Here is a 57,671-nt window from a genome sequence, read left to right as displayed (position 1 = left end):
GCGGTCTGACCAAAAGCGCAGCGTCCTTAGAAAGTCGTCGCGGATTTCACGGTTGTCCCAGTTGAAGTCGGGCTGCTCGGAGGCGAAGAGGTGCAGATACCACTGGCCATCGGGCACCTGGGTCCAGGCGGGGCCGCCAAAGATTGAGGTCCAGTCCGACGGCGGCAGCTCGCCGTTGGTGCCCTGGCCGTCCCGGAAGATGTAACGTGCGCGGGCGGGGGAGCCCGGTTCTGCGGCAAGGGCCTCCTGGAACCAGGCGTGCTGGTCCGAGGAGTGGTTCGGGACGATGTCGACAATGAGCTTCATGCCCGCACCGTGGAGGCTGGCCGTCATCTCGTCAAAGTCTTCAAGCGTCCCGAGGCGCGGGTCCACGTTGCGGTAGTCGGCGACGTCGTAGCCGCCGTCGGCCAGCTCGGAAGGGTAGAAAGGGCTCAGCCAGACGGCGTCCACGCCCAGTTCTTTCAGGTACGGCACCTTGGCGGTGATGCCCCGGATGTCGCCCAGGCCGTCGGCGTTGGCGTCGTAAAAGCTGCGCGGGTAGATCTGGTAGACGGCGGCCTGGCGCCACCAGGTGGGGTCCCCGGAAGTGCCTGGCGTAGCGGCGGTGGCCGGGAGGACGGAGAGCGGTGACGACGGCATGGGGGGTTCCTTGGCGTGGGTATGAGACGTTTATTTAGAACGTAAATTTATATGTTGTTAGAATTATGTCCGTCCACACCGGCACGCGTCAAGGGGTACTTTTGGAACTTACGGCAAATACGCCCCAGCAACTGCGCCACACCAACATGGCGGCAGTGCTGTCCGTGATGCGCCGGGCCGGCTCCTTCACCGGCACGGAGCTCATTGCCGAGACAGGGCTGGCCCGGGCCACCGTCATCGCCGTGTGTGACGATCTCATCGCCGCCGGCTGGGTCCGCGAACTGCCGGCCCGCCGGCCCCAGTCCGGTGTGCAAAAGGGGCGCCCGGCGCGTGTTTTTGAATTTGATGCCCGGGCGGGCCTGGTGGTGGGCCTTGACGTTGGCGTGGCCAAGACGACGGCGGTGGTTGCGGACCTGAGGGGCGCCATCCTGGGCAGGGCCACGGAGGTTTTTGGCGACTTTACGGCCCCGGCCGCCGAGCGCCTCGACACCATGGGCAAGGCCGTCCAGTCAGCCCTGGAGTCGGCAGGCGCGGGGCAGGATGCCGTGTTGGTGGCGGGTGTGGGCATTGCCGCGCCCGTGGACAACGACGGCGGCATTCCGCGCAGCCAGGCCTTTTGGGAGAACTTTGACATCGGCGTCAGTGAATACCTGCAGGAGCGTTACGGCTGGACTGTGCTGCTGGGCAATGATGCCAACCTGGCGGCGATGGCCGAGCACTGGATGGGTACGGGTGAAGGGGTTGGGGACCTGGCCGTCATGCTGGCGGGGGAGCGCATCGGCTTTGGCTTGATGTCGTCCGGGGAACTCCTCCACGGCGCCACGGGTCGCGCCGGCGAGGTGGGCGCGCTGGAACTGGTCAGCGGCGTCGGGTCGCCGGATGGGATTGCGGCCCTGGTGCGGACGCTCGCCACCGAGGCGGTGGCCACCGGGCCACGCGCCACCCGTCCCGGCGCTGCTGCCCCCTCCCTGCTGGCCGAATTTGCCCGCAAAGACAAGGGCTGCCTCAGCGCGGAGCAGGTCTTTGAGGCGGCGGCGCGCGGCGACAAAACCGCGGTGAGCGTGCTGGACGCCGTCGCCCGGCGCATGGGCAGGGTCATCGCCCTGCTCGCCACCTTTCTGGACCCGGAACTGGTGGTCATCGGCGGCGCGGTGGCGGCGTCGTCGGCCGTCCTGCTCCCGCCCCTGCGGGAGGAACTCGCCAGCTTCATGTCCGCCCCGCCGCGCGTGGAGGTTTCACCATTGGGCGACGCCATTGTGACGCTGGGCGCCGTGCGGCTGGCCCTGAACCACGTGGAGGACAGGGCGCTGGAACTGGTGCCGCGGGCGGCGGGACTGCGCCGGGGCAGGAAATAACCGGGCCAGGAAATAATTAACCCACCAACTGGAGCAATCGGTTACGATTGTGGTCGTACTTCACTGCGTGCATGTCGGCGAAATTCCCCATGGGAAGCGCTCCCCATTGCATGCATCTCGGGATTTCGGGGAAACTGTGTAGTGACTTGGCGGGGAACCAAGCCGCGGTGGCTGCCCAACCGGTGCCGCGCACAGAGTAAAAAAGGAATCTAACAGTTTGCCGCCAGGCTTCAGGGGCGGCAAACCAGGGGTGTTAAATGGCTTTGCCACGACTTGTCAACCGGTCTCAGCGCGGAAGAAAGCTTTGGGGGATCACGGGAACCGCCGCAGTTGCCGCTGCCCTGGTGACGGGCGCCGTCATCTACCCCGGCTTCAACACCGCCGACGTGGACCTCAACGACGGCAGCGTCTGGGTCACCAACCGCACCATGAACATGGTGGGCCACCTCAACGCCCAATCCCAGGTGCTCGACGGCGGCTTCACGGCCACCACCCCCGGCTTCGACGTGCTGCAAAACGCCGGCACCGTCTACATGGACAACGATTCCGGCACGCTCCTGAACAAGGTGGACGTGCCGGACATGGCCCTTTCACAGGACACGTCGCTCTCCGGAGCCAAGAAGGTCTCCCTCGGCAGCGAGCTGGTGGCCATCACGGATCCGGCCGCGGGCAAGGTCTGGGCGGTTCCCGGCAACGCGGTGGCATCGTTCGACGACAAGACCAGCAAACCGCTCCTGTCCAAAGTGGCCAACGCGCAGGCCGCCGTCGGGCTGGTCACGGACTCCGGCAGCAGCAGCGTGTTCGTGCTCGACCCGCGGACCGGCGAATTGACCACGGCCAAGGTCGCCGCTGACGGCAGCACGCAGGCCACCTCCAAGACCACGCTGGACGGCCTGCCTGACACAGGCAAGCTGGAGCTGAGCGTGGTGGGGGACAAGCCGGTGGTCCTGGACCCGGGCACCGGCACCCTGTTCCTGCCCGGCAACAAGAAAATTACCGTCCCGAACGGCCAAAACGCGCGCCTGCAGCAACGCAGTGCCGGCGGCAGCTCAGTGGTTGTGGAGACCTCACGCGGGCTCCTGGTCCAGCCGCTCGACGGCGGCCAGGGCACCACCGTGGATGCCGGCGGCACCGGGCGCGCCATCGCCCCGGTACTGCAGGGCGGCTGCGTGCACGCTGCATGGAACGGTTCCAACAAGTACCTCCACTACTGCCCCGGCCAGGACGCCAAGCCGGTGGACCTGCCCAAGGCCGCCGGCCAGGCTGACCTGGTGTTCCGCCAAAACCGCGACGTGGTGGTGCTCAATGACATGAACGGCGGAGACGTGTGGCTGGTGAACCAAAACCTGCTGCTGGTCAACAACTGGAAGGACTTGACGGCCGACCAAAAGAACGCCGACAACGCCAAGAAGGAATCCACCGACCCGAACGTGGTCAACACCCTGCCGGACCGGACCAAGCCGAACCGCCCGCCCATAGCCAATCCTGACAGTTTTGGCGTACGTGCCGGGCGCACCACCCTGCTGCCGGTCCTGTACAACGATTCCGACCCCGACGGCGACGTGCTCACCGTGGGCGACCACCCGGCCGCCATCAAGGCCGGCACACTCCAAACCGTCTATGGCGGCACGGGCCTGCAGCTGGCCGTCCCCGCCGGCACGCCGGCGGGCAGCGAAACGTTCCGCTACTCGGCCAGTGACGGCCGCGGCGGCACCGCCAGCGCCCCCGTCACCATCCGCGTGGTGCCGCCTTCGGAAAATTCCGCGCCGGTTTCACTGCGGGCCACCACCATGGTGGTGGCGCAGGGGCAGTCCATCACCCAGAACGTGCTGGCGGACATGATCGATCCCGACGGCGACGACCTCTTCCTGGTGGGCGCCGCGGCCGGGGACGCCACGGGGCAGGTCAAGTTCACGCCCGACGGCGAACTGACCTACCTTGACAACGGGCAGGGCAGCGGCATCAAGACCGTCACCATCAAGGTTTCCGACGGCCGGGCCGTCACCGACAAGACCATCAAGGTTTCCGTCAAGTCCGGCGGCGTGCCGCCCGTGGCCAACGCCGACTTTGTGCGCGCCGTGGCCGGCCAGGCCACCACCGTGGCACCGTTGAAGAACGACCAGGACCCCTCCGGCGGGGAACTGCGCCTGGCCAGCGTGGACAAGCCCGCCACGGGCTCTGTTTCCGCCGTCGCGGACAACGGCACCTTTACCTTCACCTCCTCCACCCCGGGCACTGTCTACTTGCCGTACCAGGTGACGAACGGCCCGCAAAGCGCCACGGGCCTGATCCGCATTGACGTGGTGCCGGCCCAGGCTGACCAGGTGCCGATCGCCGTACAGGACATCGCCCGGCTGCCTGTGGGCGGCTCCACCCTGGTGGACGTGCTGGGCAACGACACGGACCCCTCCGGCGGCGTGCTGGTGGTCAAGTCCGTGACGGTTCCGGAAGGTACCGGCCTCACGGCCACCGTCCTTGACCACCACGTGGTCAAGCTGACGGATGTCAATGACCCGGGCCAGCCCGTCACCATTTCCTACACGGTGGCCAACGGCCAGGGCACCGCCACGGGTGCCATCTCCGTGATGCGCATCCCCAGCAGCTCCACCCTGCAGCCGCCCGTTGCCCGCCCCGACGTGGTCACCGTCCGCGCGGGCGATGTGGTGCGCATACCCGTGCTGGCCAACGACACCGACCCGAACGGGGATGTCCTCAAGCACCCGGAAATCACCCAAAGCCCCGATGCGGCCGCCGGCAGGCTGTGGGTGGACCAGGACACGCTGCGCTTCCTGGCCGGCCCCACGGCCGGCTCCGTCTCCGCCGTATACAAGGTCACCAACAACTCCGGACAGTCGGATTCCGCGTCCGTGACCATCAACATCATCGCCCCGGACCCCCAGCACAACCTCCCGCCGTCGCCCAAGAGCGTGGAGGGCCGCGTCATTGCCGGCTCGCAGACACGCATCCAGGTCCCGCTCGACGGCATCGACCCCGACGGCGACTCCGTGCGCCTGGTGGGCATCGACACCCCGCCCTCCCTGGGCACGGCGGTGGCAGGCAACGGCTTCATCACCTACACGGCCGCCGGCAACTCGGCCGGCACCGACACTTTCACCTACAAGGTCCAGGACCGCCTCGGCGCCGAAGCCACCGGCACCGTGAGGGTGGGCATCGCCAAGGCCGGCACCACCAACCACCCGCCACAGGCCGCCGACGACTTCATTTCCATGCGGCCCGGGCGCCAGGTGGCCGTCGACGTGCTCCTCAACGATTCAGACCCCGACGGCGACCCCCTCGCCGTGGTCAAGAACGGCTTCAGCGGCCCCGCGGACATGGCGCCGCATGTGGGCGAACAAGGCAGGGTCATTGTGACGGCCCCGCCCACCCCCGGCATGGCCACGATGGGATACACCGTCACCGACCCCTCAGGTGCCACGGCGCACGCCAACATCCGCATGGACGTCACCGCCAACGCGCCCCTGCGCGCCCCCATCGCCCGGGACGACATCGTCACCACAGCGGAGGCGCTGGGGAAGAACACCGTAAACGTCCCAGTCCTGAAAAATGACGAGGACCCGGACGGCGTCACCGACGACCTCAAGGTGACCCTGACCCGGAACACGCCCACGGCCTCCGTCAATGCCGACGGCACGCTGCAGGTCCAGCTCACCCAGGCACCCCAGATGGTGCCGTACACCGTGACGGATCCGGACCACCTCAGCTCCACCGCCATTGTCTGGGTGCCGGGCCTGGGCCAGCAGTACCCCGTGCTGGCCAAGACCGATCCCATCAAGGTCCAGGCAGGCAACACGGCCACCTTGAACCTGAAGGACTACGTCAAGGTGCGCAGCGGCCGCACGCCCCGCATCACCCAGGCGGACAAGGTCAGGCTCATCGGTGCCTCGGGCAGCAACGTCCTCTCCGGTGATGGCGGCTCCATCATCTACAGGGCCAACGCCGACTTTTACGGACCCGGCTCCATCACCTTTGAGGTCACGGACGGCTCCGGACCTGACGATCCGAACGGCTTGAAGTCCACGCTGACGGTCATGACGGACGTCACGCCGTCGCCGGCCAAGAACCTGCCGCCCAAGCTGAGCGGCACCGCCATCAATGTGGCACAGCTGGAATCCTCCGAGGTCAACCTTTCGCAGCTGGCCAGCGATCCCGAAAAGGACCCGCTCACGTTTGCGCTTTCCGGCGACCAGCCGGCAGGCATCAAGGCACAGCTCGACGGCGCCACGCTGAAAGTGGGCGCCGAAAAGTCGGCCGCGCTGGGCTCCGTGCAGACGCTGGGCATCCAGGTCAGCGACGGCCACAACCCGCCGGTCAAGGCCGCCGTCACCATCACCGTCACGTCTTCCACGAAGCCGCTGGCCGTGGCCAACGACGACTCCGTGCCCGACGCCCATGCCGGGCGGCTGGAAAGCGTGCCGGTGCTCGCGAACGACGTCAACCCGTTCCCGGCGACGCCGCTGAAGGTGGTGGACGCGCGGCTGCTGACTGGCGCCGGCGGCACCCTGGTGGCCGTCGCGGGGGACAAGGTGAACGTCACGGCCCCGGGGGACTTCACCGGCAATGTGGTGGTCAGCTACACCATCCAGGACGCCACGGGCGACCACGCCCGGCAGGTCACCGGCCGGATCACGCTCAACGTGAAGGGCAAGCCCGGCACTCCCGACGCACCCCGCGTGCAGGAGGTCACCAGCAAGCAGGTCATGCTCAAGTGGAGCACCCCCGTTGACAACGGCTCGCCCATCACCGGCTACACCGTGAAAAAGAGCGACGGCGGCACCCAGGCGTGCGCCACGAATACCTGCCTCATCACCGGGCTGACGAACAACAAGCCATACACTTTCACGGTGAGCGCCACGAACGCCGTGGGTGAGTCTGCGTACTCGCCGGCGTCGGCCTCGGCCACCCCGGACCAGCAGCCGGACACCCCGGCGGCACCGACAGCGGTGCGGGGGGACACCAAGCTGGACGTCAGCTGGGTCACGCCGGTGGGCGAGTACTCGCCGGTGAAGAGCTACAACCTGGAAATCTCCCCGGTGCCGGCCGGCCAGAATCCACAAAAGAGCGGCGTCACCGGCAACAAGCTGACGTGGACCGGGCTGACGAACGGCGTTGCCTACACCTTCAGGGTGCAGGCGGTCAACAGCGCGCCGAAGCCGTCGGGCTGGAGCCAGTACACGGCCGTTCCCGTCAAGCCCGCGGGCAAGCCCTATGCACCCGCCGCCCCGACCACCACGCTGGTGAACACCGTGGGCAGCCAAAACCAGGTCCGGGTGGACTGGAACGAACCCAACCTCAACGGCGGGGTGCTCAAGGACTACACGCTCACCACGTACCTGGACGGCGCGGCGAAGAAGTCCACCACCACCACCAACACCACCGCCACGGTGTCCCTGCCCAACGGCACCGGCAACTACACGTTCACGGTCACGGCCACCACGGAGGTGTCGTCGTCGGACCCCAGCGCGCCATCGGCGCCCCGGCGGTCCGTCAGCAAGCCCGGCACCGTGCAAAGTGTCTCCATTGCCCCCGCCAACACAGGGGCCGCGGGAGGCCAGGTGACTGTCAACTTCACCCCGCTGTCCGGCACTGCCACGGGCGGCTCCACCGGCGGCGAGCTGACGTACCACGCCCTCGTTTCGTCCACCGGGGCGGACGTGGTCGTCACCCCCGGCAGCCAGGTTTCCGCACCCAATGGAACCTCCACCACCGTCACGGTCTATGCGAAATCGTCCGCCTTTGCCACGGCGGGCGATGCGTCCAGCCCGTCCAACGCCGTCAAGCCCTACGGCACGCCGGGCCAGGCTGGCGTGGGCGGGAGCAACGGCGGGCAGGGAAGCACCTCATTCACCTACAGCTGGAGCTACCCCGGCGGGGCGGTGGACGCACAGTCCATCCAGGTCAAGGTGGGCGGCGGCAGCTGGGTGACCAAGGGCGGCAACGGAAGTGCCAACTATGACACGGGCGGCTACAGCAGGTCCGTCACCGTGTCCGTCCGTTCGGTCAACTCTGTGGGCAGCTACGGACCTATTGCATCGAAGTCCCTCTCCAGCGGTCCACCCAACCCGCCGGCTCCGCAGGACTTTGTCCGGGTGTCCGGCAGCGTAGTCAATACCTGCACCGAAGCCGACGGCTGGGGTGCCTACCAGCTCAATCCCAAGAGGTGTGCGGGAACGGTCACCACGGGCGGCCCCAACCAGGGCGGCGCGTGGGCCAGCACCTCGGACGGGAACATCCCGGTAACCGGGTGCGGCAGTCCCGGCGGCGGCAGCGGCTGGTACAAGATCGGCAGCGGCGCACGCGCCGGGATTGCAGGCCGCTGGCTGAAGGCTTCTGACACGGTGTTTGTCTCAGGCAACGTCCATTGTTAGCCCGAACAGGCACTTAACGTGGATGTTTCAGAGCAACATCCACGTTAAGTGCCGGTTCGGGGTGAGAAAAAGTTTGTCAAGACGATGGACTTTCTGCGAAAATACGTGGGGGTCTTGATCACAACCGGGGGAATCACATGTCTTTAGCGTCCTTGCGCGCCTCCACGCTGCGCAACAAACGCTTCCTGGGGATCACCGGCATGGCGGCGGTGGCCGCGACAGTGGTGGCAGGCGCCGTCATCTACCCCGGGTTCACCACGGCGGACGTGGCCCTCAATGACGGCAGCGTGTGGGTCACCAACCGCTCCGTGAACATGGTGGGGCACCTCAATGTGCAGTCCAAGGTGCTCGACGGCGGCTTCACGGCCACCACCGACAACTTCGACGTCCTCCAGCGCGCCGCGACCGTCTTCATGGGCAACGAAACAGGCACGCTCCTGAACCAGGTGGACGTGGCGGACATGGCCCTGGGCCAGGACAACGCAATGGCCGGCTCCAAGCAGGTCTCCCTCGGCAATACCGTCATGGCACTGGCAGACCCGGCCGCCGGCAAGGTGTGGGTGGTGGGGGCCGCCAATGCCACCTCGTTCGGGGACAAGACCACCAAGCCCAGCCTGGCGGGCGTGCCCAACGCAACGGCCGTCGTCGGGCTTGGCGGCAGCACGGAAGCCGGCACAGTCTTTGTGCTCAACCCCAAGGCAGCCGAACTGACCACCCTGACGGTGGGCCCGGACGGGCAGACGCTGTCCTCCAAGGTGGCGAAGGTGGACGGACTGCCGGATTCAGGCAAGCTCCAGCTGACGGCCGTGGGGGAGCAGGCTGCGGTGCTGGACCCGGACACCGGCACGTTGTTCCTGCCCGGCAACAAGAAGGTGGCAGTGGACCATGGGCGCGACGGGCGTATCCAGCAGCCAAGTGCCTCCGGCAACTCCGTGGCGGTGGAAACCTCCGCAGGCCTGGTGGTGCAGCCGCTGGGGGGAGGGGCGCCGCAGCAGGCCGCCATCACCGGCACCGGCGTGCCCATTGCCCCCGTCCAGCAGGACGGCTGCATCCACGCCGCCTGGTCCGGCGTGAACCAGTACCTGCACTTCTGCGCCGGCGCCGGGGCGAAAACTGCGCCCATTCCCAAGGCGGGCGGACAGTCCCGCATGGTGTTCCGCCAAAACCGGGACGTGGTGGTGCTCAATGACACGAATGGCGGCGACGTGTGGCTGGTCAACCAGAACATGATGCTGGTCAACAACTGGGATGACATCCAGGCCAACCAGAACAAGTCGAACGACCCCAACAAGGACTCCACCGACCCCAATGTGGTCAACACGCTGCCGGACCGCACCAAGCCGAACCGGCCGCCCGTTGCCGTCGCGGACACTTTTGGCGTGCGTGCCGGCGCCACCACCATCCTGCCGGTGCTCTACAACGATTCCGACCCCGACGGCGACGTCCTGACGGTGCGCGGCGTCACGGACAAGCTGGCCATGGGTGAGCTCCAGGTGATCTACGGCGGCACCGGGCTGCAGCTGGCCGTTCCGCCCGGGACCAAGCCCGGCACCGAGTCCTTCAGCTACACCGCCGACGACGGCCGCGGCGGCAGCGCCCAGGCCACCGTCACGGTCCGGGTGGTCCCCGACACCGAAAACGCGGCGCCCGTCTCGCTCCGGGCCACCAGCATGGTGGTGGTCCAGGGGCAGGCCATCAGCCAAAACGTGCTCGCCGACATGTCCGACCCCGACGGCGACAACGTCTTCCTGGTGGGCGCCAAGGCCGGCGACGACACGGCCCAGGTGAAGTTCAGCCCGGACGGTGAACTGACATACATTGACAACGGCCAGACCACCGGGCCGAAAACAGTCACGGTGACCGTTTCCGACAACCGGGCCGTGACGGAAAAGAAGATCACTGTCACGGTCAAGCCCCGCGGCGGCGTGCCTCCCGTGGCCAACGCCGACTACGTCCGCGTGGTGGCCGGCAGGACGGCACTGGTGGCGCCATTGAAGAATGACCAGGACCCCGGCGGCGGCCAGCTGCGCCTGGCCAGCGTCGACAAGCCCACACTGGGGAAGGCGTCCCCCATTGCCGACAACGGCACGTTCAGCTACACCTCAGCCACTCCGGGCACGGCGTACCTGAGCTACCAGGTCACCAACGGCCCGCAAAGCTCCACCGGCCTGATCCGCATTGACGTGGTGGCTGCTGACAACACCCTGGCACCCATCGCCGTCAAGGACACGGCCATGCTGCCCACGGGCGGGTCCACCCTGGTGGACGTGCTGGGCAATGACAGCGACCCCGCCGGCGGCCTCCTGGTGGTCCGCGGTGTGGACGTGCCGGAGAATTCCGGGCTGTCCGCCACGGTCCTGGACCACCGGCTGGTCAAGATCACCGACATGCGCAGCAGCGGCCAGCCCACCACCCTCAAATACACCATCTCCAACGGCCACGGCACCGCCGTCGGGAGCATCGCCGTGGTGCAGATCCCGGCACCTTCCACCCTGCAGCCGCCCGTGGCGAAGGACGACGAAGTCACCGTGCGGGTGGGTGACGTGGTGCGCATCCCCGTCCTGGCCAACGACACCGACCCCAATGGGGACGTCCTCAAGCACCCCGAAATCACGCAGGGGCCGGACGCCTCCGCCGGCAAGCTGTGGGTGGACCAGGACTCCCTTCGCTTCCTGGCCGGGCCCACGGCCGGCACCGTTTCCGCCATCTACAAGGTGAGCAACAGCTCCGGGCAGTCGGATTCCGCCCCCGTGACCATCCACGTGGTGGCCGCCGACCCGGCCCGCAACCTCCCCCCGGCACCCAAAAACGTGCAAGGACGGGTGCTGGCCGGCTCCACCACCCGCATCCAGATCCCGTTGGACGGCATCGACCCCGACGGCGACTCCGTCCAGCTGGCCGGGCTGGACACGGCCCCCACACTGGGCACCGCCGTGTCCGGCAACGGCTTCATCAGCTACACGGCCGCGGGCAACTCCGCCGGCACCGACTCCTTCACCTACAGGGTCAGGGACCGCCTCGGCGCGGAAGCCGTGGGCACCGTGCAGGTGGGCATCGCCCCCGTCGGGGCCGTCAACCACCCGCCCCAGGCACAGGACGACTACATCACCATCCGCCCCGGACGCCGGGTGGCCCTGGACGTGGTCCTCAACGACTCCGACCCCGACGGCGACCCCCTCGCCGTGGTCCGGAACGGCTTCACCGGCCCCGCGGACATGAATCCGTCAGTGACCGAACAGGGCCGCGTGCTGGTCACGGCACCGTCCACGGCCGGCACGGCAACCCTGAACTACACCTTGGCGGACCCGCGCGGGGCCACCGCCAAGGCCAACGTCCGGATGACGGTCAGCCCGGACGCCCCGCTGCGCGCCCCCATCGCCCGCGACGATTCCGTCTCGGTGCAGGAAGCGCTGGGGAAAAACACCGTGGACGTGCCGGTGCTCAAGAACGACGAGGACCCCGACGGCGTGGCCGAGGATCTGAAGGTCACCCTCACCCGGCCCACGGAAACTGCCAGCGTGCTCCCCGGGGGCTCCGTCCGCGTCAACCTGCTGGCCGTGCCCCAGATGATCCCGTACACCGTCACGGACCGGGACCACCTCACCGCCACGGGCATCATCTGGGTGCCCGGCACGGGCCAGCAGTACCCCGTGCTGAAAAAGAGCGGCCCCCTCAAGGTCAAGGCCGGCAGCTCCGCCGTCTTCAACCTTGGCGACTACGTCAAGGTCCGGGCGGGCCGCACGCCCCGGCTCACCCAGGCGGACAAGGTCAAGCTCATCGGCGCCCCCTCGGAGCAGTCGGTGACGGCCGACGGCGGCATCAAGTACGCCGCCAACCCGGACTTCTACGGCCCGGGCTCCATCACCTTCGAGGTCACGGACGGCACCGGCCCCGACGATCCCCAGGGGCTCAAGTCCACGCTGACAGTCATGACCGAGGTGTCGCCGTCGCCCGCCAAGAACCAGCCGCCCACCGCCACCGGCACGCAACTGGACGTGGCCCAGCTCGAATCGGCCACGCTGGACCTTTCCCGTCTGGCCAGCGACCCGGAGAATGACAAGCTCACGTTCAAGCTCTCCGGTCCGCAGCCGGCCACTGTGGCTGCCACGCTCAGCGGCACGGTCCTGACCTTGAATGCCGCGAGAAACGCGGTTCCCGGCTCGCTGCAAACAGTGGGCTTTGAGGCAAGCGACGGCAGGAACAGCCCCGCCAAGGCCGTGGTCACGCTGCGCGTGGTCTCCTCCACCAAGCCGCTGGCCGTGGCGAATGAGGACGTGGTTCCGGACGCGCACGCCGGCCGGCCGGAAGTCGTCGCCGTCCTGGCCAATGACACCAACCCGTTCCCTGACACTCCGCTGAAGCTGGTGGACGTCAAGCTCATCACGGGCGCCAACGGCACCGTGGTGGAGAAGTTGTCGGACAAGGTGAAGGTCACGGCCCCGGAGAACTTCACCGGCAATGTGGTGGTCGGCTACACCGTGGAGGACAAGACGGGCGACAAAAACCGCCGCGTGGACGGGCGCATCACCCTCAATGTCAAGGGCAAGCCTGCCGTCCCCGCCGCGCCCAGGGTGCAGGAGGTCAAGAGCAAGCAGGTCATGCTGCAGTGGGCCGCCCCGGCGGACAACGGCTCCCCGCTCACCGGCTACACCGTAATGAAGAACGACGGCGGCACCCAGGACTGCGCCACCAACACGTGCCTGGTCACCGGGCTGACAAACGCCAAGCCCTACACCTTCACGGTCAAGGCCAGCAACGCCGTGGGCAGCTCCGATTACTCCAAGCCGTCCGCCTCCGCCACGCCGGACGCCTCCCCGGACACCCCTGCGCCGCCCGCCGTCAAACGGGGGGACGGGGAACTGGCGCTGAGCTGGGTGGCCCCCACGGGCCAGTACTCGCCCGTCAAGACATATAACGTGGAAATCTCGCCGGCCCCGGCCGGGCAGAACCCGCAAAAAACAGGCATTGCGGGCACCACCCTGAGCTGGACGGGGCTCACGAACGGCACCGACTACACCTTCCGGGTGCAGGCCGTGAACAGCGCCCCGGAACCGTCCGCATGGAGCCAGTACTCGCTGGCCGGCAAGCCGGCCGGCAAGCCGTTCACGCCGGCCGCGCCGGTGCTGACGGTGCTGGACACCCTGGGGAGCCAGAACCAGGTCCGGCTCGACTGGACCCAACCCGACCTCAACGGCGGCGTGCTGAAGAACTACACGCTGACCAAGTACCTGGACGGTGCCCCGCAGGGCGTGGTGACCACCACGCAAAACACGGCCACGGCCTCGCTGCCCAACGGCACCGGCAACTACACCTTCGCCGTGTCCGCCTCCACCGAGGTGGACATCTCAGACCTGAGCCCGCAGTCCACTGCGCGCCGCTCGGTCAGCCGGCCCGGGCCCGTCACGGGACTGTCCATCGCCGCGACCAACACGGCGGCGGCGGGACGGCAGATCAAGGTCAGCTTCACTCCGCCCAGTGGAGGAGCCATGGGCGGATCCACCAGTGGTGAACTGAGCTACCAGGCCACCGTCTCCAGCACGGGCGCCACCTCCTCGATCGTCCCCGGCCAGGTCATGGACGCACCCAACGGGACCGGCACCACGGTGACCATCGTGGTGCGCTCCGCAGCCACCCAGGAAACGTCAGGAGCCGTACAGTCCGGCTCCGTGGCGCCCTACGGGACAGCCGGGACGCCGTCGATCAATGCCAGCAACGGGGCCCAGGGCGACAACCAGATGCACTACAGCTGGTCTGCGCCAGGTTCCAACACGGATTCCGTGGCCGTCCGGATCGACGAGGGCGGTGGTTTTGGCGGGGAAATCACGGCCAAGTCCGGCAGCGGCTCAGTCAACCTGGGCGGGCCAAACATTAGCCGCACCATCAAGATCCAGTCCAGGAACTCGAAGGGCGACTGGGGTCCCGTCGCCGAGGCAACGGCCTCCAGCGGAGGCCGCGTGCCCATGATCGTCAACACCGATCCCGGACCCGGCGGGCACACCTGCACGGTGCCCGCATCGGGAGGCGACTTCTACTGGGTCAAGGGCCCGCCCGCCACCTGCCACGGCGTGGTCAACACAGCCGGCCAGCCAGGCGGCAACTGGCTGACTCTCGAAGACGGAAACATTGAAATCGACAGCTGCACCGTGCCGTGGCCGGGGCAGATCCCTTGGTACCACATGAAGACTGGCCGCCTGGCCGGCTTTTACGTCCACCCGCCCACCGTCAACATCATCCAGGGCTCCACCGCGGGGCTGCCCGGATGCTAACCGTCCGCAAGGGAAGTTGTCCCCATGGCTGGCAACACCATCTATTGGATAAACTAATCCAGGTTTTTCCGCCCCCTGTGCCCCGCAAGAGCGTGATTGCAATGAAACATGACTGAAAGAGGAAGCACACCATGTCCATGACGCCGGAACAAGCCACCTGGTTCGCCGGAACCTTTGAGAAGCTGGTTGCCAACGTTGGCCAGGCCGTCCTGGGCAAGTCCCATGTCATCAGCCTGACGCTTTCCGCCATGCTGGCCGAGGGGCACGTCCTGTTCGAGGACGCGCCGGGCACGGGCAAGACCATGCTGGCCCGGGCCCTGTCGGCCACCGTGAAGGGGACGCATTCGCGCATCCAGTTCACCCCGGACCTGCTGCCCTCCGACGTCACAGGCGTCACCATCTACGATCAAAAAACGCAGGTCTTTGAGTTTCACAAGGGCCCCATCTTTGCCACGATCGTGCTGGCCGATGAGATCAACCGCGCCTCGCCCAAAACGCAGTCGGCCCTCCTGGAGGTCATGGAGGAGTCCCGTGTGACGGTGGATGGCACCACCTATGAAACGGGGCGCCCGTTCATGGTGCTGGCCACCCAGAACCCCATCGAGCAAGCGGGCACCTACCGTCTGCCCGAAGCCCAGCTGGACCGCTTCCTCATCAAGACCTCCATCGGCTACCCGGACCACGCCTCCACGGTGCAGCTGCTTTCCGGCTCCAGCCAGCGGGACAGGACCTCCACCCTGCAGGCCATCATCACCCCGCAGGCCGTGGCCGAGATGGCCGACCTCGCAGCCACCACCCACACGGATGCCGCCGTGCTGGAATACGTCTCCCGCCTGTGCGAAGAGACCCGCAACGCGCCGGAAACGCGCCTGGGCGTGTCCGTCCGCGGAGCCATCGCCATGGTGCGCATGGCCAAGGTGTGGGCCGCCGCGAAGGGCCGCAACTATGTGCTGCCGGACGACATCAAGGAGCTGGCCCCCTACGTGTGGACCCACCGCTTTGTCATGGACCCCGAAGCCGAATTTGCCGGTTCCACCCCGGAGGTGGTGCTGCGCCGCGTGCTGGCCGAAGTTGCCGCACCCCAGCAGCGCGCCGGCGTCTAAGTCCACACCCGCGCACCCGCGCAGCATAAGGAACACTCATGAGCATTAAATCCACCGCAGGAAAGGCCGGGGCATTGCTGGCCCGGCCGTTCCACCGCGACGGCGCCCCCACGCGCCTCCACCCCACGTCCCTGTGGGCGGAGGCCGTGAAGGTGGCCGGGCTGTACCTGGCGCCCGTGTGGGGAAAGGTCCGGCAATGGCTGGACCGCTACGTGCGCCCCGTGCTTGGCACCGTCAGCGGGCTGGGCGCGGTGGTGATTGGCGCCGTCGTGCTTCTCTGGATCCTCGGTGCCGCCTTTGGCTGGCAGGAAGCGAAGGTGGCCGCCCTGCTGGCCGCCGTGTTGATATTGATTGCCATCGCCTTCATCCTGGGACGGTCCATGTACGCGGTCAAGCTGGACCTGGCCCGCACGCGCGTGGCGGTCGGGGACAACGCCGTGGGCAGCATTGCCGTGACGAACAATTCTCCCCGCACGGTGCTGCCGTCCGCATTGGAACTGCCCGTGGGCCGCGCCACGGCCCTGTTCCACCTGCCCCGCATGAAGGCGGGGGACACCCATGAGGACCTGTTCACCATCCCCACCACCCGCCGTGCCGTGATCACGGTGGGGCCGGTGCGCTCCGTCCGCTCCGACCCCCTCCAGCTGCTGCGCCGACAGGTGCTCTGGACCGAACCGACTGACCTGTTTGTCCATCCGAGGACCACGGCACTGGACGGTCCAGCGGCCGGCTTCCTGAAGGACCTGGAGGGGCTTCCCACCACCGAGCTCTCCAGTGCCGACGTGTCCTTCCACGCCCTGCGCGACTATGTGCCGGGCGACGACCGCCGGCACATCCACTGGAAGACCACTGCCCGCACCGGCAAGCTGATGGTGCGCCAATTCGAGGAAACGCGCCGGGCCCACATGGCCGTGGCCCTTTCAGTCAACACGGACGAATACGAACGCGACGACGACTTTGAACTGGCCATTTCCGCCGCAGCGTCCCTGGGCCGGCAGGCCATCAAGGAGGCGAGGGAGCTCAGCGTGGTCACGCAGCGCGGCCCCATCCGCTGCGAAACCGGCAAGAACATGCTGGATGACATGACCAGGCTGGCCGGCCACAACCGCCGCGGCACTGCCGTGGACCTGGCCCGCACGCTGTCCGACACCGTGCCCAACGCCTCCGTGGTGTTTTTGGTGGTGGGCTCCAGGGTCACCCCGTCCCAGCTGCGCAGCGCGGCGGCCTCAGTCCCGCCGGGCGTGCGGTGCTTTGCCGTGCGCTGCTATTCCGGGGCGCAATCCGCCCGGGCCAACATTGCCGACCTCACTGTCCTCACCCTGGGTGAGCTGACGGACCTGGCGGCAGTCCTCCGAAAGGCAGTGGCATGAGCGGGCGCAGGAGCGCGGCGGCCGGCACGCAGCGCACGGGCACGCAGCAGGCTGGAACCCCGCAGGCCGGGACTAGGCCGCCCGGGATTAGGCCGCCCGGAACCCGGTGGCCGCTTGCGGGCGGACGCCCGCTCTGGCATGTCGGGCTTGACGCCGCAGTGTTGGCCGTTCTCCTGGGCGTTGGCCTGCTGGGCTTCGGCCCCACCTTCGGCCAAGACGGCAGGTACCTCATTGCCGGCTTTGGCGGGATTCTGCTGGGCCTGCTGGTGGCTGCAGCCGGGGCGCGGTGGCGCCTGGGCCTGCTCACCATGGCCGGCCTGTCCTTTGTGGCCTACATGCTGTTCGGCAGCGCACTGGCCGCCCCGGGGGAGGCAGCCCTTGGCGTGTTCCCGAGCCTGGCGTCCCTGCGCGGCCTTCTTTTGGGCATCATGCTGTCCTGGAAGCAGCTGCTGACGCTGGCCGCTCCCGTGGGCACCAGCGTGGACGTGCTGGTGGTGCCGTACCTGGCTTCCTTCATCGCCGCCGTCGTGGCAGGCTCCCTCGCGTGGCGGCTGCGCCGCGCCTACTGGGCGGTCATTCCGGTGCTTGCCCTCTTTGTTACCGCCATCATCTTCGGCACCGCGCAGCTGTTCCTGCCGGTGCTGCGGGGCTCCCTGCTGGCCGTGGGCGCCATCGCCTGGCTGGCCTACCGCCGGGAAATGGAACGCCGCGAATCGGCCGGCGCCATCTCCGCAAACCAGCCCGTGCAGGACAGGGCTGCGGCCCGCACGTCCCTCTTGCGCCGCATCGGCACGGCTGCCGGCGTCGTCCTCGTCGCGGGGACCGTGACCATGGCCGCGGCCCCCGCCCTGACCACCAGCGCCACCCGCAGCGTGCTGCGGGATTCGGTCATTCCGCCGCCGGACCTGCACAATTTGCCGTCCCCGCTGACCAAGTTCCGTGACTACGTCAAGAATGAGAAGGACACCGTCCTGTTCACGGTGGACGGCCTGCCCAAAAACGGGCGCGTGCGCATTGCCGCCATGGACAGCTACGACGGCGTTGTCTTCAACGTGGACCCCAACAGCTCGGCCTCGTTTTCCCCCATTGGGGATCCCAAGGCGCTGAACCCGGGCTCGGGAGGTGCCGGGACCGCCGTCGGCGTTTCCGTTGACGGCTACTCCGGCGTGTGGATTCCCAGCATGGCCACGGAGCAGAGCCTGAGCTATTCGACGCCGGGCGGTCCCACGCCCACGCTGTACCTGAACAAGGACTCCAACAGTGCCCTGAACCTGGCCGGCGTGGCCAAGGGCGATTCCTACACCATGGACGTCCAGGTGCCGCAAGTCGATGCCAACAAGCTGGCCTCCGCGGACTTTGGCTCCGTGGCCCTGCCCAAGCTGGAAAACGTGCCCCAGGTGGTGACCACCAAGGCCAACGACATTGTGGGCGAGGCCGGCACGCCGCTGAAGAAGGTGCAGGCCCTGGAAGGCGCCCTGCAGCGTGAAGGCAAGTTCAGCAACGGGCTGGAGGGCCAGGTGCCCAGCATGTCCGGGCACAGTGCAGCGCGCATCACCAAGCTGCTCTCGGGCAAGGAAATGGTGGGCGACGACGAACAATACGCCACCGCCATGGCCCTGATGGCACGCCAGCTGGGCATCCCGGCCCGCGTGGTCATGGGCTTTTACCTGGACGAAAAGGACCCCGCCAACGGCGCTTCCAAAGTGCAACTCAAGGGTTCCGACGTCCACGCCTGGGTTGAAGTGAACTTCGCCGGGATCGGCTGGGTGCCGTTCAACCCCACGCCCGACAAGGACCACATCCCCAATCCGCCGGAGCCGCAAAACGCGTCCAAGCCCAAGCCGCAGGTGCTCCAGCCGCCGCCCCCGCCGCAGGAGCCGGCGGACCTGCCGCCGGACACTGCCCCGGATGCGCTGAACACGGACGGGAAGAAGAACAACCCCGCCGGCATTTTGGGGGCCATTTTGCTCATTGCCGGGGTGGCGGCCATCCCCGTGGTGGTCATTGCGCTGCCGCTGCTGCTGATTTTGCTGCTCAAGGGCCGGCGACGGAAGAGACGCCAGGGCGAAGGACTGCCCGCGCAGCGCGTGGGCGGAGGCTGGTCCGAGGTGGTCAGCATGGCCACGGACCTCGGCACCACCGTGGAACGCAATGGCACGCGCCGCGAGACCGCCATGGCGCTCAACGGGGCATTCCCGGAGAACCGGGCCGGCACCGAGGTGCTGGCCGCCCGGGCCGATGCCGCCATCTTCGGGCCGGGCCAGCCCAGCGAGGAAGAGGTGGAGCAGTACTGGCAACATGTGGACGCTTCTGTGAAGGGCATGAACGGGTCGGTAGGATTCTGGAAACGGCAGCGGGCCAAGTTCTCGGTGCGGTCGCTGCTGGTTGATGCACGGGCCAAGGCCGCCCGCGCATCGACAGCCAAGGCCGGGCAGGCAACATCGGGCCAGGGACCGGCCGCCGGGGGACCGGTGACTGGCGGGTCTGTGTCCGGCGGGGCTGGGCGCGGCGGCAGGCCCGGGTTGTGGTCGGGACTGGCCGGCAAGCTGGGGAACTTTAGGAAAGGTGAACGGTAGATGGCGCGCAAAACGGGGGAAACCTGCCGCAACTGCGCGGCTGAGCTGGCTCCGGGTGCGGCGTTCTGCACGCTGTGCGGGACAGCGGTGACCAACAGGGCGGCCTCCCCGGGCCCGTCCGAGGTGCCCCTGGGCGGCCACGGCGCCTGGATCAACCCCGACGGCGGACAGGGCCCGTTTGCTGCCCCGCCCACCCCGCCGGCCACCATCATTGCCGCACCCGGGCACCGCGCCGGAGTGACGGCCCCGGTGGCGGGTCCGTCGATACCCGGCATCATCCCCGTGGGCGGACAGCAAGCTGGCCAACAGGGCGATCAGCCGGGCGGCCTGGCAGGAGGGCCGCTCGTGGCGCCGCAGCGGCACGGCAGCGATGCCCGGCTGGAAATGGGCACGGCACTGGTGCCCGGTGGCGCCGGCTGCCGCCTTGTGGCGAAGCTCATCGACGGCGTGGTGCCTGGGATCCTGCTCGCCGTGGGCTTTGGCGTGGGCACCTCGCTGGCCATATCCGGAGCCACGGAAACGGCCGGGCAGCTGCAAATCAACCTGACCTGGCTGCTGGTCCTGGGCGGGGCGGCATGGCTGCTGTCCCTGGCCTACGGCGTGTGGTTGTGGATCTGGGAGGCCCGGTCCGGCAAGACCCCCGGCAACGTCATGATGGGTCTGCGCACCACCAGCATGGACGGCAGGCCGGCCGGATTGCTGGCCATTTTCCTGCGCTACGTCATCATTGCCCTTGGCTCCATCGTGCCCACCCTTGGCACCATCCTGGTCATCATCTCCAACGCCTGGGACTCCAACGACAAGCGGCAGGGCTGGCACGACAAGGTGGCACACACACTCGTGTTTAATGTTGCCGCCGGCCGCGATCCCCTGGAAACCGGCGGCGTTGCAGGGCGCACGTCGTTTGCACCCGCGCCTGTCACGGGCATTTCCCCCGTGCAGTCACCCATCCCGGCAGCACGTCCGCACGCTCCCGAAACGCCGAACACCTATGGGCAGCCGTCCGGGCAGCCGTCCGGGTTCGCACCCGTTGAAGCCGCGCCCGGGCCCATCACCTCGGTGCCGGGTGCCAGCCGGCCTGCCGAAGCAGCGAACTCCTTTGCCCCGCCGCCGGCGGCGTCCACAGTTCCGGCGGCGGCCACAACTCCGGCGTCGTTCGCCCCGTCGCCAGCGGCCCAAGCCGGCCCGGCGTTCGCAGCTCCCGCCCAGCACAACCCTGTCCAGCACAACCCGGCCCAGTACAACCCGGTCGCGCCCGGCCTGGCGCCCGGGGATGACGATCTGGGCGAGACCAGGGTGCGCCCCTCCTCGCCCGCCCCGGCGCCCAGCACGGCGATCCGCCTGACCTTCGACGACGGCCGCAGCGAGGACATCGCCACCGTGGCCCTCATCGGCCGCAATCCTGCCGGTTACGATGGGGAGATGATAGAACGCCTCGTTTCCGTCCACGATTCCAACCGCTCGGTGTCCAAGACGCACCTGCATGTGCGGGCCAGCGCGGAGGGCCTGTGGATCACGGACAGAAACTCCACGAACGGCAGCGCCATCACCAACCGCGCGGGGCAAAAGTCCCGCCTGGCCGGCGGCACGCCCGCCCTGGCGGAAGTGGGCGCGCGCGTGCACTTTGGCGACCGTTCCTTCGTGGTGGGCCAGGCATGAGCCCTGGTGCGGGCGAGGCAGCCCATGTTGCGCCACGTGAGCAGGACGGCGCCGCAGCCGACAGCGGTGACAGCGGTGACAACGGCGTCCGGGGGGTGCGTCTGAGCTTTGGCTTTGGCTCGGACCGCGGGCTCAGGCGCGAGCTCAATGAGGATTCCTTCCTGGCCGCGGACCCCATCTTTGCGGTGGCGGACGGCATGGGCGGGCATGAGGCCGGCGAGGTGGCGAGCCGGGAATGCATTAGCGTCCTAAGTCAGCAACAGGTCCTTTCGGACGGCTCCCGCGTGGCCACCGCCGTCGACCTGCAACAGGCCCTGCGCCAGGCAGACGCCCGGATCCGCGAGATTTCCAATGCCCGCGCCGGCACCACTGTCACGGGTGTAACGCTGGTGGAGGAACGCGGAGTACCATACTGGCTGGTGTTCAATGTGGGCGATTCACGCACCTACCGGCTGAGCCAGGGCACCTTTGCCCAGGTCAGCGTGGACCATTCGGAAGTCCAGGAGCTGGTGGACGGCGGCTACATCACCCCGGCCCAGGCGCTGGTCCACCCCCGCCGCCATGTGGTGACCCGGGCCCTGGGAACCGGCAGCGACACGGAGGCCGACTTTTGGCTGGTCCCCGTCGAGGAGGGCGACAGGATCCTGGTGTGCTCGGACGGGCTGACCAATGAGGTCACGGACGAACAAATCCACCGAGCCCTGAGCACCCTCAACCACCCGCAGGACGCCGTGGATTCGCTCATCCAGTCGGCCCTGCGCGCCGGCGGACGGGACAATGTGACAGTGGTGGTGGTTGACGCCAGCAACGTTGACGGGGGCGACGCCGGGGCCACGCTGGAGAATTCCTCCACTGTTTCCGCCGCGGAAGACACCCTTCCGCGCATGCCCCGCGTGGACGTGGCGCCGGACGCGGGGCCGGACGCCGCGGCAGCCGCGGACGAACCATCGCAGCCCACCCCCAGCAATCATCCGGCAGGCCTTGCGGACGGCCCGGAACCATCCTCGGATGAGGGAAATTATGGAGACGATCACCATGGATAGCACCACGTACCGCCCCGGATCCTGGCTTGGAATTGTGCGCTCCAACGCCGTCGTCGTCGTTGATGGCAGCACCCCGCCGGCCACGGTCAACGCACTCTGGGAGTTTCTGGGCGGGCAGGATCCCACCATTGAGGGCGTGCTCAATGCCGTGACCGGCCACTTTGGCACCGCGCTGATGGGCATGCCGCCCTTTGCCATCATGGTCCAGTCCGACCGCCTGCACGCCATACTCCGCGGCGGCGTGACCCTGGTGGTGCGCAACGGCGTCTCCGAGACGACTGTGTCCGGGCGCGAGGTGACCACCTGGAGCGAGCGCTCGCTTCCGCTGCCGGAGACCCTGGAGCTGTTCCTGGACGACGGCGGGGGAGCGGGCGACGGCGGGGGATCCGGCCAGGACGCTGCCGAACTGCCCCTCCACGAAGGCGTGGTCCGCATGCAGCAGCTGGCCCGCGGTGCGCGCGTCTCCAGTGCGGCCCCGTCCAGTGCAGCCCCAACCGGCGGCGCCGCATCCGAGGGGGACGGGTTCGACGCCGAACACGGCGACACTGTTCTCAGCCCTGCCGCGTCCACGGGCCAAGCCGCCCAGGGATGGTCCGCGCCTGCGCTGCCCGGCGCTGTGCCCGGCGCGGTGCCCGGCGCGGTGCCCGAGTCGCCGGCACACCCGCCTGCGGGCCTGCAGCCGGTCGTCGTTGAAGCTGGCTCTGCTGAAGCGGGCGCGTCAGAAGCCGGGGAGCCGGGCCCTGATGGCATGGCGGGTGACCATTTTCCCGGCGAAACGGATGCCGACGGGGAGGACGTCTTTGCCGGCTTCGCGCTGGCTTCAGACGCGGAATGGAACGCCGAGCTTGACGGCCCCGACAGCAGCGAACTCAGCCTGCCCCCGGGCATCGAGCTGCCCTCCGGCCCCGACTCCCATGAACCGGGGGTCGACGAACCCGGCAACGGCGTAGAATCCGCCACCCCTGAACCCGACGCCTATGAACCCGGCAGTGCTGAAGCCGGCAGCGCTGACTCGGATCTCGCCAACACCATTTTCCCGAGCCTGGACGGTGACACCGACTACGCGGTGCCGGCGTCCGGTGAAGCACTCGCGACAGGCGATGGGGACATTGGGGACGGTACGCATTCAGGGCTGTCTGCCAGTGCTCCGGAAAACGGCGCACTGGAGAATTCCACTCTGGACCATGTCGCTCCGGAAATCGGCAGTGCGGACAGCGGCACTGCAGAAAGCGTGGCTGGCCAGCACTATGGCGATGAAGTGGACGGCCAGGACGACGGCTTCACCACCGACTACGACCACCTCTTCGGCGAAACCGAAGTGCGGTCCGTGGAGGACGCGGCCATTCGCCTCGACGAAAACGGCCAGGTGATCCCGAGGGAGTCCGGCACCTCCACTATGTTGCCGCCGCCTCCGGCAATGCCCCCGGCCATTCCCGCCCATGGCGCCCCCGGCATGCCGGCATCTGGCCCGGCTGCATCCGGCCCGGAAGCAGCTTTGCTGGCAGGCATGCCGACCAGTTCAGCGGAGCCGAATGCGGGGACCCCCGCGCCGGGCCCCTGGGCCGAGCCCACCGGGGTGCTAATTGACTCGGTGCCGTGGGGCCCGGGCCGGCCAGCCGCCGGCAGCCACGCGGACGGGGAAGACGGCAGCCAGGCCGATCCTGCCGCCGTCGCCGGTCCTGCCGCCGTCGCCGGTCCCGCCGCCGGTCCCGCCGTCGCCGGTCCCGCAGCAGGCCAGGCCCCCGGAGCCGACGGCGAGGACCCGGACCACGACGGCCAGACCATCATGGTCAACCGCAGCCAGCTGCCCGCGGCCGAGGAACTTGAATCGCGCCCGCCCACCGGCCCCATGGTGCTGGCGCGGCTGTGCCCTTCAGGCCACGCCAACCCGCCCACGCGGTCGCTGTGCTCGCACTGCGGGGCCGCCATCAATTCCGAACCGCGCGAGGTGGGCCGCCCCCGCCTGGGCCGGATGCACATCTCCACGGGCGAGATCCTGGACCTGGACCATTCGCTGATCATCGGCCGCCAGCCGTCGGTTTCGCGCGTCATGGGCGCCGGGGTGCCGCGGCTGGTGCAGGTGCAAAGCGCCAGCGGGGACATCTCCCGTTCCCATGTGGAGGTCCGCCTGGACGGCTGGGACGTGCTCCTCATTGACCTGAAGGCCACCAATGGCACCGTGCTGGTAAGGGAGGGACAAGCGCCCCGACGCCTGGGCCAGGGCGAACAGGCCATCCTGCTCGACGGCGACATCGCGGAGCTGGGCGACGGCGTGTCCCTGCTTTTTGAAGGCCTTTTGTGAGCAGCAAGCGCCCGCCGGCCCCGCCCCCGGAGATACCCGGCTACCGCTTTCTCTCCGTCCTCGGGTCCGGCGGCTTTTCGGACGTGTACCTGTATGAGCAGGACCGCCCCCGCCGCCGGGTGGCCGTCAAGGTGCTGCTTTCGGACTTGAAGACCGACGGCGCCCGCCGCCGCTTTGAGTCTGAAGCCAACCTCATGGCGCAGCTCTCCACGCACCCCTACATTGTCACCATCTACGAGGCAAACATCACGGCGGCCGGGCACTCGTACCTGGCCATGGAATACTGCTCCCGCCCCAGCCTGGACGTCCGCTCCCGGCGCGGTCGCTTCAGCGTGGATGAGGCCCTCAGCGTGGGCATACAGGTGGCCTCCGCCGTGGAAACCGCCCACCGGGCAGGCATCGCCCACCGCGACATCAAGCCCGCCAACATCCTGGTCACGGACTACAACCGCCCGGCGCTGACCGACTTCGGCATTTCCGGCACCATGGATTCCGCCCAGGACGACGACGGCGGCATGTCGGTGCCGTGGTCGCCGCCGGAATCCTTCACCGCCGGCGCCACGGACGGCGTCACGGTGGACATCTGGGCCCTCGGCGCCACCATTTATACCCTACTGGCCGGCCATTCCCCGTTCGTGGTGCCCGGCGGGGACAATTCCCAGCGCGAGTTGATGGCCCGGATCGGCTCCGCGCCGCTGCCGCGGCTGGGCCGGGCCGACGTGCCCGAGGCCCTGGACCTGGTGCTGGCCACGGCCATGTCCAAGTCCCCGGCGTCGCGTTACCGCTCGGCGAAGGCACTGGCCCGCGCCCTCATGCGCGTGCAGGCGGACCTGAACCTGTCCGTCACCCCCTTCGAAGTCCAGGAAGACATTGTCCAGGAGGAGCCCCTGGCGGACGGGGGTTTTGAAGAGACCCGCGTGCGCAGCATTGTCGCGATCGACCCGGACTCCCAGCCTTCCGCCCCGACCTTTCCTTCGGCGTTCCGGACGGGCCCCCGCACCGGCCAGCCGGCACAGGATGCGCCGCCGCACATCAATGCCGTACCGGGCGTGTCCACCAGCACCCGCGGCAGCACATCCGGCCTGACCCAAAACGGTTCCACCCTGCCCGGGCAGCTGTCCCCTCCGCAGTGGGCGGATCCCGTCCGGCCAGCAGCCCAAGGGCAGCCTGAAGGCCTGCTGGCATCCACCGTCCGGCGCGGCGGCGGGACACCGCAGGACTTGCAGGCCCCGGCGCAGCAGCCCGGGCAGCCGCCGGAACCGGCCCAGGCACCCGGCAAAAAACGCTGGTGGCTGGGACTGGGGGCGGGCGCGGTGCTGGCGGCCGCCGTCGTGGTTGGGATTGTGGTTTTCAATACGGCGGGCGCGCCGAAGCCGGCGGACCCGGAAGCCTCCAGGACGGCGTCGCAGGCTCCCGCGGTGATCGTGGGTCCGGACGTGCCGGCCGTGACGAACCTCAAGGCAACGGCCGGCAACGGCGGCGCCGACTGGAGCTGGAGCAATCCGGACCCGCAGCCGGGCGACTTTTACGTGTGGGCGGCCGTCAGCGCCGTCTCCTCGGGCGAGTTCAAGCCGGTTGCGACGCCGAAGATATTTGTCACCGACAACGCCGGCGGGCAGTCGTGCATTTCGGTGAAGCTGGTGCGCAAGAGTGGCAGCACGTCCCCGGAAACACGAAAGTGCTTCCCCTAGCGGGGCAGGCGGGCCGGACAAAATGCAGGACAAGGAAAAGCAGGGGGATGCAGTGGCGGAACTGGCCGTGGATTTTTGTGGTGAATGGTACGAGCCGTCCCCGGACGGGGTGTTCAGCATTGGGCGCGAGGGGGACCTGGAGATTGACGACAATCCCTACCTGCACCGCAAGTTCCTGGAAATCAGCCGCTATGACGGGATCTGGTGGCTGACGAATGCGGGCACCATGCTGTCGGCGACCATTGCGGATGCCGCAGGGGGCATGCAGGCGTGGATGGCCCCGGGCGCGCGCATTCCACTGGTCTTTGGGCACACGAACGTCATTTTCACGGCAGGGCCCACCACCTATGAGTTCTCCGTGCACCTGAAGACGCCGTCGTTCATGGCGCAGAGCCGGGGGGAGGACTCCGCCGGGTCCACCACCATCGGCCCCGTGGTCTTCACCGATTCGCAAAAGGCGCTGATCGTGGCACTGGCCGAGCCCATGCTGCGCCGCGACGGGACGGGATTCAGCGCCATACCGTCCTCCGCCCAGGCCGCCAAGCGGCTGGGCTGGGCCCTGACCCGCTTCAACCGCAAGCTGGACAACGTCTGCGACAAGCTGGACCGCGTGGGCGTGGTGGGGCTGCGCGGCGGCGGCGGCAAGCTGGCCACCAACCGGCGCGCCCGCCTGGTGGAGCACGCCGTGACCTCCCATCTGGTCACCCCGGACGACCTGGCGCTGCTGGACTCCCAGCGCGGAACGGACGATGAATGAGGATCCGTCTCACCCTCCAGCGCACCCCGCATGAGGACAAGAACCTGGCGGTCACAGTGGACGGGCTGGCCACGGTGGGGGACATCGCCACCGAGCTATACCTTTCCGATCCCTCCCGCAAGGGCGCCGCCGCACCGCCCCAGCTCTCGCTGAAGGTGGAGGAGTCCGTGGTGGGCGGCGTGCGCGGGCGCACCCTGCCCCCGGACGGCAACCTGCTCGAATCCGGGCTGCGCCCCGGGGCCACAGTCTCCCTGACCCAGGTCAGCGAATCCTTCCACGTGCCAAACCAGGACAGGGGGCCGGCCGCAGCCACCCTGCGTGTCATGGCCGGCCCCGACATGGGCCGCGAGTTCGCGCTGCCGCTGGGCACCAGCTACATTGGCCGGGACTTTGATGTGGACGTGCGCCTCAGCGACCCCATGATGTCCAAGCGCCACGCCCGCATCACGGTGGGGGAGACGGTGGAGATTGCGGACACGGGCTCCGCTAACGGCATCATGATGGACGGCATCCACATTTCCCGCGCAGTGTTGGGATCCTCGGACGAGGTGACGCTGGGGGAGACGGCCATCTCGGTGGTGGGGCTGGGCCGCGGCGCCCACGCCGGCCCCACCAGCCCCCTGGTCGAGTTCAACCGCTCCCCGCGCGTGGTGCCGAAGTTCGAGATCGAGGAACAGACTGTGCCCGCCGGCCCGCAACGGCCCAAGCGTGAACGGTTCCCGCTGCTGATGATGATGGCGCCGGTGCTGATGGGCGCCGTCATGTTTGCCGTCACCAAGAGCCTGTACAGCATCATCTTCATGGCCATGATGCCGATCATGATGATTGGCAGCTACGTGGACCAGCGCCACCAGCTGAAGAAGGACACGCTGGAAAACATCGCGCATTTTCGGGCGGCCGCCGCGGAGTTCCGCCGCCAGATGACTGCGCGCCAGCAGGTGGAGCGGGCCGTGCGCCTGGCCGAGTGCCCCTCCGCCGCCGAAACGGCGGACGCCATATACAAGCTGGGCCCGCTCATGTGGACCCACCGCCCCGAGCACCAGGCGTTCCTCAGCCTGCGCCTGGGCATTGGCCGCCAGCCGTCCCGCACTCCCGTCAAGGCGCCGCAGGACAACAACACGCTGCCGGAATACATGGCCGAGGTGCAGGAGCTGAAAACCGAATTCAGCGACGTGGACGCCGTGCCCGTGGTGGCCCAGCTCCGGCTCAGCGGCGCCCTGGGCGTGGCCGGGCCGCGCGGCGTGGTCGACGACGTGGCCCGCGGCCTGGTGCTGCAGGCCGTGGGGCTGCACTCCCCGGCCGAGCTTGCCGTGGCCGCCATGACGTCCATGGAATCGAAGCAGCGGTGGGATTGGCTTCAGTGGCTGCCCCACGCCGGCTCCGTCCATTCGCCGCTGCCCGGTGACCACCTCGCCGCGGGCACGGGCGCCGCCAGCGTGCTGCTGGCCGCCCTCGAGGACCTGATTGTGACCCGCGGCGCCAGCCTGGAGGCCAATTCCTCGGCCCGACGCGGCACGCTGGACCCGCACAAGCTGGAAGTTCCGGCACCCCTGGTCCCGGCCATGCTGGTAGTTGTCGAGGACGACGTCAAGGTGGACCGCGCCCGGCTGACCCGCCTGGTGGAGCACGGGGCCGACGTCGGCGTGCATGTGCTGTGGGTGGCCGGTTCCATCGAGGCGCTGCCGGCAGCGTGCCGCGACTTTGTCCACGTGTCCGAGGCAGCCACCACCGGCCAGGTGCGCCTGGGCGGGCTCACGTACCCCGTGAGCTGTGAGAGTGTCTCCGCGGAGCTGGCATCCTCGCTGGCCCGGATGATGGCGCCCGTGGTGGACGTGGGCAAGCCCGTGGACGACGACTCCGACCTGCCGCGCAGCGTGTCCTATGTGGCGCTGGCCGGGCACGAGCTCGTGGAGGGCACCTCCTCCATTGCCGACCGCTGGCTGGAAAACAATTCCGTGGCCTCCCGTGCCGTGAAGAACCGCAAATACCAGGGCTCCCTGCGTGCCCTGGTCGGTTCCAAGGGCGTGGAGCCCATGTACCTGGACCTCAAGACGGAGGGCCCGCACGCGCTGGTGGGCGGCACCACCGGTGCCGGCAAGTCCGAGTTCTTGCAGTCGTGGGTGCTGGGCATGGCCGCCGCGTACAGCCCGGACCGGCTCTCCTTCCTGTTCGTGGACTACAAGGGTGGCGCGGCCTTTGCCGACTGCGTCAAGCTGCCGCACACGGTGGGCCTGGTGACCGACCTGTCCCCGCACCTGGTCCGCCGCGCGCTGACCTCCCTGCGGGCCGAGCTGCACTACCGAGAGCACCTGCTCAACCGCAAGAAGGCCAAGGACCTGCTGGCCATGGAGCGCGAAGCCGACCCCGAGGCGCCGCCGTCGCTGGTCATTGTGGTGGACGAATTTGCCGCCCTGGCCAAGGAAGTGCCGGAATTCGTGGACGGCGTGGTGGATGTTGCCGCCCGCGGCCGTTCCCTGGGCCTCCACCTTATCCTGGCCACGCAGCGCCCCTCCGGCGTCATCAAGGACAACCTGCGCGCCAACACCAACATGCGCATCGCCCTGCGCATGGCTGACGTGGACGATTCCCAGGACATCCTGGGGGAGCCGACGGCGGCATACTTCAGCCCCACCATTCCCGGCCGCGGCGCCGCCAAGACCGGCCCGGGGCGCATCCAGGGCTTCCAGACAGGCTACGCGGGCGGCTGGACCAGCCGCACGCCGCAGCGCCCGCGCATTGACATTGTGGAGATGGACTTCGGTTCCGGTGCGGCTTGGGAGCAGGAACTTGCTCCGGCGCCGGTGGAGGACGTGGCCGGCCCCAACGACATTGCCAGGGTGGTGGCCAATGTGTCGCTGGCCGCCGTCGAACTTGGCGTGAAGCCGCCCCGCAAGCCATGGCTGGGCGAGCTGCCTGACACCTATGACTTCTCCCGGCTGCCCAACCCCCGTACGGATGAGCAGCTGCTGCTGGGCGTCATGGACGATCCCGAACACCAGGCCCAGCCCACGGTGTTTTTTGAACCGGACAAGGACGGCAACATGGCCATCCTGGGGGCCAGCGGCTCGGGCAAGTCGGCGGCGCTGCGAACCATTGCCATTGCCGCAGCCATCACCCCGCGCGGCGGCCCCGTGCAGGTGTACGGCATTGACGCGGCCTCCAACGGGCTGGCCATGCTGGAGGTCCTCCCGCACGTGGGCGGCATCATCAGCTCCGAGGACGGCGAACGCGTGGGGCGGCTGCTGCGCTACGTGCGCGGCATCATCGAGGAGCGCTCGGAATCGTTCGCTGCAGTAAAGGCCGGCACCATCTCCGAGTACCGGCGCCTGGCGGGCAAGCCGGACGAGCCCCGGATCATCATCATGGTGGACGGGCTGGCCACGTTCCGCGAACAGTACGAGTTCCGCGTGGGCATGACCCAGTTTGAAACGCTGCAGCAGATCGCCACGGACGGCCGTCCCATGGGCGTGCACATTGTCATTGCCGGCGACAGCACCAAGTCGCTGCCGGCGTCGTTGGCGGCCTCCGTGCAGCGCCTGCTGGTTTTCCGCATGGCCACGGTGGACGACTACTCCAACCTGGGTCTCCCGCGGGACGTGCTCAGTGCCGCTTCCCCGCCCGGCCGCGGCCTCATCGACAACCGTGAGGTCCAGATGGCCGTCTTCGGGGGCAACGCCAACCTGGCCCTGCAGGCACGCCAGGTGGAGAAGCTGGCCGCCACGCTCCGGCGCCAGGGCGTGGGCCAGGCGCCGCGGGTGGAATCCCTGCCGGAAATGCTGGACCTGAACATCCTGCCGGCGGGGCGCCCGGGGGAGGCCGTCATCGGCGTGGACGACTACAACCTGGAACCGGCCGGGCTGGCCGCCAGCGGCGCGCTCATGTTGACGGGGCCGCCAGGTTCCGGGCGCACCACGGCCCTGGTCACGCTCGCCGAAGCGCTTAAGCGTTCGACGCCGGGCACCCGTCGCGTGTACCTCGGGTCCAGGAAGTCCGCCGTGGCCACCATGCCGGTGTGGGACGAGGCGTTCACCACCAACCGCGGCGTGGAGCCGGAATTGCAGCGGCTGATCGACCTGGTGGAATCGGAGGCGCAGGAGGTGGCGCTGTTCATTGAGGGCGTCACCGAATTTGCCGACTCTGAGGTGGAGATGGACCTGGTGAACCTGATCAAGGCGTCAGTGAAGGCGAACCGCTTTGTGGTGGGGGAGGCGGAATCCTCCACCTGGTCCAGCGCCTGGAACATCTCCGGGCTGTTCAAGTCCGGGCGGCGGGGGCTGTTGATGAATCCGGGCGACCTGGAGGGCGACACCCTCATGAGCACGCCCCTGGGGCGGATGTACAACAACAAGTTCATCCCCGGGCGCGGCTACATTGTGGGCCGCGGCAAGGTGTTCAAGCTCCAGGTGGCCACCACCATGGACCACGAGCGCTAGGCCGCTTTGAACCGGAGCCCCGTTGGCCCCTTGTGATGCGCCACTTGTAAAGTGGAGCACCCTGGCGGGCCAACGGGGCTCCACTTTACGGGGCCTCGCGGACCTCGGCGGCCATTTCCGGGCAGCCGCGCCCCTCCAGCCCGGCCACGATGCCCGGAATGTCAGTTGCGGGCCGGTTTTGGCTCAACTTGGCCTTCGCCTCAATCCGCGTGATGACCAGCTCCAGCCCCACAATGGCCCGCAGCTGCCCGGCCACGAACTTTTCCGGGGCGTCCCCCACGGCCCAGGGCTCGGCGAATCCGGCCTCGTGAGCGTCGGTCAGGGCGCGGACGTGGGCGCCGAGCCAGGCGGCGTCGTCGTGGATGAGAAGCCGGCCGTAAACGTGCGCCGTCGTGTAGTTCCAGGTGGGGACCACGCGCCCGTGCTCGGCCTTGGCGGCGTACCACTGCGGCGAAATGTACGCGTCCGGGCCCTGCACAATGGCCAGTGCTTCGCCCAGCGCGGGCTCGGACCATTGCGGGTTGTTGCGGGCCATGTGTGCCTGCAGCGCGCCGTGTTCGCCCACGGAGGGGTCGAAGTGGAACGGCAGCAAGGTGGCGAGCAGTCCCTGGGAAGTCATGGTGACCAGGTTCGCTGCGGACGGCGCGCTGAGCAGCCTCGCCGTGGCAGCGGGCGTGGCGGCAAAGTGTTGGGGAATGTACATGGAAGTTCCTTTCCTTGTGGTGGATTCAGGGCCGGGCAGGGGGAGCGAGGCGCACCCGCACGGCCGTGCCCGCGCACAGCACCACGGCGGCTCCGCCCAAAACAGTGGTCCAGCTGAGGCTTTCGCCCAGCAGCAGCCACGCCCAGGCCAGGCTGAGGACGGGCTGCACCAGCTGCGATTGGCTGACCGGCGCCATGGGCCCCAGCGCCAGCCCGCGGTACCAGGCAAAATAGCCCAGGAACATGCTCACCACGCCCAGGTAGGCAAAGGCTGCCCACTGCATGGGCGAGGCCGACGGCGGCTGGCTGGCCATGGTGGCACCGGCCAGCACCGCCATGAGCGGCAAGGCGACGACGAGGGCCCACGAAACGGTTTGCCAGGCACCCAGTTCGCGGGCCAGCAGGCCGCCTTCGGCGTACCCGATGGCCGCGGCCAGCACTGCGCCGAACAGCAGTATGTCGGTCACGCCGATGGTGCCGAGGCCGCCGGACTGGACGACGGCGAAGCCGATGGCGGCCAGGGCGCCGACAGCGGTGGCGGCCCAAAACGCCGCCGAGGGGCGCTCACGCCCGCGCAGCACCGCGGCGGTGGCTGTTGCGGCCGGCAGGAGAGCCACCACCACGGCGCCGTGGCTGGCGGGCGCGGTGGCGAGGGCGAAGGACGTCAGCAGCGGGAAGCCCACCACGATGCCGCCGGCGATGACCGCGAGGCGCAGCCACTGCTTCCCCTGCGGAAGCTGCTGCCGCGTCAACGCCAGGGCCAGCACCGCCAGTGCGCCGGCAACCACCGCCCGGCCGGAGCCGACGAACAGGGGCGACAGGCCGCCATCGGCCACGCGGGTCAGGGGGACGGTGAAGGAAAAGGCGGCCACGCCCAGCACGCCCCACCACAGTCCGGCGGGGGAGCGGCGAGGTAGCACTTCACGCACCGGAAGAGTAGCGCTATCATTGGTTCTCATGAACTACGATAGCAGTTCCCGGATCGTGGCGCGACTGAAGGAACGGATCGCCCGGTCCTCCCCGGGGTCGCGGCTGCCGTCGAGCCGCTCGCTGGTTGCCGAGTTCCAGGCCAGCCCCGTTACGGTCCAGAAAGCACTTCAGGCGCTGGCGGTGCAGGGCCTGGTCGAGAGCAGGCCGGGGGTGGGGACGTTTGTGCGGGCGGCGCGGACGGCCCGGCCTTCTGACTATGGCTGGCAGAGCGCCGCCCTGGGCGCCGCCCCCATGCCGCCGCTGGCTGCCTCCGCCACCATGCGCAGCGTCCCCAATGAAGCCATCGCCCTGCATTCGGGGTATCCGGACCGTGAACTGCTGCCGGAACGTCTGGTCCAGGCGGCGCTGGTCCGGGCGGCCCGCAGTGACGCGGCCCTGTCCCGCCCGCCGGTGGCAGGGCTGCCGGAACTGCAGTCCTGGTTCGCGCGTGAACTCGGGGCTGCGACGCCGTCGGGCATCAATCCGCCGGCGCCCAGTGACGTTATTGTGCTGCCGGGGAGCCAGGGCGGGTTGAGTTCCATCTTCAGTGCCCTGGTGGGACGCGGGCGCCCCCTGCTCATTGAGTCGCCCAGCTATTGGGGTGCCATCCTGGCGGCCAGGAACGCCGGCGTCGAGCTTGTTCCCGTGCCCAGCGGGATGGGCGGCCCGGCACCGGAGGACGTGGATCGGGCCTTGGAGGAAACCGGTGCGCGGATGTTCTACGCGCAGCCGCACTATGCCAACCCGACGGGCACGCAATGGGCGTCGGGGCGGGGTGCGGAGATCCTGGAGGTGGTGCGCAGGCATGGTGCGTTCCTGGTGGAGGACGACTGGGCGCATGACTTTGGCATTGATTCCACCCCCGTCCCCGTGGCCGGGCAGGACGATTCGGGGCACGTCATTTATGTGCGCTCGCTGACCAAGAGCGTGTCGCCCGCCATTCGCGTTGCGGCAGCAATTGCCCGGGGGCCGGCCCGCGAACGGATTCTGGCGGACCGCGGCGCCGAGACGATGTACGTCAGCGGGCTGCTGCAGGCGGCCGCGCTGGACGTGGTCACGCAGCCAGGGTGGCAGACGCACCTGCGCAGCCTGCGCCACCAGCTCCGGGCGCGGCGGGACCTGATGGTGGCCGGCATTCAGGAGCACGTGCCGAAGGCGCATTTGGAGCAGATTCCCAAGGGCGGGCTGAATCTCTGGCTGCGCCTGCCGGACGGCACCAACCTGGAACGGCTGACGCGCGACTGCGAGGATGCCGGCGTCATCATTGCGGCGGGGACCGATTGGTTCCCGGCCGAGGCAGCGGGGCCGTTCATCCGCCTCAACTACTCGGGCCCCAACCCCGGAGCGTTCCGGGAAGGCGCGCGCCTCCTGGGTGCGGCGCTTGAACGCAACGGGCGGTAGCTCCCGGTGCGCACCGCAAATTAGTGGAAAAGACACCGCGGACAGTCCTTGATAGGCTCAAGTGTCTTTGGGGGTTAGACACTTTTCCTTGCTGCTCTAGGCACACGACCTGGCTGCCGGGCCGAAGGGGATTTTGATGTCAGTTCCCGCCACGACGGCGCCGAACCTGCACCTCATAAATGACGGCACCGGCGTGAAGGACCTGTTCTTCATGACCCAGAAGGCCCGTGCACAGTGCGGAGACGGGCCGCATTGAACAGCCTCGGGTACGCCCAGAGCGACATCTGCCGAGCAATCGGGAAAACCGGGAGGCGCCCTGGGCTATCTGGAATAGGACGACGACGGCGGGGAACGACGCTTTGCCAATACATTGCTGAGGATCCATGGCTCACATTGTGGCGCGGGCGTACAAAGTAACCAGTCTGGTGGGTTTGTACATCTGAGAGTAGTGTTGAAGCATGACTGAGATTTCCAGCACCATGAGCGTTGCCGAGCTGCGCGCCGGCTTATCTGATGCAATCAGCCGAGCCACTTTCGGCCACGAACGCATCGGCATCACCCGTCGCGGCAAGGTTGCGGCCGTCCTCATTGGCCCGGAGGACCTGGAAATGCTCGAAAGACTGGAGGACCGAGAGGACCTGGCAGCCCTCCGCCGTGCCCGGGTGGAAGACGACGGCGAAAGAATCAGCCTGGACGAGGTGCTGGCTGCGAACGGCATCACCCGTTGAGCCGATACACCGTCAACTTCACCCGAGCCGCCGTCAAGGAGCTCAACAAGCTCGACAAACCGCTCCGACAACGCATCCTCGCCGCAATCACCCTGCTGGAAGAGAACCCGAGACCGGACGGGGTGAAGAAACTCGCCGGAGACGACAACGCCTGGCGGATCCGCATCGGGGATTACCGGGTGCTGTATGAGATCCACGACGGCCAGTTACTGGTTGTGATCTTCCGTGCAGCACACCGGCGCGAGGTCTACAGGAGCCACTGAAACAACCAGGAACGTCCCTGGACTTGCCCGCCGCGGCAAGGGATGTGCAACACCTGCTCAAGGGAAGAATCGCTTCGCGGCACTGGACCCGCAAAAATTGCCGCCCCGTCACGACACCACGGTCCGGGCGAAGCGGACGGTTTCGCCGCCGTCGTTGATGTAGGCATACGGCTGGGAACTGGCGTACATCGCGTGCTCGCCTGCGCTGAGCTGCAGGGAGCTGCCCTCGAAGTCGATTCGCAGCCGGCCCTCGATGACAAGGATCATTTCGTGCCAGCCCGCGGGGTCCGGTTCGGCGTCGTAGCGGTCGCCCGGGCCGAGCGTCCACGTCCAGAGCTGGGCTTCGTGGGACGCCGGCGCCGAGCTCAGCAGCGTCGCGACGCTGTCCGGAGCCCGCCCCCGCCAGGCAACTTCATTGATGGCCGCGGCGGGCGCCGTGGGTGATGCGACGAGAATGGCGAAGGTGGTCCCGAGGGCGTCCGCGAGGCGGTCCAGCCCGGACAGGCTGATGTTTGCCTCGCCCGCCTCAAGGTTGATGATGGTGCGGCGGCTGATGCCGGAGCGTTCGGCCAGCGTTGACTGGCTCAGGCCGGCGTCGCGGCGGAAGCGCCGGAGGTTGCTCCCGACATGTCCCAGGACGGTGGCGGCAGGGTTGTCTTGCATGTGCACTATTCTGCACCATAAAATGTGCAGAATGATGCACATGTGGGACCGGGTGTTGGCCGGGGCGCGAAAGTCCCCACTGAGCAGGCAGGAACTGGCCCTCGTGGCCATCACGGCCGTCTGGGGCGGGACGTTCCTGGCCGTCCATGTTGCCATGCAGCACAGCGGGCCCATGTTCTTTGTGGGGCTGAGATTCGCCGTCGCCGGGCTGGCAGCCTGCATCCTGTTCCGCCGGTCCCTGCGCGGGATGGGCTGGGCCGACGTCGGCGCTGGCGCGGCCATTGGCGTCATGATTTTCTTCGGCTACGGGCTGCAGACGTTCGGCCTGCAGTCCATCGCCAGCAGCACCTCCGCGTTCCTGACCGCCCTCTACGTGCCCATGGTGCCGCTTCTGCAATGGGCCGTGTCCCGGAAGCGGCCGCGGGCCATGACATTCGTGGGGGTGGTCCTCGCCTTCGCCGGGCTGGTTCTTTTGGCTGGGCCCGACGCCGTTCACGTCGGTTTGGGCCCGGGGGAGGTCGCAACCCTGCTCAGCACCCTGCCGATAGCGGGCGAGATTATCCTGATCAGCCTCTTCGCCGGCAGGGTCAACCTGGGTCGGGTTACCGTAGTCCAGCTGCTGGTGTGCGGCATTTTGGGCTTTGCTGCGGTGCCGGTGACGGGGGAGGCCGTTCCCGCGTTTTCCTGGGGCTGGGTGGTGACAGCGGTGGGGCTGGGCGTGGCCAGCTGCATCATCCAGGCCACCATGAACTGGGCGCAAAAGTCAGTGACGCCCGCCCGGGCCACAATCATTTACACGGGTGAGCCCGTCTGGGCAGGCATCATCGGACGCATTGCCGGGGACCGTCTCCCGGGACTGGCGCTGGTGGGTGCGGCGCTCATTGTGGTCAGTGTGCTGGTCAGCGAACTCAAGCCGCATTCAAACCCCCGGCCGCGAAGGGACCAGCCTATGCGTGCCGAAAATGGGCCTGCGGCCGGCTCTCCAGAAACAAAGCCAGGGAACCGGCCCCAACTGCGGCAATGATGCCGGAACCCAGGAGTCCCAGCATGACTCCCGGCGTGGCGTAGCCCATCACGTTCAGCGCGATTAACGCGGCAACCACCAGCGCCAGGAATGCCATCAGGCACCCCAGCATGCCGCGCAGCCAGCCGTACCAGGCGGGACCAAATTCCCCGCGGCGAAGGGGCGCGGCAAGCCTCAAGCCGATGAGGGCAATGGCCTGCCAGCAGGCGATGGCGACGGCACCCCAGATGATGGCCGGCGCGGCGAGCCGCTCGACCTCGGGGAATGTGGCGGCCACGCTTCGGATTTCCGCCGGAAGCAGCCACAGCTGCGCGATTATGGACAGCAGCAGCACAAGCAGCACCCCCACAACTGCAAAAGCAATTCCCCTGCGCATCATTTTCCCCGCTCCCCAAGCCTTGCCCGCTGTATCAATACGGTACCCACCTCAGTGGCGCTTGGATAGGCTAATGCCCGACGGCGGCCGCCGTCGGCGGCGCCAGTGGGTGGCCAAGGGCAAATAGACTCATTCACATGCCAGAGGATTCGCTGCCTGACCCCTTCCGAACCGCCACCGGCGCATTTCTGCCTCCCTCGCAACCTTATCCGCCGCAGTTCGTGGAGATTCCGGGTGCCAGGCGCAAGCAAAAGCTGATGCTGTGGGGACTGCTGGCGTTCGTGTTGTTTGTTTTCCTTCTGACGGCAGTCCTTTCGATCGCGGAGGGGGCCTCCGCACCGCGCGACGTGGCTTTCCCGGTCCTCGCCGTGGGAGCCGGGTTCGTCCTGGCCGCGACCTTCATAACCTTGATCCTGGGACCCATGGTCGTGTTCATGCGCCGGAAGCAGTCCGGGGCCAGGGCTGCCCGGCCCAATGCTGCGGTCTTTTTGAGCCAACGCACGCCCGAGCTCCGCGCTGCCTTGGGAAACATTGGCCAGGAACGGCCGCGGCTTGGCTTGATGCCGGTGGTCACTCTTGGTCCGGCGGGAATCGAGTTGTGGCGCTCGCCCCGTTCAGGCGCACCGGGCGCCACGTTGTCTTGGGCCGACATTGCCTACGTGCACCCGGACCATTTCATTATCTCCAACGGGCGACGGCGCTTTCCCGTCTTGACCATGCAGGTGTCCCACAACGGCAGCGGACAGCTGGTGGACCTGCCGCTGCCCATCATGGGGCGCAACGGGCTGATGTTCGCAAACGCTATTTACGCCAACCAGCTCCTGGAAACCTTTGCAGGCTACACCGCCGTCGCCTGACGGGCGCCGCCGGACCTGGTCCCGCCAATACGACGGGAATGGACAAGCGCGCTTGACACTATCACTGCTGTAAAGCATGCTTGTCACATGATTTCCGAGGTCAGAAGCAGACGCCTGGAGGCCGGCCTGTCCCAGGCAGCCCTCGGCTTGGTTTTGGGGGTTTCGCGACAGACCATCAACGCCATCGAGACGGGGCGGTATGATCCCTCCCTTGTCCTGGCAGTCCGCTTGGCCCGTTTCTTCGGGTCCACCGTTGAGGAAGTGTTTCGCATTGAAGCTGACTAGCCGGATTCCGATCTCGAGAATCAACCAGGTCCTTGTTGCCACATTTGTGGTTGGCGCCGCGGCCACGGCGCTGGCCGGAAATTGGTTCGGCGCCTTGCTGCTGTTCCTGTGCGGGGCGGGCGGACTCGCGTGCGCCGTGTATGTGCGCCGGCCGGAATCCCTGGACATCAACAGGCTCAACGCGATGGAGTACAGGGATGAACGTGACCGTGTCCTGGCGCGCCACGGATTCGCCGCCGTCGGCGTTGCCGCCTTGATCCTGTCAGTGATTGAGTTTGTGGCGGCCGTGGTCCTTGACCGGTCGCTGTCGCTGGCGATGGTCCAGGTATGTCTGCTCACTGCCGTGTGGTCCGTGGCAAATTCCCGGGCAGTCAAGCGCTCTTGACGCCCGACGGCGGGACTTCGGGTGGCATCCACCGCCTGGGCGGCGCTGCCCCTCACATAGCCGCGGCGGCCATTTCGAGTACGTGGAAGAAGTTTTCCACGAGGCTGGGGTAGCTGTGGCTGAGCCTCCTTTGTGCCACGTGCACGACGTCGACGGAGTCCTTTGCGGTGAAACGGACCTCGGGGAAGCCACTGGCCACCACTTTCCAATGCGCGCCGGTAATGCTGTGGGTGAGGACGTCCCCGTAAAACATTCCAATGGACCGGGCGAGGTCTGGGAACGCCTCGGCGGGAATGCCGCCATCGATCGCCGCATCGACGGCGGCCAGACCCTCCCTGCTGCGCGGCAGGCTTTCCCCTCGTGAGCGGAAATAGTTGAGCAATTCGTCATAGCCGCCGACGTTCGTTACAGGCGGCGCAGGAACAGCTTCGGCAACGGGCTTGTATTCAGCGAAATGCCGTGGCATCCCGGGTGGAAGGCGTTGCAACGCCTCATCAGGCTCCACTGGACGACTCATGCCCACAGCCTATGCCCTGGCTATTGTCCGCCGATCAGCACGCAGCCAAACAACCCTCGATCCGTTCGGACAACGATGGTGGTGCCTGGGCCCAGGGAAGCGGCGTGTGCGTAGATGTCGCCGCCGCCCGCGGTCCGGCCCTGGATGGTCAATCCGTCCAGCGACTGGTTCTCCGGCGATGCAGGATGCGGGCAGCTGTAAACGCGGCCGGAAAATTGCACCTTCGATGGAACCGCTTCCGGCCACAACGCCCAGTCCGAGGTTTGTTGATGGACGGTCCACAGCCGCACCCCAACCGCGGCGGCCGCCGCCATGAGAGCAGCAATGGCCACGAATGACAGGATGCGGATGGGCCGGCTCATGGGGCAACCCTCGTCGGTCAACGCGAGGGTGTCAATGGTTGCCAAGTTTGCCGCCGTCGTCAGGTCAATTCATTGACGCGGACGGGCTACCCATCTTCGCCGTTCGCGACTGCCTCGATCCAGTCGACGGCTTCGTCGGAGAGGGAAAAATGGGCCGGGTCGGCGTCGCCAAGCCATGAAGAATCCGCAGCCGGCGCGCCCGCGGCGGTGGCAATCCGGGCCTGAATGTCCGGCGGCACGGTGTCACCGTTGTTCTCGATCAGCCACTGCTGCGTTGGCGCGTCCAGCCGGGGCCACCAGTCCTGAATGTTCATCCCCCCAGTCTGGCACCGGCCACGGGGGATGTCAGCCGGACTCTCGGATACGATTTTGTAATGGCCACACTCATCACACCTGACCCACGCCTGCACACGTCCTGGTTGGAGGGCGCCGAGGAATTTGCGGGCGCCCACAGGGATGGCGGCGGCGGCGAGGACTGGCCGCTGGAAAAGTTGCGGGATCCCGAGGAGTTCGCCATTTTTGTGGACCAGCTCATCGCCGACGCGCTGCCGGAAACACCGCGGAAAGCCGGCTACGTGTCGTGCACCTACCTCTGGATCGCCGACGGCGGCACCGTCCTGGGCTCCCTGGCCATCCGCCACGAGCTCAACGAATTTCTCCTCAACGAGGGCGGGAACATCGGCTACAGCGTGCGGCCCTCGGCACGCCGCCGCGGACACGCCGCCCAAGCGCTCAAAGACTCGCTGCCCATCGCCCAGGGGCTGGGTCTGAAGCGGGTACTGCTCACCTGCGACGAGGACAACGCCGGTTCGCGGGCAACCATTGAAAAGAACGGCGGCGTCTACGAAGACAGCCGCAACGGCAAGCGCCGCTACTGGATCGACACCCACTAGCCACCAACCATCCGGCAGTTCCCGTACGGAAAGTGGTACCGCCCCGCCTTGCCCGGGCCGCCATTCGTTGTGAGACTGGCGGCATGGCAATTTCCCAAGAGGTGTCCTGGCAGCTTGACGGCATCACCATGGAAGGCACGGTGGTGAAACCCGACGGCGAGGGGCCAGTCCCGGCGGTGGTCCTTGTCGCCGGCAGCGGACCCACGGACCGGGACTGGTGCTCCCCGATGCTCCCCGGCAGCAACGGCAGCGGGCGGCTCTTCGCGGAGGCGCTCGCCAATGCCGGGATCGCTTCGCTGCGCTACGACAAGCGGGTGTCCGGCCCGCACGCGATGGAGAATGTCCCCAAGCTCATCGGGAAACTGAGCATGCAGTCGCACCTGGACGAACTGGTTTCCGCCGTCCAGGTGCTCGCCGGCCAGGACTTCGTGGACCCCGCCCGGATTGCCGGTTTCGGCAACAGCGAGGGCAGCCTCCACGTGCTCCACTATGCCACCAGCACCCAGGCCGTCCCGTTCGCCGCGATCGTCCTCGCCGCGCCGCCCGGACGCCCGGTCCAGGCAGTGCTGCTGTCCCAGCTGGCGCTCCAATCCGCCCAGATCCCCGGCGGCACTGAGCTGATGGGGAAGGTGGAGGAGGCTGCGGCACGCTACTCGGCCGGGCAGCCCATGGCTCCCGATCCCGCCCTTCCCGACAGCGTCAAGATGGTCCTTGCCAGCTTCGAGACGCCGGCGAACCTGCCATTGGCCCGCGAGCTGTGGAACGAATCCGCCACCGACGCGCTGGCCAAGGTCCGGATTCCCACGCTGGTCCTGATCGGCCGGCGGGACGTGCAGATTGATGCCAAGGACGACGGCGGCCCCCTCCGGGAAGCTGCCGCCGGCATGGCGAACGTGACATTTGCCTTCCCTGCCAACGCCAACCACGTGTTCAAGGAAGACCACCGCACCCCTGCCGAAGTCGCCGCGTCGCCGGGCAATGGCTATAACGACGCCGGCACGCGGCTCGACCCCGAAAGTGTCGACACCATACTTGCGTGGCTCCAGGGTTCGCTGGCAGCTTGAACCCACGTATGGCCCGGCCCGGCCTGGAAGTTCTTCACGAGCCGAGGTTCTCCTGGAGGAACACCGGCGACGCGTGAATGCACATCATGCGCAGCCTGCCCGCACCTGTGGCGCGGAATCGGTGGGGCGTCCCACCTTCGACAATGAGGATGTCGCCTTCTTCCGCAAGGGTGTCCGTCCCGTCCGCGGTGACCACCGCCGTCCCTTCGAGAACCACCCAGGTCTCGCTGTAGGGATGGCGATGGAGATCCGGTCCCTGGCCAGGGTCGTTGTCGACCAGGAAGAAGGAAACTCCGGATCCGTATCCTTGGCCTTCGAATTTGGCGGTGCGCCCGGAGCCGATGACGAGTTCACTTGCCTTAACCTTGTTGAGCATTTTGTATCTCCGTTATTTCAAAGCGGTATGCCGAGATGAAAGCCTTGACCCCCAGTTCGATAACCTCCTTCAACTCGGTCTCCGCTTCGAATTGATCGGGGATGCCGCAGAACATGACCCTGTTGCTGGGGATCCACAGCAATATTCCGGCAAGGTGCTGCGCAGCGACGGCGGGGTCGGCGATTGCCAGCAGTTGGCGCTCGGCCAATACCCGCAGGCAAGCGGCGACCGACGCCAGGACCCTTTCGAATCCGCGTTGCCAGTAAAGCCGTCCCAAGTCCGGGAATCGGGCAGCTTCGGCAATGACCAGCCGCCGGATTTGCTGTACCTGTGCGGACATGATGGAGTGCGCGAATTGTTCCGCCAGGATCCTGACGGCGGCTTCGGAATCCGGGGCAGTGCCCATTGCAGCAGTGAGTCCTTGAAACGGATCGTGTATCCGGTCGCTCACTGTGGTGATCAGGGCAGTGAACAGGCCTTCCTTGTCATGGAAGTACTTGTAGAGTGTTTGTTTGGACACCGAGGCTGCCGCTGCAAGCTGATCGGTGGTGGTCCCCAAATATCCATTGGCTGTGAACACCCTGAGGGCGGCGTCGAGGATGGCCTGGCGCTTTTCCTCACTACGCCTTCCGGTCCCGCTGGCGGACTCCATCCAAGCCTCCTTAGTACTAGACGGTACCGTACCATTTGGATACAGTGACGTCTATCACCTCACTAGCAGGCCAAGTTCAAGGAGACGGAAATAATGTCCTTCCAGGCATACCTCGACACCATCGAATCAAAAACCGGCCTCACGCCGCGCGAACTCCTCACCTTGTTACACGAGCGCGGGCTGTCCGAACCGCCGGTGCGGGCCGGAGCAATCATTGACTGGCTGAATGAGGAATACGGACTCGGAAGGGGCCATGCAATGGCCATTGTGCATGTCGTCAAAAACGGGCCAACCATCAGCGAAAAGCACGTCGGCACGGACGGAACGCACCGTGATGAGTCCACGGAGTTGTGGCTGGACGGCAAGGACCACCGCCCCCACTAGCAACCGTTCAAAGGTCCCATTTCGGACACTGTGCCTTTCAGCCGTTGCTGCTCGGTGACGAAAAAGCCGCCGCAACATGGAGTTGCGACGGCATTCGTTGGGCAGCGGGATTAAACGGTGAAACCCGCATGTGATTCCTCGCCCACGCTGACCGTGAACATGTTCGGTCCGCTGCGGACCACCCTGACATGTTCCTTCGGGGCGTTGGCCCGGGCGGAGATGTGGGTAATGGCAGATTCCAAGGTGGGCTCCATGGTGGAGTGGTCCCAGATCTTGAGGGTCATGGAGTGCGATTCAAAGCTCATGCGCCGTTGCTTCCTTTGATTGTCTTCCGGCTGCCTCGTCGTTGAGGCAACGCCTTCAACGCTACTCGAAGGCCCGCGCGCCGGGGGAGCCAGTGTGATTGAAGGCACACGCCCGGGCGCTCCCGGGACGTAACAAATGGCTGCCGCCATGGCCCGGCCTACGGAGACCGAACACGTCGAAAACAAGGGGGGCGTTCGGGGTGCTTTTACGGCAAGATGGAACAGTGACTAGCCAGCCTGTGAATCCCGCCGAAGAAGTGCCCGCAGTGGAAGGGGCCACTGCCCCTGGACCCGGTGGCGCCGCCGTCGAGCCCCCCAGCACCCCATCCACCCAAGTCCGGGAGCGGTACGCGGAGCTGGTGGAACTAATCACCAAGTACCGGGCCGCCTACTACAACGACGACGCACCCCTGGTCTCGGATGCCGAATTCGATGTCCTCTACAGCGAACTGGAGCAGCTCGAGGCACTCCATCCTGAACTGGTCACCAACGACTCCCCGACGCAGGTGGTAGGCGGCGATGTCTCGGTGGCATTCGCCGCCGTGGACCATCTGGCCCGCATGTACTCGCTGGAGGACGTCTTCTCCCTCGAGGAGCTGGAAGCCTGGCTGCTCAAAGCCGCGGCATCCGTGGAAAAGCAGCACGGAACCCCACCGAAGTGGCTGACGGAGCTGAAGATTGACGGGCTGGCCGTGAACCTGCTCTACCGCGACGGCGTGCTGGTGCGGGCGGCCACGCGCGGGGACGGCACCACGGGCGAGGACATCACGCACAACGTGGCCACCATCAAGGACATCCCGCAGAGGCTGCACGGCAGCGGATTCCCCTCCGAGGTGGAGATACGCGGCGAGGTGTTCATCGCCTCCAAGGACTTCACCGCCCTCAACGAGCAAATGGTGGCCGCCGGCAAGGCGCCCTATGCGAACCCGCGCAACACCGCGGCAGGATCGCTGCGGCAGAAGGACCCCGCTGAGACCGCCAAGCGCCCGCTGCGAATGTATGTGCACGGCATCGGCGCCCGCGAAGGCCTGGAAACGGCGACCCAGTCGGAAACCTACGCCCAGCTCAAGGACTGGGGCATGCCCACCAGCCCGTACTTCAAGGTGCTGGACACCCTGGCCGAGGTGCTGGAGTTCATTGCCCATTACGGCGAACACCGGCACGACCTCATTCACGAAATTGACGGCATTGTGGTCAAGGTGGACGACCTCGCCACCCAGCGGGCCCTCGGCAACACCTCCCGCGTGCCCCGCTGGTCGGTGGCCTACAAGTACCCGCCGGAGGAGGTCCACACCAAGCTGCTGGACATCCGGGTCAACGTGGGGCGCACAGGCCGCGTCACCCCGTACGCCGTCATGACCCCGGTGAAGGTGGCCGGCTCCACCGTGGAAATGGCCACCCTCCACAACCAGGACGTGGTCAAGGCCAAGGGCGTGCTCATTGGCGACACCGTGGTGCTGCGCAAGGCCGGGGACGTCATCCCGGAAATCGTGGGCCCCGTGGTGGCGCTGCGGACCGGCGAAGAACGCGAATTCGTGATGCCCACCCACTGCCCGTCCTGCGGCACCGAACTTGCCCCGGCCAAAGAGGGCGACATTGACATCCGCTGCCCCAACGTGCGGTCCTGCCCGGCCCAGCTGACCGAGCGTGTGGCGCACCTGGCCGGCCGCGGCGGCTTCGACATCGAGGCCCTGGGCTACGAGGCGGCCGCCGCCCTGACCAACGGGCCCGGCCCCGACCCGGCGGAGAACGGCGGCGCCATTGCGCCCGCCGGCCCGGGGCCCCTGGTGAGTGAGGCTGAAGTCTTCAACATCGCCCAACTGGACCTCTCCGGCGTGGTGGTGTGGCGGGAAATCCGGTCCAAGGGCGAAGGGACCGGCCGCTTCCAGCAGGTGCCGTATTTCTACACGAAGGCGACGGCGAAGAAGCCGTCCGTGCCCACCAAGACCACGGAAAAGCTGTTTGAGGAACTGGAGAAGGCCAAGTCGCAGCCGCTGTGGCGCGTCCTGGTGGCGCTGTCCATCCGGCATGTTGGGCCCACCGCGTCCCGCGCACTGGCCACGGCGTTTGGCTCGATGGACGGCATCCGGGCCGCGTCGGAGGAGGCACTGGCAAACGTGGACGGCGTCGGGCCCATCATTGCCGAGGCGCTCATCGAGTGGTTCGGCGTGGACTGGCACCGGGACATTGTGGATGCCTGGGCCGCGGCCGGGGTGCGGATGCAGGACGAGGTGGACGAATCCACCCCGCGCACGCTTGAGGGCCTGACCATTGTGGTGACCGGGACGCTGCCCAACTTCAGCCGCGACGAGGCCAAGGAGGCCATCATCACCCGCGGCGGCAAGGCTTCCGGCTCCGTCTCGAAGAACACCTCCTATGTGGTGGCGGGGGAGAACGCCGGCACCAAGCTGGACAAGGCCGAATCGCTGGGCCTGAAAGTGCTGGACGAGGACGGCTTTGTGCAACTGCTGGCTGAAGGGCCGGCCGGCGAACCCGCTGAGGGGCCCGCCGGCCCGTGACCGGCCTGCCCCGTTAGCTGGGCGAGAAGGGCTTGAGCTGGTGCCCGGGCTGGGTGGGCTTGACCTTGTAGTCCTGCCCGTTCATCCGGACCGTGATGTTGCCCTGGTTCGGGGACCTGTCGCCCACCACCGTCACCGAGGTGACCTTGCCGCCGGCCCACGTGCAGCTGACCTCGTAGCCGCCCCGCGCGCGCAGGCCCGTGAAGGAGCCGTCCTTCCACGCTGCCGGAAGTGCCGGCAGCAGGTGGATGGTGCCGGTGTGGCTTTGGACCAGCATCTCCGCCACGGCGCCCGTGATGCCGAAGTTCCCGTCCATCTGGAACGGCGGGTGGTTGCAGAACAGGTTGGGCAGGGTGTTGAAGCGCAGCAGCCCGCGCAGCATGAGGCGGGCGTGCTCGGCCTCGCCCAGCCGGGCAAACAGTGCAGCCCGCCACGGCCACGTCCAGGAGCGGCGGCTGTCGCCGGAAACGGTGGCCTCGGTGAACGGCACGCCGTCCTGCTCGCCGCAGCGGGCCTTCAGTGAGACCAGGGCGGCGGCGGCGAATTCGGGGGAACCCGCCGGGGTGATCTGCCGGCCCGGGTACACCGCGAAGAGGTGCGAGGTGTGCCGGTGGATGTCCTTCGGATCATCCATGTCCTCCTGCCATTCCTGCAGCTGGCCCCACCTGCCGATCTTGTTGGGGGCCAGCCGGGACTGGAGGGAGGCCACCCTGGCCCGGTAGCCGGCGTCGTCCTTGGCGGCATCCTCACAGTCGAGGTAGTTCTGGAACAGGTCCCAGATGATCTGCTGGTCGTACATGACCCCGTTTTCGCGCGGGCCGTGCTCGGGTGACCAGCCGTTGGGGGATTCCAGCAGCCCGTTGGAGTCGGGCACCAGGCGGTCCTCCCAGAACTGGCAGATTTCCTTGAGCATGGGCAGCGCGGTGGACCGGAGGTAGTCCCCGTCCTGGGTGAAGGCCCAGTGCTCGTAGACGTGCTGTCCGTACCAGGCGCTGGCCACGGTGTTCCACTCCCAGGAGTTGCCGCCAAAAATGCTCTGGCTGGTCCGGGCCGTCCAGCCGCGGGTGTCCCTGCCGAAGGCGTTCCGCGTTGCAAGCCGCGAAGGCACGGCCACCTGGCCGATGAAGTCGATGAGGGGCTGGTGCGACTCGGAAAGGTTGGTGGTTTCCGCGCCCCAGTAATTCATCTGGATGTTGATGTTGGTGTGGTAGTCCGATGCCCAGGCGGGGGAGTTGCTGTCATTCCACAGCCCCTGCAGGTTTGCCGGAAGCCCGCCGGGGCGCGAGGAGCCGATGAGCAGGTAGCGGCCGTAGGTGAACATGGTTTGTTCCAGCGAAGGGTCCTCGCCCCCGCCGCCGTAGGCCAACAGGCGCAGGTCAGTGGGGGCCTTGGCGGCGGCGTCCGGCGTCGTCCCCCAGTTGACGGAGACGCGGGACATGAGTGCGGCCACGTCCGCCTGGTGCTCGGAACGTAGGTCCGCGTAGGGGCGGGCGGCGGCCGCAGCGAGAGCCTTGGTGATGCCGGGCCCGGGGTCGGCACCTCGCCAGCCCGCGGCGGCGTCGAGCTTGTAATTGGTGCGGGCGTCCAGCAGCAGTGTCATGGTGTGAGCGCCGGCGATGTGCAGGGACGCGCCGTCGGCCGTCAGGGTGCCGTCCGTGTCCACGAGCTGCAGGGTGGCCGCGTGCTTGAGCTGGTTGGCCATGGTGCCGGAATAGGCCAGCGTGGCTGCAGCGGCGCTGGCCGTGGTGGCCACGCCATCCTGGCCAGAGGTCAGGGAAATGGTGCCCGAGAGGCCGCCGGGCCGCTCGGTTTCGTAGCGGAACACGATGATGTCAGCGGCGCGGCTGGCGAACGCCTCGCGCAGCACGCGGTTCCCGGCGGTGCCGAACTGGGTGACATGGACGCCGATGGTCGGGTCCAGGGCGCGCCTGTACTCGGCAACGGCGGAAGCGGTGCCGGAATCGAAGCCGGGGCCGGCCAGCCCCACGCCCGACAGGCGCAGATTGGCGGCACCGGCACCCCCGCGGAGGGTGAGCCGGTAGGAGCTGTACGCCTTGGTCCCCGCGAGGGTGAATGCCAGGGTTTGGCCGCGCGAGGCGAAGGGCGCCCCGGGCTGCCGGCTGTCCAGGACGGTCCAGGACAGGCGGTCCGTGGAGCCTTCCAGGGTCCAGGCCGTGGGGTCTTCGGCAGGGGTGTCCGCGGCTGAGGTCAGGGAGTAGGAAGTCACCACGCGGCCCGTGCCAAGGTCTGCCTGCCAGACGACGCCGGCAGCCGGCTGGGGTGCCACCCACGCCGACGCGGTGCTTCCGTCAAGCGTGCGCACGATGTCGGCGCCGCTGCCGTCGCCGTCGGACTGTCCGGAGGGGGAGGAGAGGTAGAGCGCGGACTGGCCGCCGAAGCTGACGCCGCCCAGGGCGATCTCCGCGACCTGGAAGTGGCTGACGCCGGTCTTCGGGGTGAAGTCGAACTTGTACCAGCTGTACGCAGCCGTGTTGGCGGCGGTGAAGTCCTTCGCCTGGAAGCGGCTCTCGAACGGCGCGGGCAGGGTGCGGCTGTCCAGGGCGGTCCACTGCGTGCCGTCGTTGGAGGCGGAGAGGGTCCACTGCTGGGGATCGCGCGCGGGGACGTCGTTGGCGCTGGTGAGGGTGTACTTGGAAACCGCGACGGCGGAGGGCAGCCTGACCTGCCAGGTCACCGTGGCCGGCGGGCCGTCGATGCACCACTTGGTGGCCGGGTTCCCGTCAATCGTCGCAGTGAATGTTTCGGAGGACGAGTTGTTGTAGGGGCCTCCGGGCGCCGTGACCACGGGCTGTTCGGCGAAGGTGACCACCACGTCGCCGAAGGTGCGGTAGGAGCCGAAACCTGTCACGGAGGTGTCGTAGGCTTCGTCGTCGAGCCCGGCCAGGGCGTTGTCGTAGTTGTTCACCCCGCCCCACAGGCTCTGCTCGTTGAACTGGATCCTGTCCCTGGACGGGTCGCCGAAAAACATGGCGCCGAGCCGGCCGTTGCCGATGGGCAGGGCCCCGGACTGCCAGTCGGTGGCGGGGAGCTGGTACCACAGTGCGTGTTTGGACAGGGCCGGATGGGGTGCCAGCACGGCGGCCGGGACTTCTGTCGGGACTGCTGTCGGCGTGGCCGAGGCGGACCGGGCCAGGAACTGGGTGAGGAGGGGTGTTAGTGCCAGGGCGCCGCCCAGCTTGAGGATCTGGCGACGGTCGGGTTGGGGGAAAGCCATGAACAACTCCTGAGCTACATTGATCGGATGTTTGACGGCGCAAACCCGCAAGAGACTTGAGTTGCGCAACTCGAAAACATTTTGGCATGCATAACATCCGATGTCTACGAAGTTCCCTACATTCCTCTGCCGGGCCCACTTTGTGTCGCCGTGCGTCCAAAACAGCGCGGCGCATCCTATTTTGTGCGGACGGTGCCGGTGCCGGCGCCGAGCGGTTCGGGTTGAGGGGAGCCGTGCCGTGGAGCCCGGCCTTACATCCGACAAATTTTTTGCCGGTGACATTCCGGCCGTGCAGCCCGGCACGCCGTAGAGTGGAGGCGGAAACGTGCCGCGTGGAGAAACCCCAAGATTCGTGGAACGCTTCACGCCTGGACCCAGCGAAGGACAGCCATGACACCCCATTCCGTATCCGTTGATGAACTGTTGGAAGTGGCGCTGCGTGCGGCTGCGGCCGGGGCTGCCGTGTTGGCAGCGCGCGACCCGGAGGGATTTGGGGCCACGGAAAAGTCCTCCGACGCCGATTGGGTCACCGCCTTCGACCTCGCCGCCGAGAGGGCCGTGCGCTCCGTCATCACCGACGCCCGCCCCCACGACGTCATCACGGGGGAGGAGCTGGCACCGGCCCTGCCCGCGGAACCGTCAGGCTACCGGTGGAGCATCGATCCGCTGGACGGGACCATGAACTTCATCCGCAACATCGCCTACCACTGCACCTCGGTGGCCGTGATGGGGCCCGACGGCGGCTGGCTGGCCGGCGTGGTCAACGCACCCGCCCTGCGGCGGACGTATTTTGCCTCCAGCGGCGGCGGCGCGTGGCTGGATGAAACCCGGGCCGACGGCGCCCAGGATGTGCGCCGGCTGCGGGGGCCGCTGGAAGCCCGGGGCGGCACGCTGCTGTCAACGGCACTGACCTACGATCCCGTGGTGCGGCGCCGCCTGGTGTCCGAGCTGAACGGGCGCATGGACAACTTCGGCGATTTCCGCCGGCTGGGCTCCGCGGCCCTGGAGCTGTGCGCCGTGGCCGAGGGCGGGGTCGATGCGTACCTGGAATACGGGCTTTTTGAACATGATTTCGCGGCGGCCGCGCTGATTGCCGAGGAGGCGGGGGCCTGGGTGCACCGGCCGGAACTCAGCCCGGCCATCAACGGGCTTCCCTCGCGCGACGAGGCGCTGTCCGTGTGGACGGGCGCCTGCGTTCCGGGGCTGGAAGGCAACTTCGCGCCGTCGGACTGACCGGCACCATGGATGAAAGGATGACGGACATGGAAACGGACGGTGTGGTGCTGTCGCGGGTGGTGGCGGATGCGGCCCGCTCGCTGGCCTTTTACCGGGACGGGCTGGGCATGGCGGACGCCCGGCTGATGCTGGGCCTGGTGTGCCTTGGACTGCCCGGGCTGACGTTGTTCCTGGCCCAGCCGGAGGATTTTGCCCGGAACACGGGGCTGGTGCCTGGTTCGGCTGCCGGCCGCAGCGACGGCGTGCTCAGCTGCGCCATCGGGTCCACGGGCGAGGTGGACCGGCTGCTGGATACGGCCCGTTCCGCCGGGGGCACGGTGGTGGAGCCGCAACTCGTTGACCACGCCAGCGGACGCAGGCAGTACATCGGAACGGTGACCGACCCTGACGGGTACGTGTGGCAGCTGGTGTGCAATGTCCCGGCTGGTGGGAAACAATGACAGACCGAAGCGGCACGAACATCACCAGGCCTTGAAGACGCGGAACCCAGAAGGCCCCCGGTACACCCGGCCCTGACAGCCACAACGGCAATCTCACACTTTGTCCTCGGCAAACGTCTGCACAGTGGTGCCCCGATTCCGGAGGTGCGCTGAATCCAAGGGCGGCCAATGGCTGTTGTAACGAAAGATGCGAATGTCGAACAAGAGTTCCGCCAACAAGTGGCCGCTGGCCCAATTTGTCACACTGGCCGTGGTCTGGGGTGCCAGCTTCCTGTTCATCGCGATTGGCCTTGAGGGGCTGTCGCCGGCGCAGGTGGTGCTGGGCCGGCTGGGCTCGGGGGCCGTGGCACTGGCTGCCATTTCCCTGGTGAGGCGGCAACAGCTGCCCGCCAGGCCCGTGGTGTGGGCCCACCTCGCCGTCGTCGCCCTGCTGCTGTGCGTGGCGCCCTTTCTCCTGTACGCCTGGGCCGAGCAGACCATCGGTTCGGGACTGGCCAGCATCTACAACGCCACCACACCCCTCATGACCACGCTGGTGGCACTCGTGGCGCTGCCGCAGGAGCGGCCCAGCAAGGTGAGGTTGCTGGGACTGCTGGCCGGGTTCCTCGGAGTCCTCATTGTCCTGGGCCCCTGGCGCGGGGCGGGCGGCGGCTCGTTAGCCGCACAGGCAGCCTGCCTGGCGGCCACGGCCTGCTACGGGCTGGGCTTCGTCTACCTCCGCCGCTTCGTCTCGCCGCGTGGCCTGCCCTCGCTGTCCCTCGCCACGGTTCAGGTGGGGCTGGGTGCCGTCATGATGCTGATCCTGACTCCGTGGATTGCCATGGCGCCCGTCCACCTGACGCCGCGCGTGGTGGCCAGCATTCTCATCCTGGGCATGGCCGGCACCGGCTTGGCATACGTCTGGAACACCAACCTGGTGGCCGCGTGGGGCGCCGCAAATGCCTCCACCGTGACCTACCTGACGCCCATTGTCGGCGTCAGCCTGGGCGTGGCCATCCTGGCCGAGCCCGTGAGCTGGAACCAGCCCGTGGGCGCCGTCGTCGTGGTGGCAGGCATCGCCATCAGCCAGGGCCGGCTGGCAGCGATCACCCGGTGGCGGCGAACGCCGGCGCCCGCCCAGCGGCAGCCCCTGGATCAGTCCAGCAGCGGCCGCACGGAAGCGTAGCCGTCTTCCACCACTGACGACGGCGTGTCGAAGACCTTTGTGCCGCGGGCCTCGGAGTAGCGCGGCCAGCCCGTGGCCCCAAGGCCCGAAATGGAGCCCGGATCCCCTCCCGAGACGAAGGCGACGGCGGCCGCGTGGACGTCATCCGCCAGCGCCTGCGGGGGATTGCCTCCGGCCAGTGCGTCAACGCGCCCCGCGCCCAGGCAGTCAAAGAAGAACGGCACGTCCAGGCAGTGCACGGCGCGGCCAAATACGGGCGAGCGCCAGGAAAAGCGGTACAGCCACGTGCCCACGGATCCGGCCCCCGCCCGCGCCTCGGCAACCTTCAAGGCGGTGCTCCGGAAGACGGCGTCGCTGATGTACCGGCCCAGCACGGCCGCGGAGCCGAGCCGCGCCAGGTCCCGGTTGGCGGAGAGGTAGGCGCTGCGCCGCCCCCGCTCCAGCCCTGCCTGGCCCAGCAGCAGGCGCGAGGGAACTAGGCGAAGCTTGGTCCGCACGGCGTCCAGGGCCATGGCGAATTCGTCGTCGGCCGTGCCCAGGACCAGCGGCTTGTCCGCCCCGACACCGGCCAGGAGGGAGCTGGGCGTGGACGCGGTGATGAGTTCGCCGTCGACCATGGGACCCAGCGACAGCCCGCCGGAAACCACGCGCCGGAGCATGCCGAACACGCCGTCACGGCCGCCCGGCGATTCCTGCGCCTTGGGCTGCAGTTCCAGCAGCCGTTCCTCCGGCACCGAGGCAAACCCCGCCAGGGAAGGCTCGACGCCGGCCAGCCCGGCCAGGCGTTCGGCCAGCCCCTGCGCCCTCCCGGCCGGGACGTCGCCCAAGGCCCCGGAGATGCACCAGGCCTGTGCGAACAACGGCTGGGCCCGGGGCATGCCCAACAATGTCAGCACCGCGCCGCCGCCCGCAGACTGCCCGGCAATCGTCACCCTCGAAGGGTCCCCGCCGAACGCGGCGATGTTCTCCTGCACCCATTCCAGCGCAAGCAGCCAGTCCAGCACGGCACGGTTGTCGGGGGCGCCGTCGATCCTGCCGAAGCCGTCAAAGCCCAGCCGGTAGGAGAGGTTTACGGTGACCACGCCGTCGCGGTTGAACGCGGCGCCGTCGTACCAGGGGCTGGCGGGGGAGCCGGCCGTGTAGCCGCCGCCGTGGATGTAGACCATGACGGGCAGGGCGGCGGCCGTGGACGGGGTCGGCGTAAAGACGTCCACGTTCAAGGTGGACCCGCCCGGCACTGAGGGCTCCGGGATGAGGCTGGGTTCCGGCGGGCCGGGGCGCTGGGGGGTGGGGCCGTGCTCCTCGGCGCTGCGCACGCCGTCCCAGGGTGCGTGCGGGAAAGGTGCGGCAAAGCGGAGATCGCCGACGGGCGCCTCCGCAAAGGGGATGCCCAGAAAGGCGGCCGAGTGCGTGAATTTTGCCTGTTCAGCCGTTGCGCCCGGGCATGGGCGCCAGCTGCCGCGGACCTTTCCTGCGGTGGTGGAGGCCTCGGGAGCCGTGGTGAAATCGGTCGGGGCAGTCACGTCAGCCATGCTTCCATGCTACGGATTGCGGGGGCCGTTCCCGGGACCCGCGCCACGGCGTAGCCTGTTGCCATGAACCTCACGGTCGGCAACGGAAACTTCGCCACGGACAGCAGGGTGCAGCTGACGGGGACCGGCTCGCTGCCGTCCGCCTTTGACGTCACGGGGCTGGCGGTTGCCTCCATGGCTGCCGCCGGAACCGCCGTGGCACAGCTGTGCGGCCGGCTGGGCAGCCTCACGCCTGTCGTGGCTGTGGACCGGGCCGTGGCCTCCGCCTGGTTTGGGCTGTCCTTCCGGCCCGACGGCTGGGAACTGCCGCCTGTCTGGGACTCCATCGCCGGCGACTACCCCACCGCCGACGGCTGGATCCGCCTCCACACCAACGCCCCGCACCACCGGGCCGCGGCGCTCGCCGTCCTGGGACTGCCCGCCGGTGCCGGGCGGGAACACGTGGCCCGGGCTGTGGCGTCGCGGTCCGGCGTGGAGCTGGAGGATGCCATTGCGGCCGCCAACGGGTGCGCCGCCGTCATGCATTCCCGGCAGCAGTGGCTGGCCCATCCCCAGGGGGCGGCGATCGCCGCGGAGCCGCTGGTGCACTGGGGACCGGAACGCCGTGTGCCGCCGTTTGGCAGGCACGACGCCGGCGCCCGCAGGGTTGGCCCGCGGCCTGCAGTGACTCCCGCCCGGCCCCTGGCGGGAGTCCGCGTGTTGGACCTGACCCGCGTCATTGCGGGCCCGGTGGCCACCCGCTTCCTGGCGCTGTACGGGGCCGACGTCCTGCGGATCGACCCGCCGGACTGGATCGAGCCCGGCCTGGAGCCGGAAATGACCCTGGGGAAGCATTGCGCCCGCCTGGATGTGAAGTCGCCGTCGGGCCTGGCCCGTCTGGAGGAGCTGCTGGCGGGCGCCGACATTTTCATCCACGGCTACCGCCCCGACGCACTGGACCGGCTGGGGCTTTCCGACGCAGTGCTGGCCGGACGCCACCCGGCACTGGTCAACGTTGCCCTCGACGCGTACGGCTGGACGGGCCCGTGGGCGCAGCGCCGCGGCTTCGACTCGCTGGTGCAGATGAGCTGCGGGATCGCCCATGCCGGCATGGAACAATTTGGCCGGGACCGGCCGTTCCCGCTTCCCGTCCAGGCGCTGGACCACGCCACCGGCTACTTGACGGCCGCCGCGGCCATCGATGCGTGGCGGGAGGTCCTGGACGGCAGGGTGCGCAACGCCCGGCTGTCCCTGGCCCGGACGGCCGTGGAGTTGATGCGGACCGGGCCATCCCTGGACGATTCGGACCTGCCGGCAGCTGAAAGCTTTGCATGGGAGGCTGAAAGCACCGGCTGGGGACCGGGTCAACGCCTGCCGCAGGCCGTGGTGGTGGATGGCGTGCCCGCCCGGACATCCGTGGAGGCGCGCGGCTACGGTTCGGCGGCGGCCACCTGGGCAGGCGGCTGACTGCATCTGGGCTGCCAACGGGCGGTGGCTCGGCGGCCCACGCGACTTCATGCTCAACCTCGGTAAATGATCTGCCTCGCGCCAGGTTGTGCGCTTGTGTTGGTTGAGGTGTTCTGGGGCGTAGCAATGATCGCTTTCGAAACACTGACCCCCGTCCTGCTCCCCGTCCAGCTCTCGCGTGAATTGATGCGGAAAACCATATCAACGGCTATGATTCGAATATTCATATCACGGCATCGCCCGTGTCGCTGGGGAGGCTCAACGTGTCGAAACAAATAGCGAAGATCCATTCACCGGCTGATCTGGGGATGGCTTTGCAGCAGGCGAGGCTGGCGGCCGGGATGTCCCAGAGGGAGCTTTCCGCTCGAACCGGCGTCACCCAGAGCGCCATCAGCAATCTGGAGTCCGAGAGCTACACCCTCTACGCGGAAAGGCTTTTCAAGCTCTTGGGCGAATGCGGTGTGACCATCACTGCTGAGTGGGACGACAGTGCTGACCCGCTTCGCAGCGCTGAGAGTGGGGGACCGCGATGAGGCTTCACGTTGAGCTGTGTGGGCAGTTCATTGGAGAACTGAACGGCGACGAGCGTACATTCGACTTCACGCCTGCGCGTTCCGCCATCGATCATTTCGGGGTGGGTAGCCGGGCTTTATCCGTCGCTGTGCCATTGGTCGCCCGGCCAAACAAGGCGCACGCGGCGCGGCGGCGAAACTTCTTCGAGGAACTCCTCTCGGAAGGTGACCAGCTTGAGTTCATGCTGGCGATGGCCGGGTTGCGCAGGCGCGACACCCTGGCGTTCCTGGGCCGGTTCGGGCGCGATATCGCCGGCGCGCTTCAGATCTGGGACGCTGACGATCCTACGGAGCCGCAGACCCCAGAAGCTCGACCGGTGTCGGAGGAGGACGTGCACGTTCTGCTTACTGAGCGCGCCGCGAACCCGCTCGCGAACTCCGGCGTCCAGGGCAAGACGTCGCTCGCCGGCGTGCAGCCGAAGATCGTTCTTACCCAACTGGACGGCAGGTGGCACCAAGTCTTCGGCGGCTTCCCTTCAACGCACATCGTGAAGCCGGTGGTTTCAAGCCGGCCCACGGAAATATTCGACGAAGAGTACGGGGCGCGGTTCACCCGTGCGCTTGGCGTTGCCAGCTTTGACACGCATCTTGCAAACTTTGGCGGAACCGACGCGCTCGTAATCCAACGGTTCGACCGCGATCTCGCAGTCCCTGGTGGGAGAGTTCACCAAGAAGACTTCAACCAGGTCCTCGGGGCGGGCGGGAACCAGAAGTACCAGATGTACGGCGGCATCGTGAATCTTAAGCGCATCGCTGACGTGCTGCGAACCCATGGTGAGGCGGGCGATATGCGCCAGCTTGCCGTCATCACAACCCTCGGCGTTGCCATTTCAAACCTCGACATGCACGCGAAGAACCTGGGTCTCCTACATCATGCCGATGGGCACATTGCGTTGGCGCCGGCGTACGACTTTGTACCTCACGGTCTTCGCGAGGGGCTGGACGGGAAGCTGGCCCTCGCTGTGAACAAGAAGTACCTGCACGCGACCGTCACCAGGGATGATCTCGTCAGCGAGCTCAGCTGGTGGGGCCTCCGCGGCGCTAAAAGCATCGTGGACGACACGCTCGAACAGGTGCAAGCCGTCTCTGCCAGGGAGGAGCCTGTTGCCCAGGCTGCGGCAGGGTTGGCCGAGAACACGAATGCCACCGTGCAGAATCTACTCGACGGACGCGCAGCGGGAGCAGGGTCGTGACGACCATCGACGACAAATGGATGCGCTAGCTCCAGCAGGACGTCGCGGACTTTCCGGCTGGACTCGAGGTTTTGGTCCGACTGTCGTGAAACGGGACAGCGGGGTTACAGGCCCGACACCAAATAGCTTCGCTTGATGCCTGCCGTCGCCCGGCCCCATTCGCTTGCCTTGACCCGCGCCTGGTGAAACTCAAAGGACAGCACGTCCTGAAAGCACTCTGAGACGTCCCAAACCAGCGGATCCTCCGTCTGGTTCACCTCGAAGGAGATGCACCCGGGTTCTGCACGGGTGGCTTCAATGTGCCGGGGCAGCTGCTCTGCAACGATGGCAAGTTCGCCCTCGTCTTGGCAGATGAGCTGGCCCGTCAGGGTGATGATGTTCATGACGGGGATTGTCCCACATTGACCATGGCTACAGGCGGCCCTCGCTGCCGCACGGCTCGCACAGTACGGACGGCAACGCCTGGCAAGCCGGCCGGGACCGCAAATTTCCGGCGCGGCACCCGGGTGCGGGAAAATGGGGAAGGCGAGTCCCGCCGTCGTACTTC

43 protein-coding genes (1 of these 43 running past the window's edge) are annotated in these 57,671 nt (G+C 67.7%); 29 read left to right on the top strand and 14 right to left on the bottom strand.

Annotated elements, in window-relative coordinates; genetic code table 11:
• A protein-coding gene (locus LPN03_RS07130; RefSeq protein ID WP_165180197.1) for a glycoside hydrolase family 13 protein crosses the window boundary here: on the bottom strand, positions 1 to 639 show its 5' end (the start). 1,092 nt of this gene lie to the left of the window's left edge; only the first 639 of its 1,731 coding nucleotides appear in the window; the start codon lies at positions 637 to 639; its stop codon lies off the left edge, out of view.
• A 101-nt stretch (positions 640 to 740) separates the two neighbouring features.
• Between LPN03_RS07130 and LPN03_RS07125 the strand changes: the two genes are divergently transcribed.
• The 12 genes from LPN03_RS07125 (at position 741) to LPN03_RS07070 (ending at position 31,580) form a co-directional block, all read left to right on the top strand.
• Positions 741 to 1,994: an ROK family protein gene (locus LPN03_RS07125; protein WP_262453709.1), complete on the top strand. Its 1,254-nt coding sequence runs from the start codon at positions 741 to 743 to the stop codon at positions 1,992 to 1,994.
• Positions 1,995 to 2,251: 257 nt separating this feature from the next.
• Positions 2,252 to 8,380 carry an Ig-like domain-containing protein gene (locus LPN03_RS07120; RefSeq protein ID WP_262453708.1) on the top strand — a complete coding sequence of 2,043 codons (6,129 nt, stop codon included), beginning with the start codon at positions 2,252 to 2,254 and terminating at the stop codon, positions 8,378 to 8,380.
• A 137-nt stretch (positions 8,381 to 8,517) separates the two neighbouring features.
• Positions 8,518 to 14,646 (top strand): Ig-like domain-containing protein, encoded by a 6,129-nt coding sequence (locus tag LPN03_RS07115; RefSeq protein ID WP_262453707.1) that lies wholly within the window; start codon positions 8,518 to 8,520, stop codon positions 14,644 to 14,646.
• 131 nt (positions 14,647 to 14,777) lie between these two features.
• Positions 14,778 to 15,749 carry an AAA family ATPase gene (locus LPN03_RS07110; protein WP_165180193.1) on the top strand — a complete coding sequence of 324 codons (972 nt, stop codon included), beginning with the start codon at positions 14,778 to 14,780 and terminating at the stop codon, positions 15,747 to 15,749.
• A 38-nt stretch (positions 15,750 to 15,787) separates the two neighbouring features.
• Positions 15,788 to 17,119 (top strand): DUF58 domain-containing protein, encoded by a 1,332-nt coding sequence (locus tag LPN03_RS07105; RefSeq protein WP_262453706.1) that lies wholly within the window; start codon positions 15,788 to 15,790, stop codon positions 17,117 to 17,119.
• Positions 17,116 to 19,695, top strand: coding sequence for a transglutaminase-like domain-containing protein (locus tag LPN03_RS07100; protein WP_262453705.1), 2,580 nt, complete (start codon positions 17,116 to 17,118; stop codon positions 19,693 to 19,695). Before LPN03_RS07105 ends, LPN03_RS07100 begins: the two co-directional genes overlap by 4 nt.
• Entirely contained in the window at positions 19,696 to 21,354 is a 1,659-nt protein-coding gene (locus tag LPN03_RS07095; protein ID WP_262453704.1) for an RDD family protein, read from the top strand.
• On the top strand, positions 21,351 to 22,397 hold the full coding sequence (locus LPN03_RS07090) for a PP2C family protein-serine/threonine phosphatase (RefSeq protein WP_262453703.1): 1,047 nt from the start codon (positions 21,351 to 21,353) through the stop codon (positions 22,395 to 22,397). The genes LPN03_RS07095 and LPN03_RS07090 overlap by 4 nt, the downstream gene beginning before the upstream one ends.
• Positions 22,390 to 24,699: an FHA domain-containing protein gene (locus LPN03_RS07085; protein WP_262453702.1), complete on the top strand. Its 2,310-nt coding sequence runs from the start codon at positions 22,390 to 22,392 to the stop codon at positions 24,697 to 24,699. The genes LPN03_RS07090 and LPN03_RS07085 overlap by 8 nt, the downstream gene beginning before the upstream one ends.
• Positions 24,696 to 26,390, top strand: coding sequence for a serine/threonine protein kinase (locus tag LPN03_RS07080; RefSeq protein WP_262453701.1), 1,695 nt, complete (start codon positions 24,696 to 24,698; stop codon positions 26,388 to 26,390). Before LPN03_RS07085 ends, LPN03_RS07080 begins: the two co-directional genes overlap by 4 nt.
• A 52-nt stretch (positions 26,391 to 26,442) precedes the next feature.
• Positions 26,443 to 27,147, top strand: a complete 705-nt coding sequence (locus LPN03_RS07075) for a hypothetical protein (protein WP_262453711.1) — start codon at positions 26,443 to 26,445, stop codon at positions 27,145 to 27,147.
• Positions 27,144 to 31,580, top strand: a complete 4,437-nt coding sequence (locus tag LPN03_RS07070; protein WP_262453700.1) for an FtsK/SpoIIIE domain-containing protein — start codon at positions 27,144 to 27,146, stop codon at positions 31,578 to 31,580. Before LPN03_RS07075 ends, LPN03_RS07070 begins: the two co-directional genes overlap by 4 nt.
• Positions 31,581 to 31,665: 85 nt before the next feature.
• Here the strand turns inward: LPN03_RS07070 and LPN03_RS07065 are convergent, their stop codons facing one another.
• Positions 31,666 to 32,283, bottom strand: coding sequence for an FMN-binding negative transcriptional regulator (locus LPN03_RS07065; protein ID WP_262453699.1), 618 nt, complete (start codon positions 32,281 to 32,283; stop codon positions 31,666 to 31,668).
• A gap of 25 nt (positions 32,284 to 32,308) precedes the next feature.
• Positions 32,309 to 33,241, bottom strand: coding sequence for a DMT family transporter (locus LPN03_RS07060; RefSeq protein ID WP_262453698.1), 933 nt, complete (start codon positions 33,239 to 33,241; stop codon positions 32,309 to 32,311).
• Here LPN03_RS07060 and LPN03_RS07055 point away from each other — a divergent pair.
• From LPN03_RS07055 to LPN03_RS07045, 3 genes are all read left to right on the top strand, one after another.
• The gene (locus LPN03_RS07055; protein ID WP_262453697.1) at positions 33,240 to 34,652 is read left to right on the top strand and encodes a PLP-dependent aminotransferase family protein; all 1,413 of its coding nucleotides are present in this window, start codon (positions 33,240 to 33,242) and stop codon (positions 34,650 to 34,652) included. The two genes, LPN03_RS07060 and LPN03_RS07055, sit on opposite strands and share 2 nt — an antisense overlap.
• A gap of 458 nt (positions 34,653 to 35,110) precedes the next feature.
• The gene (locus LPN03_RS07050) at positions 35,111 to 35,380 is read left to right on the top strand and encodes a type II toxin-antitoxin system Phd/YefM family antitoxin (protein WP_165180179.1); all 270 of its coding nucleotides are present in this window, start codon (positions 35,111 to 35,113) and stop codon (positions 35,378 to 35,380) included.
• The gene (locus LPN03_RS07045; protein WP_165180178.1) at positions 35,377 to 35,643 is read left to right on the top strand and encodes a type II toxin-antitoxin system RelE family toxin; all 267 of its coding nucleotides are present in this window, start codon (positions 35,377 to 35,379) and stop codon (positions 35,641 to 35,643) included. Before LPN03_RS07050 ends, LPN03_RS07045 begins: the two co-directional genes overlap by 4 nt.
• Before the next feature lie 108 nt (positions 35,644 to 35,751).
• Here the strand turns inward: LPN03_RS07045 and LPN03_RS07040 are convergent, their stop codons facing one another.
• Positions 35,752 to 36,306, bottom strand: coding sequence for a helix-turn-helix domain-containing protein (locus LPN03_RS07040; protein WP_262453696.1), 555 nt, complete (start codon positions 36,304 to 36,306; stop codon positions 35,752 to 35,754).
• A 31-nt stretch (positions 36,307 to 36,337) separates the two neighbouring features.
• Here LPN03_RS07040 and LPN03_RS07035 point away from each other — a divergent pair, with 31 nt between their 5' ends.
• Entirely contained in the window at positions 36,338 to 37,330 is a 993-nt protein-coding gene (locus LPN03_RS07035; protein WP_262453695.1) for a DMT family transporter, read from the top strand.
• On the opposite strand, the gene LPN03_RS07030 is transcribed toward LPN03_RS07035, so the two are convergent.
• A complete protein-coding gene (locus LPN03_RS07030; protein ID WP_262453694.1) occupies positions 37,254 to 37,709 on the bottom strand; it encodes a DUF2975 domain-containing protein in 456 nt (151 codons plus the stop codon). The two genes, LPN03_RS07035 and LPN03_RS07030, sit on opposite strands and share 77 nt — an antisense overlap.
• Before the next feature lie 134 nt (positions 37,710 to 37,843).
• Between LPN03_RS07030 and LPN03_RS07025 the strand changes: the two genes are divergently transcribed.
• The 3 genes from LPN03_RS07025 to LPN03_RS07015 all read left to right on the top strand — a co-directional run bounded on the left by LPN03_RS07025 (position 37,844) and on the right by LPN03_RS07015 (position 39,233).
• Entirely contained in the window at positions 37,844 to 38,563 is a 720-nt protein-coding gene (locus LPN03_RS07025; RefSeq protein ID WP_262453693.1) for a hypothetical protein, read from the top strand.
• Positions 38,564 to 38,650: 87 nt separating this feature from the next.
• Positions 38,651 to 38,848, top strand: a complete 198-nt coding sequence (locus tag LPN03_RS07020; RefSeq protein WP_262453691.1) for a helix-turn-helix transcriptional regulator — start codon at positions 38,651 to 38,653, stop codon at positions 38,846 to 38,848.
• Positions 38,835 to 39,233, top strand: coding sequence for a hypothetical protein (locus tag LPN03_RS07015; protein WP_262453690.1), 399 nt, complete (start codon positions 38,835 to 38,837; stop codon positions 39,231 to 39,233). The genes LPN03_RS07020 and LPN03_RS07015 overlap by 14 nt, the downstream gene beginning before the upstream one ends.
• A 52-nt stretch (positions 39,234 to 39,285) precedes the next feature.
• Here the strand turns inward: LPN03_RS07015 and LPN03_RS07010 are convergent, their stop codons facing one another.
• Genes LPN03_RS07010 through LPN03_RS07000 form a run of 3 tightly spaced genes read right to left on the bottom strand, consistent with a single transcriptional unit; the run spans position 39,286 to position 40,426 of the window.
• Entirely contained in the window at positions 39,286 to 39,750 is a 465-nt protein-coding gene (locus tag LPN03_RS07010) for a DUF6278 family protein (RefSeq protein WP_262453689.1), read from the bottom strand.
• Between the two features lie 20 nt (positions 39,751 to 39,770).
• On the bottom strand, positions 39,771 to 40,157 hold the full coding sequence (locus LPN03_RS07005) for a hypothetical protein (RefSeq protein WP_262453688.1): 387 nt from the start codon (positions 40,155 to 40,157) through the stop codon (positions 39,771 to 39,773).
• A 41-nt stretch (positions 40,158 to 40,198) separates the two neighbouring features.
• Positions 40,199 to 40,426: a hypothetical protein gene (locus tag LPN03_RS07000; protein WP_165180171.1), complete on the bottom strand. Its 228-nt coding sequence runs from the start codon at positions 40,424 to 40,426 to the stop codon at positions 40,199 to 40,201.
• Between the two features lie 60 nt (positions 40,427 to 40,486).
• Between LPN03_RS07000 and LPN03_RS06995 the strand changes: the two genes are divergently transcribed.
• Complete coding sequence (locus LPN03_RS06995) at positions 40,487 to 41,005, top strand: GNAT family N-acetyltransferase (RefSeq protein WP_262453687.1); 519 nt, start codon at positions 40,487 to 40,489, stop codon at positions 41,003 to 41,005.
• Between the two features lie 83 nt (positions 41,006 to 41,088).
• Positions 41,089 to 42,069: an alpha/beta fold hydrolase gene (locus tag LPN03_RS06990; RefSeq protein WP_262453686.1), complete on the top strand. Its 981-nt coding sequence runs from the start codon at positions 41,089 to 41,091 to the stop codon at positions 42,067 to 42,069.
• 34 nt (positions 42,070 to 42,103) lie between these two features.
• Here the strand turns inward: LPN03_RS06990 and LPN03_RS06985 are convergent, their stop codons facing one another.
• Positions 42,104 to 42,445 carry a cupin domain-containing protein gene (locus LPN03_RS06985; protein ID WP_165180168.1) on the bottom strand — a complete coding sequence of 114 codons (342 nt, stop codon included), beginning with the start codon at positions 42,443 to 42,445 and terminating at the stop codon, positions 42,104 to 42,106.
• Positions 42,429 to 43,097, bottom strand: a complete 669-nt coding sequence (locus tag LPN03_RS06980; RefSeq protein ID WP_262453685.1) for a TetR/AcrR family transcriptional regulator — start codon at positions 43,095 to 43,097, stop codon at positions 42,429 to 42,431. Before LPN03_RS06980 ends, LPN03_RS06985 begins: the two co-directional genes overlap by 17 nt.
• 93 nt (positions 43,098 to 43,190) lie before the next feature.
• Between LPN03_RS06980 and LPN03_RS06975 the strand changes: the two genes are divergently transcribed.
• Positions 43,191 to 43,481 carry a DUF4287 domain-containing protein gene (locus tag LPN03_RS06975; protein ID WP_262453684.1) on the top strand — a complete coding sequence of 97 codons (291 nt, stop codon included), beginning with the start codon at positions 43,191 to 43,193 and terminating at the stop codon, positions 43,479 to 43,481.
• A 110-nt stretch (positions 43,482 to 43,591) separates the two neighbouring features.
• On the opposite strand, the gene LPN03_RS06970 is transcribed toward LPN03_RS06975, so the two are convergent.
• Positions 43,592 to 43,786 (bottom strand): hypothetical protein, encoded by a 195-nt coding sequence (locus LPN03_RS06970; RefSeq protein ID WP_165180165.1) that lies wholly within the window; start codon positions 43,784 to 43,786, stop codon positions 43,592 to 43,594.
• A 224-nt stretch (positions 43,787 to 44,010) separates the two neighbouring features.
• Here LPN03_RS06970 and ligA point away from each other — a divergent pair, with 224 nt between their 5' ends.
• Positions 44,011 to 46,305 carry an NAD-dependent DNA ligase LigA gene (gene ligA / locus LPN03_RS06965; RefSeq protein WP_410468570.1) on the top strand — a complete coding sequence of 765 codons (2,295 nt, stop codon included), beginning with the start codon at positions 44,011 to 44,013 and terminating at the stop codon, positions 46,303 to 46,305.
• 13 nt (positions 46,306 to 46,318) lie between these two features.
• Here ligA and LPN03_RS06960 read toward each other — a convergent pair whose 3' ends face one another.
• The gene (locus LPN03_RS06960; RefSeq protein WP_262453683.1) at positions 46,319 to 49,540 is read right to left on the bottom strand and encodes a glycosyl hydrolase family 95 catalytic domain-containing protein; all 3,222 of its coding nucleotides are present in this window, start codon (positions 49,538 to 49,540) and stop codon (positions 46,319 to 46,321) included.
• A gap of 390 nt (positions 49,541 to 49,930) precedes the next feature.
• Here LPN03_RS06960 and LPN03_RS06955 point away from each other — a divergent pair, with 390 nt between their 5' ends.
• From LPN03_RS06955 to LPN03_RS06945, 3 genes are all read left to right on the top strand, one after another.
• Positions 49,931 to 50,773 (top strand): inositol monophosphatase family protein, encoded by an 843-nt coding sequence (locus tag LPN03_RS06955; protein ID WP_262453682.1) that lies wholly within the window; start codon positions 49,931 to 49,933, stop codon positions 50,771 to 50,773.
• A gap of 20 nt (positions 50,774 to 50,793) precedes the next feature.
• A complete protein-coding gene (locus LPN03_RS06950; protein ID WP_262453681.1) occupies positions 50,794 to 51,216 on the top strand; it encodes a VOC family protein in 423 nt (140 codons plus the stop codon).
• 193 nt (positions 51,217 to 51,409) lie between these two features.
• Complete coding sequence (locus LPN03_RS06945; protein ID WP_262453680.1) at positions 51,410 to 52,381, top strand: DMT family transporter; 972 nt, start codon at positions 51,410 to 51,412, stop codon at positions 52,379 to 52,381.
• Here the strand turns inward: LPN03_RS06945 and LPN03_RS06940 are convergent.
• Complete coding sequence (locus tag LPN03_RS06940) at positions 52,351 to 53,913, bottom strand: carboxylesterase/lipase family protein (protein ID WP_262453679.1); 1,563 nt, start codon at positions 53,911 to 53,913, stop codon at positions 52,351 to 52,353. The two genes, LPN03_RS06945 and LPN03_RS06940, sit on opposite strands and share 31 nt — an antisense overlap.
• Before the next feature lie 63 nt (positions 53,914 to 53,976).
• Here LPN03_RS06940 and LPN03_RS06935 point away from each other — a divergent pair, with 63 nt between their 5' ends.
• From LPN03_RS06935 to LPN03_RS06930, 3 genes are all read left to right on the top strand, one after another.
• A complete protein-coding gene (locus LPN03_RS06935; RefSeq protein WP_262453678.1) occupies positions 53,977 to 55,359 on the top strand; it encodes a CoA transferase in 1,383 nt (460 codons plus the stop codon).
• A gap of 308 nt (positions 55,360 to 55,667) precedes the next feature.
• On the top strand, positions 55,668 to 55,892 hold the full coding sequence (locus LPN03_RS20930) for a helix-turn-helix domain-containing protein (protein ID WP_165180230.1): 225 nt from the start codon (positions 55,668 to 55,670) through the stop codon (positions 55,890 to 55,892).
• Positions 55,889 to 57,124, top strand: a complete 1,236-nt coding sequence (locus LPN03_RS06930; RefSeq protein WP_262453677.1) for a type II toxin-antitoxin system HipA family toxin — start codon at positions 55,889 to 55,891, stop codon at positions 57,122 to 57,124. The genes LPN03_RS20930 and LPN03_RS06930 overlap by 4 nt, the downstream gene beginning before the upstream one ends.
• 104 nt (positions 57,125 to 57,228) lie before the next feature.
• Here LPN03_RS06930 and LPN03_RS06925 read toward each other — a convergent pair whose 3' ends face one another.
• A complete protein-coding gene (locus LPN03_RS06925) occupies positions 57,229 to 57,507 on the bottom strand; it encodes a putative quinol monooxygenase (RefSeq protein ID WP_262453676.1) in 279 nt (92 codons plus the stop codon).
• Positions 57,508 to 57,671: the final 164 nt, after the last annotated feature.

Source organism: Arthrobacter sp. A2-55 (assembly GCF_025548615.1).
In the GTDB taxonomy this organism is placed as follows: Bacteria; Actinomycetota; Actinomycetes; order Actinomycetales; family Micrococcaceae; genus Specibacter; species Specibacter silviterrae.
This window is presented reverse-complemented; position numbering and strand designations above follow the sequence as displayed.

Excerpts from the sequence above, each read along its gene's own strand:
- LPN03_RS20930 (WP_165180230.1), top strand. The coding sequence starts at position 55,668 with ATGGCTTTGCAGCAGGCGAGGCTGGCGGCCGGGATGTCCCAGAGGGAG.
- LPN03_RS07100 (WP_262453705.1), top strand. The coding sequence starts at position 17,116 with ATGAGCGGGCGCAGGAGCGCGGCGGCCGGCACGCAGCGCACGGGCACG.
- LPN03_RS07115 (WP_262453707.1), top strand. The coding sequence starts at position 8,518 with ATGTCTTTAGCGTCCTTGCGCGCCTCCACGCTGCGCAACAAACGCTTC.
- LPN03_RS07025 (WP_262453693.1), top strand. The coding sequence starts at position 37,844 with ATGCCAGAGGATTCGCTGCCTGACCCCTTCCGAACCGCCACCGGCGCA.
- LPN03_RS07095 (WP_262453704.1), top strand. The coding sequence starts at position 19,696 with ATGGCGCGCAAAACGGGGGAAACCTGCCGCAACTGCGCGGCTGAGCTG.
- LPN03_RS07120 (WP_262453708.1), top strand. The coding sequence starts at position 2,252 with ATGGCTTTGCCACGACTTGTCAACCGGTCTCAGCGCGGAAGAAAGCTT.
- LPN03_RS07000 (WP_165180171.1), bottom strand. The coding sequence starts at position 40,426 with ATGAACATTCAGGACTGGTGGCCCCGGCTGGACGCGCCAACGCAGCAG.
- LPN03_RS07060 (WP_262453698.1), bottom strand. The coding sequence starts at position 33,241 with ATGAGAACCAATGATAGCGCTACTCTTCCGGTGCGTGAAGTGCTACCT.
- LPN03_RS06925 (WP_262453676.1), bottom strand. The coding sequence starts at position 57,507 with ATGAACATCATCACCCTGACGGGCCAGCTCATCTGCCAAGACGAGGGC.
- LPN03_RS07040 (WP_262453696.1), bottom strand. The coding sequence starts at position 36,306 with ATGCAAGACAACCCTGCCGCCACCGTCCTGGGACATGTCGGGAGCAAC.
- LPN03_RS07105 (WP_262453706.1), top strand. The coding sequence starts at position 15,788 with ATGAGCATTAAATCCACCGCAGGAAAGGCCGGGGCATTGCTGGCCCGG.
- LPN03_RS06990 (WP_262453686.1), top strand. The coding sequence starts at position 41,089 with ATGGCAATTTCCCAAGAGGTGTCCTGGCAGCTTGACGGCATCACCATG.
- LPN03_RS06930 (WP_262453677.1), top strand. The coding sequence starts at position 55,889 with ATGAGGCTTCACGTTGAGCTGTGTGGGCAGTTCATTGGAGAACTGAAC.
- LPN03_RS06940 (WP_262453679.1), bottom strand. The coding sequence starts at position 53,913 with ATGGCTGACGTGACTGCCCCGACCGATTTCACCACGGCTCCCGAGGCC.
- LPN03_RS07070 (WP_262453700.1), top strand. The coding sequence starts at position 27,144 with ATGAGGATCCGTCTCACCCTCCAGCGCACCCCGCATGAGGACAAGAAC.
- LPN03_RS06960 (WP_262453683.1), bottom strand. The coding sequence starts at position 49,540 with ATGGCTTTCCCCCAACCCGACCGTCGCCAGATCCTCAAGCTGGGCGGC.
- LPN03_RS07030 (WP_262453694.1), bottom strand. The coding sequence starts at position 37,709 with ATGATGCGCAGGGGAATTGCTTTTGCAGTTGTGGGGGTGCTGCTTGTG.
- LPN03_RS06985 (WP_165180168.1), bottom strand. The coding sequence starts at position 42,445 with ATGCTCAACAAGGTTAAGGCAAGTGAACTCGTCATCGGCTCCGGGCGC.
- LPN03_RS06995 (WP_262453687.1), top strand. The coding sequence starts at position 40,487 with ATGGCCACACTCATCACACCTGACCCACGCCTGCACACGTCCTGGTTG.
- LPN03_RS07010 (WP_262453689.1), bottom strand. The coding sequence starts at position 39,750 with ATGAGTCGTCCAGTGGAGCCTGATGAGGCGTTGCAACGCCTTCCACCC.
- LPN03_RS07050 (WP_165180179.1), top strand. The coding sequence starts at position 35,111 with ATGACTGAGATTTCCAGCACCATGAGCGTTGCCGAGCTGCGCGCCGGC.
- LPN03_RS07090 (WP_262453703.1), top strand. The coding sequence starts at position 21,351 with ATGAGCCCTGGTGCGGGCGAGGCAGCCCATGTTGCGCCACGTGAGCAG.
- LPN03_RS07110 (WP_165180193.1), top strand. The coding sequence starts at position 14,778 with ATGTCCATGACGCCGGAACAAGCCACCTGGTTCGCCGGAACCTTTGAG.
- LPN03_RS07020 (WP_262453691.1), top strand. The coding sequence starts at position 38,651 with ATGATTTCCGAGGTCAGAAGCAGACGCCTGGAGGCCGGCCTGTCCCAG.
- LPN03_RS06980 (WP_262453685.1), bottom strand. The coding sequence starts at position 43,097 with ATGGAGTCCGCCAGCGGGACCGGAAGGCGTAGTGAGGAAAAGCGCCAG.
- LPN03_RS06975 (WP_262453684.1), top strand. The coding sequence starts at position 43,191 with ATGTCCTTCCAGGCATACCTCGACACCATCGAATCAAAAACCGGCCTC.
- LPN03_RS06950 (WP_262453681.1), top strand. The coding sequence starts at position 50,794 with ATGACGGACATGGAAACGGACGGTGTGGTGCTGTCGCGGGTGGTGGCG.
- LPN03_RS06955 (WP_262453682.1), top strand. The coding sequence starts at position 49,931 with ATGACACCCCATTCCGTATCCGTTGATGAACTGTTGGAAGTGGCGCTG.
- LPN03_RS06970 (WP_165180165.1), bottom strand. The coding sequence starts at position 43,786 with ATGAGCTTTGAATCGCACTCCATGACCCTCAAGATCTGGGACCACTCC.
- LPN03_RS07085 (WP_262453702.1), top strand. The coding sequence starts at position 22,390 with ATGGATAGCACCACGTACCGCCCCGGATCCTGGCTTGGAATTGTGCGC.
- LPN03_RS07035 (WP_262453695.1), top strand. The coding sequence starts at position 36,338 with ATGATGCACATGTGGGACCGGGTGTTGGCCGGGGCGCGAAAGTCCCCA.
- LPN03_RS07065 (WP_262453699.1), bottom strand. The coding sequence starts at position 32,283 with ATGTACATTCCCCAACACTTTGCCGCCACGCCCGCTGCCACGGCGAGG.
- LPN03_RS06945 (WP_262453680.1), top strand. The coding sequence starts at position 51,410 with ATGTCGAACAAGAGTTCCGCCAACAAGTGGCCGCTGGCCCAATTTGTC.
- LPN03_RS06935 (WP_262453678.1), top strand. The coding sequence starts at position 53,977 with ATGAACCTCACGGTCGGCAACGGAAACTTCGCCACGGACAGCAGGGTG.
- LPN03_RS07055 (WP_262453697.1), top strand. The coding sequence starts at position 33,240 with ATGAACTACGATAGCAGTTCCCGGATCGTGGCGCGACTGAAGGAACGG.